47 protein-coding genes and 1 pseudogene (1 of these 48 running past the window's edge) are annotated in these 57671 nt (G+C 72.9%); 18 read left to right on the top strand and 30 right to left on the bottom strand.

Translation table 11 applies throughout. The annotated features are described in order from the left end of the window. The 4 genes in view from ACN6LD_RS24375 to ACN6LD_RS24360 are tightly spaced (at most 34 nt apart) and all read left to right on the top strand, a layout consistent with a single transcriptional unit that may run on beyond the window. A protein-coding gene (locus ACN6LD_RS24375; protein WP_319188582.1) for a VOC family protein crosses the window boundary here: on the top strand, positions 1-367 show its 3' end. It extends 779 nt beyond the left edge of the window; only the last 367 of its 1146 coding nucleotides appear in the window; its start codon lies off the left edge, out of view; its stop codon occupies positions 365-367. Between the two features lie 34 nt (positions 368-401). Next, positions 402-1352, top strand: coding sequence for a fumarylacetoacetate hydrolase family protein (locus ACN6LD_RS24370; RefSeq protein ID WP_319188584.1), 951 nt, complete (start codon positions 402-404; stop codon positions 1350-1352). Between the two features lie 11 nt (positions 1353-1363). Continuing rightward, positions 1364-2947, top strand: a complete 1584-nt coding sequence (mhpA, locus tag ACN6LD_RS24365) for a bifunctional 3-(3-hydroxy-phenyl)propionate/3-hydroxycinnamic acid hydroxylase MhpA (RefSeq protein ID WP_445044263.1) — start codon at positions 1364-1366, stop codon at positions 2945-2947. Next, positions 2944-4920: an acetoacetate--CoA ligase gene (locus ACN6LD_RS24360; RefSeq protein ID WP_319188588.1), complete on the top strand. Its 1977-nt coding sequence runs from the start codon at positions 2944-2946 to the stop codon at positions 4918-4920. Before mhpA ends, ACN6LD_RS24360 begins: the two co-directional genes overlap by 4 nt. Before the next feature lie 153 nt (positions 4921-5073). Here the strand turns inward: ACN6LD_RS24360 and ACN6LD_RS24355 are convergent, their stop codons facing one another. Genes ACN6LD_RS24355 through modA form a run of 3 tightly spaced genes read right to left on the bottom strand, consistent with a single transcriptional unit; the run spans position 5074 to position 7906 of the window. Next, positions 5074-6195, bottom strand: a complete 1122-nt coding sequence (locus ACN6LD_RS24355; protein WP_319188589.1) for an ABC transporter ATP-binding protein — start codon at positions 6193-6195, stop codon at positions 5074-5076. Beyond that, on the bottom strand, positions 6192-7082 hold the full coding sequence (gene modB, locus ACN6LD_RS24350) for a molybdate ABC transporter permease subunit (protein WP_319188591.1): 891 nt from the start codon (positions 7080-7082) through the stop codon (positions 6192-6194). Before modB ends, ACN6LD_RS24355 begins: the two co-directional genes overlap by 4 nt. Further along, positions 7079-7906 (bottom strand): molybdate ABC transporter substrate-binding protein, encoded by an 828-nt coding sequence (gene modA, locus ACN6LD_RS24345; RefSeq protein ID WP_319188593.1) that lies wholly within the window; start codon positions 7904-7906, stop codon positions 7079-7081. Before modA ends, modB begins: the two co-directional genes overlap by 4 nt. 465 nt (positions 7907-8371) lie before the next feature. Between modA and ACN6LD_RS24340 the strand changes: the two genes are divergently transcribed. The 3 genes from ACN6LD_RS24340 to ACN6LD_RS24330 all read left to right on the top strand — a co-directional run bounded on the left by ACN6LD_RS24340 (position 8372) and on the right by ACN6LD_RS24330 (position 10090). Continuing rightward, entirely contained in the window at positions 8372-8566 is a 195-nt protein-coding gene (locus ACN6LD_RS24340; RefSeq protein ID WP_445044262.1) for a ribbon-helix-helix protein, CopG family, read from the top strand. After that, on the top strand, positions 8563-8955 hold the full coding sequence (locus ACN6LD_RS24335; protein ID WP_445044261.1) for a type II toxin-antitoxin system death-on-curing family toxin: 393 nt from the start codon (positions 8563-8565) through the stop codon (positions 8953-8955). Before ACN6LD_RS24340 ends, ACN6LD_RS24335 begins: the two co-directional genes overlap by 4 nt. 181 nt (positions 8956-9136) lie before the next feature. Beyond that, on the top strand, positions 9137-10090 hold the full coding sequence (locus tag ACN6LD_RS24330) for a Ppx/GppA phosphatase family protein (protein ID WP_319188597.1): 954 nt from the start codon (positions 9137-9139) through the stop codon (positions 10088-10090). A 34-nt stretch (positions 10091-10124) separates the two neighbouring features. Here the strand turns inward: ACN6LD_RS24330 and ACN6LD_RS24325 are convergent, their stop codons facing one another. The 4 genes from ACN6LD_RS24325 to ACN6LD_RS24310 all read right to left on the bottom strand — a co-directional run bounded on the left by ACN6LD_RS24325 (position 10125) and on the right by ACN6LD_RS24310 (position 15247). Then, positions 10125-10385: an MMPL family transporter gene (locus ACN6LD_RS24325; RefSeq protein ID WP_319188599.1), complete on the bottom strand. Its 261-nt coding sequence runs from the start codon at positions 10383-10385 to the stop codon at positions 10125-10127. Between the two features lie 98 nt (positions 10386-10483). Beyond that, positions 10484-11254: a helix-turn-helix transcriptional regulator gene (locus ACN6LD_RS24320; protein ID WP_319188601.1), complete on the bottom strand. Its 771-nt coding sequence runs from the start codon at positions 11252-11254 to the stop codon at positions 10484-10486. Between the two features lie 85 nt (positions 11255-11339). Next, positions 11340-12302 carry an alpha/beta hydrolase gene (locus ACN6LD_RS24315; protein WP_445044260.1) on the bottom strand — a complete coding sequence of 321 codons (963 nt, stop codon included), beginning with the start codon at positions 12300-12302 and terminating at the stop codon, positions 11340-11342. 200 nt (positions 12303-12502) lie between these two features. Then, positions 12503-15247, bottom strand: coding sequence for an AAA family ATPase (locus ACN6LD_RS24310; protein ID WP_319188605.1), 2745 nt, complete (start codon positions 15245-15247; stop codon positions 12503-12505). A 414-nt stretch (positions 15248-15661) separates the two neighbouring features. Here ACN6LD_RS24310 and ACN6LD_RS24305 point away from each other — a divergent pair, with 414 nt between their 5' ends. Further along, a complete protein-coding gene (locus ACN6LD_RS24305) occupies positions 15662-16396 on the top strand; it encodes a phosphatase PAP2 family protein (RefSeq protein ID WP_319188607.1) in 735 nt (244 codons plus the stop codon). A gap of 57 nt (positions 16397-16453) precedes the next feature. On the opposite strand, the gene ACN6LD_RS24300 is transcribed toward ACN6LD_RS24305, so the two are convergent. The 21 genes from ACN6LD_RS24300 to ACN6LD_RS24200 all read right to left on the bottom strand — a co-directional run bounded on the left by ACN6LD_RS24300 (position 16454) and on the right by ACN6LD_RS24200 (position 44074). Next, positions 16454-17788, bottom strand: coding sequence for a glutamate-1-semialdehyde 2,1-aminomutase (locus tag ACN6LD_RS24300; protein WP_445044259.1), 1335 nt, complete (start codon positions 17786-17788; stop codon positions 16454-16456). Positions 17789-17795: 7 nt separating this feature from the next. After that, positions 17796-18347 (bottom strand): dTDP-4-dehydrorhamnose 3,5-epimerase, encoded by a 552-nt coding sequence (gene rfbC / locus ACN6LD_RS24295; protein ID WP_445044258.1) that lies wholly within the window; start codon positions 18345-18347, stop codon positions 17796-17798. Next, on the bottom strand, positions 18344-19618 hold the full coding sequence (locus ACN6LD_RS24290) for a polysaccharide pyruvyl transferase family protein (RefSeq protein WP_445044257.1): 1275 nt from the start codon (positions 19616-19618) through the stop codon (positions 18344-18346). Before ACN6LD_RS24290 ends, rfbC begins: the two co-directional genes overlap by 4 nt. Then, complete coding sequence (locus tag ACN6LD_RS24285; protein WP_319188615.1) at positions 19615-20562, bottom strand: glycosyltransferase family 2 protein; 948 nt, start codon at positions 20560-20562, stop codon at positions 19615-19617. The genes ACN6LD_RS24290 and ACN6LD_RS24285 overlap by 4 nt, the downstream gene beginning before the upstream one ends. Beyond that, entirely contained in the window at positions 20559-21878 is a 1320-nt protein-coding gene (locus ACN6LD_RS24280; protein WP_445044256.1) for a hypothetical protein, read from the bottom strand. Before ACN6LD_RS24280 ends, ACN6LD_RS24285 begins: the two co-directional genes overlap by 4 nt. Beyond that, on the bottom strand, positions 21875-23158 hold the full coding sequence (locus ACN6LD_RS24275; protein ID WP_445044255.1) for a DUF4910 domain-containing protein: 1284 nt from the start codon (positions 23156-23158) through the stop codon (positions 21875-21877). The genes ACN6LD_RS24280 and ACN6LD_RS24275 overlap by 4 nt, the downstream gene beginning before the upstream one ends. Beyond that, the gene (locus tag ACN6LD_RS24270) at positions 23146-24171 is read right to left on the bottom strand and encodes an NAD-dependent epimerase/dehydratase family protein (protein WP_319188619.1); all 1026 of its coding nucleotides are present in this window, start codon (positions 24169-24171) and stop codon (positions 23146-23148) included. Before ACN6LD_RS24270 ends, ACN6LD_RS24275 begins: the two co-directional genes overlap by 13 nt. Positions 24172-24174: 3 nt before the next feature. Further along, entirely contained in the window at positions 24175-24822 is a 648-nt protein-coding gene (locus tag ACN6LD_RS24265; RefSeq protein ID WP_319188621.1) for a PIG-L deacetylase family protein, read from the bottom strand. Next, positions 24819-25628 (bottom strand): glycosyltransferase family protein, encoded by an 810-nt coding sequence (locus tag ACN6LD_RS24260; protein ID WP_319188623.1) that lies wholly within the window; start codon positions 25626-25628, stop codon positions 24819-24821. The genes ACN6LD_RS24265 and ACN6LD_RS24260 overlap by 4 nt, the downstream gene beginning before the upstream one ends. After that, the gene (locus ACN6LD_RS24255; RefSeq protein WP_445044254.1) at positions 25625-26860 is read right to left on the bottom strand and encodes a class I SAM-dependent methyltransferase; all 1236 of its coding nucleotides are present in this window, start codon (positions 26858-26860) and stop codon (positions 25625-25627) included. The genes ACN6LD_RS24260 and ACN6LD_RS24255 overlap by 4 nt, the downstream gene beginning before the upstream one ends. Further along, a complete protein-coding gene (locus tag ACN6LD_RS24250; protein WP_319188627.1) occupies positions 26857-28131 on the bottom strand; it encodes a glycosyltransferase in 1275 nt (424 codons plus the stop codon). Before ACN6LD_RS24250 ends, ACN6LD_RS24255 begins: the two co-directional genes overlap by 4 nt. A 2-nt stretch (positions 28132-28133) precedes the next feature. Continuing rightward, positions 28134-29381: an O-antigen ligase domain-containing protein gene (locus tag ACN6LD_RS24245; protein ID WP_319188629.1), complete on the bottom strand. Its 1248-nt coding sequence runs from the start codon at positions 29379-29381 to the stop codon at positions 28134-28136. A gap of 1 nt (position 29382) precedes the next feature. Continuing rightward, positions 29383-30912 (bottom strand): right-handed parallel beta-helix repeat-containing protein, encoded by a 1530-nt coding sequence (locus ACN6LD_RS24240; RefSeq protein ID WP_319188632.1) that lies wholly within the window; start codon positions 30910-30912, stop codon positions 29383-29385. Between the two features lie 14 nt (positions 30913-30926). Continuing rightward, positions 30927-32900, bottom strand: a complete 1974-nt coding sequence (locus ACN6LD_RS24235) for an alginate lyase family protein (RefSeq protein WP_445044253.1) — start codon at positions 32898-32900, stop codon at positions 30927-30929. Further along, positions 32897-35095: a bi-domain-containing oxidoreductase gene (locus ACN6LD_RS24230; protein ID WP_445044252.1), complete on the bottom strand. Its 2199-nt coding sequence runs from the start codon at positions 35093-35095 to the stop codon at positions 32897-32899. Before ACN6LD_RS24230 ends, ACN6LD_RS24235 begins: the two co-directional genes overlap by 4 nt. Before the next feature lie 28 nt (positions 35096-35123). Continuing rightward, positions 35124-37049, bottom strand: a complete 1926-nt coding sequence (asnB, locus tag ACN6LD_RS24225; RefSeq protein ID WP_445044251.1) for an asparagine synthase (glutamine-hydrolyzing) — start codon at positions 37047-37049, stop codon at positions 35124-35126. A gap of 3 nt (positions 37050-37052) precedes the next feature. Further along, positions 37053-38573: a Wzz/FepE/Etk N-terminal domain-containing protein gene (locus tag ACN6LD_RS24220; protein WP_319188638.1), complete on the bottom strand. Its 1521-nt coding sequence runs from the start codon at positions 38571-38573 to the stop codon at positions 37053-37055. Continuing rightward, positions 38570-39946 (bottom strand): Wzz/FepE/Etk N-terminal domain-containing protein, encoded by a 1377-nt coding sequence (locus tag ACN6LD_RS24215; protein ID WP_445044250.1) that lies wholly within the window; start codon positions 39944-39946, stop codon positions 38570-38572. The genes ACN6LD_RS24220 and ACN6LD_RS24215 overlap by 4 nt, the downstream gene beginning before the upstream one ends. Next, a complete protein-coding gene (locus ACN6LD_RS24210; RefSeq protein WP_319188643.1) occupies positions 39936-41207 on the bottom strand; it encodes a glycosyltransferase family 4 protein in 1272 nt (423 codons plus the stop codon). The genes ACN6LD_RS24215 and ACN6LD_RS24210 overlap by 11 nt, the downstream gene beginning before the upstream one ends. Then, entirely contained in the window at positions 41197-42513 is a 1317-nt protein-coding gene (locus ACN6LD_RS24205; protein ID WP_445044249.1) for a nucleotide sugar dehydrogenase, read from the bottom strand. The genes ACN6LD_RS24210 and ACN6LD_RS24205 overlap by 11 nt, the downstream gene beginning before the upstream one ends. An 82-nt stretch (positions 42514-42595) precedes the next feature. Next, complete coding sequence (locus ACN6LD_RS24200; protein ID WP_445044248.1) at positions 42596-44074, bottom strand: sugar transferase; 1479 nt, start codon at positions 44072-44074, stop codon at positions 42596-42598. A gap of 1073 nt (positions 44075-45147) precedes the next feature. Here ACN6LD_RS24200 and ACN6LD_RS24195 point away from each other — a divergent pair. Beyond that, on the top strand, positions 45148-45867 hold the full coding sequence (locus ACN6LD_RS24195; protein WP_445044247.1) for a hypothetical protein: 720 nt from the start codon (positions 45148-45150) through the stop codon (positions 45865-45867). 180 nt (positions 45868-46047) lie between these two features. Here the strand turns inward: ACN6LD_RS24195 and ACN6LD_RS24190 are convergent, their stop codons facing one another. Further along, positions 46048-46620 (bottom strand): MarR family winged helix-turn-helix transcriptional regulator, encoded by a 573-nt coding sequence (locus tag ACN6LD_RS24190; RefSeq protein ID WP_445044246.1) that lies wholly within the window; start codon positions 46618-46620, stop codon positions 46048-46050. Between the two features lie 112 nt (positions 46621-46732). Between ACN6LD_RS24190 and ACN6LD_RS24185 the strand changes: the two genes are divergently transcribed. From ACN6LD_RS24185 to ACN6LD_RS24145, 9 genes are all read left to right on the top strand, one after another. Continuing rightward, entirely contained in the window at positions 46733-47248 is a 516-nt protein-coding gene (locus ACN6LD_RS24185; RefSeq protein WP_319194127.1) for a YceI family protein, read from the top strand. A 139-nt stretch (positions 47249-47387) separates the two neighbouring features. After that, entirely contained in the window at positions 47388-47777 is a 390-nt protein-coding gene (locus ACN6LD_RS24180; protein WP_057575626.1) for a cell division protein SepF, read from the top strand. Positions 47778-47859: 82 nt separating this feature from the next. Further along, the gene (locus tag ACN6LD_RS24175) at positions 47860-49257 is read left to right on the top strand and encodes an ATP-binding protein (protein WP_445044245.1); all 1398 of its coding nucleotides are present in this window, start codon (positions 47860-47862) and stop codon (positions 49255-49257) included. Further along, positions 49254-49583, top strand: a complete 330-nt coding sequence (locus ACN6LD_RS24170) for a nucleotide pyrophosphohydrolase (protein WP_319194129.1) — start codon at positions 49254-49256, stop codon at positions 49581-49583. Before ACN6LD_RS24175 ends, ACN6LD_RS24170 begins: the two co-directional genes overlap by 4 nt. 340 nt (positions 49584-49923) lie before the next feature. Then, the gene (locus ACN6LD_RS24165) at positions 49924-50403 is read left to right on the top strand and encodes a DUF6099 family protein (RefSeq protein ID WP_319194130.1); all 480 of its coding nucleotides are present in this window, start codon (positions 49924-49926) and stop codon (positions 50401-50403) included. Between the two features lie 128 nt (positions 50404-50531). Next, positions 50532-51455: an LLM class F420-dependent oxidoreductase gene (locus ACN6LD_RS24160; protein ID WP_319194131.1), complete on the top strand. Its 924-nt coding sequence runs from the start codon at positions 50532-50534 to the stop codon at positions 51453-51455. A 135-nt stretch (positions 51456-51590) separates the two neighbouring features. Continuing rightward, positions 51591-52592: a DUF4232 domain-containing protein gene (locus ACN6LD_RS24155; RefSeq protein ID WP_445044244.1), complete on the top strand. Its 1002-nt coding sequence runs from the start codon at positions 51591-51593 to the stop codon at positions 52590-52592. A 414-nt stretch (positions 52593-53006) separates the two neighbouring features. Then, complete coding sequence (locus ACN6LD_RS24150) at positions 53007-54518, top strand: 3' terminal RNA ribose 2'-O-methyltransferase Hen1 (RefSeq protein ID WP_445044243.1); 1512 nt, start codon at positions 53007-53009, stop codon at positions 54516-54518. Then, positions 54515-57085, top strand: coding sequence for a polynucleotide kinase-phosphatase (locus ACN6LD_RS24145; protein WP_445044242.1), 2571 nt, complete (start codon positions 54515-54517; stop codon positions 57083-57085). The genes ACN6LD_RS24150 and ACN6LD_RS24145 overlap by 4 nt, the downstream gene beginning before the upstream one ends. A 229-nt stretch (positions 57086-57314) precedes the next feature. On the opposite strand, the pseudogene ACN6LD_RS24140 reads toward ACN6LD_RS24145, so the two are convergent. Beyond that, positions 57315-57671: pseudogene (locus tag ACN6LD_RS24140) on the bottom strand (hypothetical protein); the annotation flags it as partial.

Genomic DNA, 57671 nt, shown 5'->3' with positions numbered 1-57671 from the left:
CTACCAGGTCACCGACCTGGACTCGATCGCGGCCGGCGGCGAGTACCTCAAGGAGCGCGGATACCGGCGAAGCTGGGGCATCGGCCGGCACATCCACGGCAGCCAGCTCTTCGACTACTGGCGCGACCCCGACCACTTCATGCTGGAGCACTTCGCCGACGGCGACCTGTTCTCCTGCGACGTCGAACCCGGCTGGGCGCCGATGTCCACGAGTGGTCTGGCCCAGTGGGGCCCGCCCGCCACCCGTGACTTCCTCGGCGCGAGCCCGTCCCCGCAGCGGGTCCGCGACGTCATCGGGGCCCTGCGCGGTGACAACGACATGGACCTCGCGCGCCTGCTGGGCCTGCTCAAGGCCTCCACGTCCTGACCCCTGACCGTTCCCCTCCCGGAAAGACACCGACATGAGCACCAACGTCCTGCGCACCGCCGACGGATGGTGGGCGGTCCGCGGCGAGCGCGCCGTCCGCGTCGTCACCGAGGCCGTCACCACCGCCGAGCTGATCGCCGACCGGGCCGCCGTGCGAGAGGCCGCCCTCTCGGCCGGCACGGGCACGTCCGTCGCCGACCTGGTCGCTCTCTCGCCGGTCACCACGCCCTGCCGGGTGGTCGCCCAGATGGTCAACTACCGCAGCCACGCCCGCGATTCGGGCTTCACCGGCGACATCCCGCCCGCCTTCTTCCGTAAGGCGTCCGGCTCGGTCAGCGGGCCCTCCGACACCGTCGTACGGCCCTCCCACGTGCGGTTCCTCGACTACGAGATCGAACTCGGGCTCGTCCTGGGCGCTCCCCTGCCCGTCGGTACCGTCGTCGAGGAGCGGGACCTGCCCGCGTACGTCGCCGGGCTCGTGATCACCAACGACGTCAGCGCCCGTGACGTCCAGCTGACCAAGACGCAGTTCTACGAAAGCAAGTCGTACCCGACCTTCACACCGACCGGCCCGTACCTCGCGCTGCTGGAACCGGAGGACTTCGCCCGCCTCCTCGACCTGCGGCTGCGGTTGTCCGTCAACGGCGAGCCGCGTCAGGACCGCACTCTCGCCGACATGATCGTCCGCCCGGCGCGGGCACTGACCCTGTTGGCCCGCTTCCAGACCCTCGACCCCGGCGACCTGCTGCTCACCGGCACGCCCGGCGGCACCGCGCTGAAGGCTCCGCCGAAGCCGGTCGAGAAGATCGGCGCGCTGTTGCCGCCCGCCGTGAAGTGGAAGGCGTTCTTCAGGTCCCAGGCCAGGAACCCCCGCTATCTGCGCTCCGGTGACGTGATCACGGCGACGATCGCGACCCCGGACAGCCGGGTCGACCTCGGCGAGCAGAGGACCCCCGTCACGGACGCGACGGAGAACCCGAAGTGAGCCGGCCCTCCATGACTGCCGAAGCCGGCGGGGCGGAGGCGCCCGTGGTGATCATCGGCGCAGGGCCGGTGGGCGTGGTCGCAGCCCTCCTTCTCGCCCGGCGCGGAGTGCGCACCCTCGTCCTGGAACGCCATGCGGACGTCTATCCCCTGCCCCGTGCCGTCGCCATGGACGACGAGGTCCGCAGAATCCTCCAGGCCGCGGGCGTGGGGGAGGAGTTCGCCGCGATCGCCCGCCCGGCGAACGGGCTGCGGCTGCTGGACGCCCGGCACCGGACGATGGCCGAGTTCCGCCGCACCGCGCACGGACACCACGGCTACCCGCAGACCAGCATGTTCGACCAGCCCGAACTGGAACGTCTGCTGCGCGACGCCCTCGCCCGGCGCCCGGAATGCGCACTGCGGGGCGGAGCCGAGGTCACCGGCGTCGGCCCGCACACCGAAGGCCCCGTGCGCGTGACCTACCGCGACGACGACGGTGAGCACGAGGTGTGGGCCGAGGCCGTCCTCGGCTGCGACGGCGCGAACAGCGTCACCCGCGAGGCCGTCGGCGCCGTGTGGGAGGACCTGCACTTCGAGGAGAGCTGGACGGTCTTCGACGTCCGCACCGACGCCGCCGTCCGCTGCTGGGAGGGCGTCGACCAGGTCTGCGACCCTCTCCGCCCGGCGACCTTCATGCGGGTCGGCGAGGACCGCTACCGCTGGGAGTTCCGGCTGCGGGACGGTGACGAGCCGGTGCGCGACCTGATCGCGCCCTGGCTGCCGCCGTCGTATGCCGGGGACCTCGAGATCGTCCGCAGGACGCGGTACACGTTCCGGGCGCGCCTGGCCGACCGGTGGCGCCATGGGCGGGTCTTCCTCCTGGGCGACGCCGCCCACCTCACCCCTCCGTTCATCGGGCAGGGCCTGTGCGCGGGCCTGCGCGACGCGCACAACCTCACCTGGAAGCTCGCCCGGGTACTCCGACAGGGAAGCGACGAGCGGCTGTTGGACACCTACGAGAGCGAGCGCAAGCCGCACGCCCGCCACGTCATCCGGCTCGCGGTCGCCATGGGCTGGGCCATGACCGGCGGACAGGACGGCGCCGCCCGCCTCCGCCGAGGAGCCCTGGCCGCCGCCTGCCGGACACCCGGCCTGACCGCGCTGGCCGGCCGCGGCCTCAGCCCGCCCCTGACCGCAGGGCCCCTCGTCCGCCGCCGTCTGCGCGGGGGACTGGCGGGCTCCCACTGCCCGCAACCGTGGGTCACCGCCGGCGGACGGCGCACCCGGCTCGACGAACTGCTCGGCGACTCCTTCACCGTGCTCACCGCCACCGAGCCCCCGCCCTACCTGACCGCCCTCGCCCACGGGCTCGGCGTCCGGGCGGTCCCCGCCGCCGACCTCGGCGACGGCGGCGCCCTCGCCGCCTGGCTGCGCGCCGGCCGGGCGGACGCCGCACTGCTTCGCCCCGACCGCGTCGTCATGGACATCGTGCCGGCCGGGGGCCGCGACTTCACCGACACCGCAGGCTGGGCCTCCCTCCTGCACACCGGGCGCAGCTCTCTCCCACCCCGCCCCACCCTCGACGACAGCCTGCTGAGGAGCGTCACGCGATGACCGTGCCCCACCCTTTCGCGACACCTGACCCGCAGACCGTCGCGGACAGCCACATCATGGACTTCGCCCGCCACGCCGGGATGGACGGCGCCGACTACGCGACCCTGCACCGCTGGTCGGTCACCGACCTGGAGGGCTTCTGGGCCGCGCTGTGGGAGTACTTCGACGTCGACGCGGACACCCCCTACGAGCGGGTGCTGACCGAGGAGACCATGCCGGGCGCCCGCTGGTTTCCCGGCGCCACCCTCAACTACGCCCACCACGCCCTGCGCAACCACGCCGACGACGCCGTGGCGATCATCGCCCTCGACGAGACCGGCTCCTGCTACGAGGTGACCGCCGGCCGCCTGCGCTCCCAGGTCGCCTCCGTCGCGGCCACCCTGCGCGACCTGGGCGTCGGGCGGGGGGACCGGGTCGTCGGCTACCTGCCCAACACCCCGCACGCGATCATCGCGTTCCTCGCCGCCGCGAGCCTGGGGGCCGTGTGGTCGGTGTGCGGGCAGGACTACGCCCCGAAGGCCGCCGCCGACCGCTTCGGCCGGCTCGAACCCACCGTGCTGATCGCCGCCGACGGGTACCTCTTCAACGGCGCCGCCCACGACCGCCGAGACGCCGTCCTCGAACTCGCCTGCGCGCTGCCGACGCTGAAGGCGACCCTGCTGGTGGACCACGTGGGCCTGCCGTGGCCGCAGCAGGCGTACCCGTCCCTGGTGGTGACATGGGAGGACGCGGCCACCCGGACCGAGGAACTCGTCTGCACGCCCGTGCCGTTCGACCATCCGCTGTGGGTGGTCTTCTCCTCCGGCACCACCGGCCTGCCCAAGGGCATCGTGCACGGCCACGGCGGCGTGCTGCTGGAGCACCTCAAGACCCTCGGCCTGCACTCCGATCTCGGACACGGCGACCGGCTCCTGTGGTACACCACCACGCACTGGATGATGTGGAACCTGGTCGCCTCCACGCTGCTGACCGGTGCCACGACCTGTACGTACGACGGCAGCCCGGCGCCCCTCGGCAGGCGCGGCCTCCTGTGGGAGCTGGCCGCGCGGCACCGGGTGACCGTGTTCGGCACCAGCCCCCAGTACCTGCGGGGCATGTCGAAGTTCGGCGTCGACCCTTCGGCGCACGACCTGTCGTCGATCCGTGTGGTCGGCTGCACCGGCTCCGCCCTGCCGGCCTCCGCCTACCCCTGGGTCCGCGACCACGTGGGCGAGCGGGTTGTGCTTGCCTCGATCAGCGGCGGCACGGACGTGGTGTCCGGCTTCGCGGGCAGCGCGCCCAACACCCCGGTGTGGGCGGGCGAGTTGTCCGCACCTCATCTGGGTGTGGCGCTGGCCGCGTACGACGCCGAGGGCTTCCCGGTCATCGACCGCGTCGGCGAGCTGGTCGTCACCCGTCCGATGCCCTCCATGCCGCTGTGCTTCTGGAACGACCCCGACGGCAGCCGCTACCGGAATGCCTACTTCTCCTCCTACCCGGGCACATGGCGGCACGGAGACTGGATCACGGTGACGGGCCACGGCTCGGTGATCGTGCACGGCCGCTCCGACTCCACGCTGAACCGCAACGGCGTCCGCCTGGGCAGCGCCGACATCCACGACGTCGTCGAACGGCTTCCGGAGATCGCCGAGGCCCTCGTCATCGGCGCGGAGGAACCGGACGGCGGCTACTGGATGCCCCTGTCCGTGGTCCCCGCCGCCCAGGTCACCCTGGACGACGCCCTCCGCGAGAAGATCAAGGAGGCGATCCGCGCCGGCGTCTCACCCCGCCATGTGCCCGACGACATCCTCGAGGTCCCCGGCATCCCGCACACCCGCACCGGCAAGAAACTCGAGGTCCCCGTCAAACGTCTCCTCCAGGGAGCCCCGGTCGAGCAGGTCGTCAACCCCGCCACCGTGGACGCCCCCGGCCTGATCGACCACTACGCCCGCCTGGGCGCCGAACGCCGCGACCGCAGGGCCGCCGACGCATGAGAACGACCCTGATCCTCCGCGCCCTGCGCCGCCATTCGCCGGACGGCCATGCGCACGCAGGGGGAGAGAGGCGTCCCGTCGGCGGCGGCGGCGTCGACTCCGCCTGAGCCCCGCGCTCCGCCCTACCCCGCAGGCCCTCGGGCCCTCGGGGCCTCAGGCGGGGTACGCGTGTGTCTGGGCCGCCTTGACCGTCGCCCACACCGCGGCCCCCGGATACAGGCCGAGCTCCGCCGCCGCCACCGTCGTGAGGTCGGCGGCGAGCGGGAGCTCGCCGGCCAGGTCGGCGCGGATCTGGTCGCCGTGGGTCTCCAGGCCGACGACCTCGCACCGCCAGAGGTTGCGTGCGCTGGAGCCGGTGGGGCGGTCCCGGTGCAGGGTGACCGCGCTGGGCGGGAAGGCGACGAAGACCGGGCCGGTGAGGTCCTCGGTCGTCGTGATCCCGGTCGTGATCCCGGGCCCGCCGTCGACGCGGACCGAGTGGCCCCGGGCCTCGCCCTGGTAGAGGTTGAGGCCGACGAGACGGGCGATGTAGTCGGTGCGCGGACGGCGGGCTATGTCGGCCGGGGCGCCCTGCTGGACGATGCGGCCGTCCTCGACGACGACGAGGTGGTCGGCCAGGACCATCGCGTCCAGCGGGTCGTGCGTGACGAGCACGGCCACCGCTTCGAACTCGGCCAGGTGGTGCCGGAGTCGGGCGCGGACCTCGAGGCGGGTGCGGGCGTCGAGGGCGGCGAGCGGCTCGTCGAGGAGCAGCAGACGCGGGTGGGTGGCCAGGGCTCGGGCGAGGGCGACGCGTTGCGCCTGGCCGCCGGAGAGCCTGCGGGGCTTGCTTCCGGCGTGGTCGGCGAGGCCCATGCGCTCCAGCCACTTCGCGGCCTGGGCGCGTGCCTGCGCCTTGGTCGCGCCGTGGCAGCGCGGCCCGAAGGCCACGTTGTCGAGGGCCGTGAGGTGGGGGAAGAGCAGGTAGTCCTGGAAGACGACGCCGACCGGCCGGGACTCCGGCGAGGTGCGGTGCAACTCGGCGCCGTCCAGCCGGAGGTGGCCGTCGGTCAGCGGGACGAGACCGGCGAGGGCGCGCAGCGCGGTCGTCTTGCCGGCGCCGTTGGGACCGAGGAGCGCGACGACGTCGCCCGGCGCCGCGGTCAGCGCCACGTCGAGGCGGAAGGAGCCGCGCTCGACCAGCAGCCGGGCGTCGAGTCCTTCTCCCGGGGCGGGCGCACCGACCGGGCCCGGTGCGGGGTGCGCGTCACGTGCGGTCTTCTCGGCGTTGCTCATGAGGCGGTCATCCAGCGGTCGCGCAGCCCGGCCAGCACCGCGATCGAGACGGCCAGCAGGACGAGGCTCAGGGCGATCGCGGCCTCCGGGTCGCTCTGCAACGCCAGGTACACGGCGAGAGGCATGGTCTGGGTGCGGCCGGGGAAGTTGCCGGCGAAGGTGATCGTCGCGCCGAACTCGCCGAGCGCCCGGGCCCACGCCAGCACGGCGCCGGCCGCGACGCCGGGGGCGATGAGCGGCAGCGTGACCCGGCGGAACGCGGTGAAGCGCGACGCGCCGAGCGTCGTGGCCGCCTCCTCGTAGCGCGGGTCGGCGGCCCGCAGAGTGCCCTCGACGCTGATGACGAGGAACGGCATCGCCACGAAGGCTTCGGCGACGACGACCCCGGCGGTGGTGAACGGCAGGGTGATCCCGAACCAGGAGTCCAGCAACCGGCCCATGACCCCGTTGCGGCCCAGCGCCATCAGCAGGGCGACGCCGCCCACCACCGGCGGCAGCACCAGCGGAAGGGTGACCAGCGCGCGCAGCAGGCCGCGCCCCGGGAACTCGACACGCGCCAGCAGCCAGGCCAGCGGCACCCCGAGCACCAGGCTCACCGCGGTCGCCGCGGTCGCGCAGACCAGGGACAGCTGGAGCGCCTGCCACACCTCGGCGCCGGTCAGCAGCTCGGGCATGCTCCGCCAGGGGGCCCGGATCAGCAGCGCGACGAGGGGGAGGGTCAGGAACGCCAGCCCGATCAGCGCGGGCAGGAGAAGGGGCAGCGGGGCGCCGCCGACCCCGCGGCCTCCCGGGGCTCCGCGGACGCGGCGGCGTGGGCCACGCGGCCGACGCGGGCCACCGGTCACAGTGTCCGCGGGGTCGGCCTTGTCCAGGGGCGGGGAGGTCACGGCTGGAGGAACCCGGCCTCGGTCAGGACCCGCCGGCCGTCGGCGGACTGCACCAGCGCGATGAACGCCTTGGCGGCCTCGGCGTTCTTCGAGCCCTTGAGCAGGGTGATCGGGTACTCGTTGACGGCCTGCGCCGACTCGGGGAAGTCCACGCCCTCCACCTTGTCACCCGCGGCCTTCACGTCGGTCCTGTAGACCACCGCGGCGTCGGCCTCCTTCAGGACCACCTTGTTCAGGGCCGACTTGACGTCCTCCTCGTAGGAGACCGGAGTGAGCTCCAGCCTGCTCGCGTCCAGGGCCTTCTGGGCGGCGGCGCCGCACGGCACGGCCTTGTCGCACAGCACGACCTTCAGCGAGGACTTCGTGAGGTCCTTCAGGGAAGCGATCCCGTCCGGGTTGCCGGGCAGGGTGGCGATCTCCAGCCGGTTGCGGACGAAGGCGGCGGGCGTGCCCTCGGCGTCGCCCTTGTCCGTCACGATCGCCATCGTCTTGGGGCTGGCCGAGGCGAAGACGTCGGCGGGGGCGCCGGCGGTGATGCTCGCCGCGAGAGTGTCGCTGCCGCTGAAGCTGAAGGTGACCTTCGTACCGGGGTGGGCCTTCTCGAACGCCTTGCCCAGCGTCGTGAAGCTCTCCTTCAGCGAGGCGGCGGCGAAGACCGTGACCGTGCCGGACAGCTTGTCCGAGGCGGCGGCCGAGGCGGCGGAGCCCGACTTCGCGGACGAGTCGGAGTCGGACGACGCACAGGCGCTCACGGCCAGCAGGGCTGCGGCGCATGCGCCGGTCGCCTGCAGCGTCCGGCGGGTCCGGCGTGCGGAACGGGTCATCACGGGTGAACTCCTTCTGGTCCTGACGGACACATCTACGGCCTCTCGACGAGCACGCCGGTCGACTTGTTCGCGGCCGCCGCCGGAGCGCCGGGCGCCAGTGGACTTCCGCCGTCGACCCGACTCCGTACGGTGCGGCGCCGCCACCGGGCAGGACAGCCGCGTCCCCGATCCGGTAGGTATGCATACGCCGATCATACTTCCGCAGATGCGAGGCAAAAGTCTCCTGTCGCTTCGCATGAGCCGGATCATGGATCCGTTGGCATGGCATGTGCGTTTGTATGGCAGGGCCGGGCCGGCTGCGCTCCGCCCACGCCGTGCCGGCCCGGGCGAAGACCGCCCCCGACTTCGGCCGCGCCCGCGGCCCGCTCGCGCTCCCCCTCGACGACGACCTGCTCGACCGCGGCGGCCTCGAGCGGCCGGTGTCATCCCGCCGCCCAGATACCAGCCAGGTATCATTTCTGTATGGCGATGACACTCCGACTCCCCGACGACCTTGACGCGAAGCTCACCGAGCGGGCTCGCCGGGAGGGCCGCAGCAAGCAGGAACTCGCCATCGAGGCCATCCGCGAAGCCCAGGAGCGGGCCGAGCTGAAGGTCGATGACGTCCTGGCCGAGGTCATGGACAGCGACGCGGAGATCCTGGACTACCTGAAGTGACCGAACTGCGGTACATCCGGATCGACGAGATCCTGACCATCGCCCGCGCAGTCAACGAAACCCGGCACAGCGTGCGGGACATGGGACTTCTGGTGTCGGCCATCGAACGGCCCCGGACCGATGTGTTCGGAGCCGAGCTCTATCCCACGCTGCACGAGAAGGCGGCGGCGCTCCTGCACTCCGTTGCGCGCAATCACGCGCTGATCGATGGCAACAAGCGCACCGCCTGGCTCGCCATGCGTGTCTTCCTGCGGCTCAACGGCCTCAGCGCCGGCGTCGCTCCGCCGCCGGTCGCCACTGCCGGACCGTTCGTCGAGGAAGTCGCGCAGGACGCCATCGACGTACCGGCCGTCGCCGAGCGACTGTCCGTCTGGTTCCCCGTCTCCTGACGCCTGCCACGGCGCCGGGGGAGGCGGGGGAGGCCGGCCGACCGGGACGCTCGGGCGACGCTGCGCGCGGTGACGATATGCTTACCCGTCGGCCCGGCATACCCGTTCTGCCGTCGTCGAGGGGTGTCGGAGGACGGGAGCGGCCGTCGGGTCGAGGGCGGGCCCAGGGGGAGGCGATGGGATGCGGCAGGCAGGCGTGCTCGATGTCGGCTGTCACAGTGCTCTGCTGACGGTGGTGCGGCGGCGTCCGGGTACGGTCCTGGAGCCGGTGTTCTCCCGCAAGGTCCGGCTGAGACTGCACGAGACCCTCGACCACAAGGGGCGTCTGGACAAGGCCGGCATGAAGAGCGTCGAGCGGGCTGTCGCCGAGGCCGTCGCCGACGATCCGCGTCTGCCCGGACCGGACGTGTTCGCGTTCGCGACCTCCGTCATCCGGGACGCGCCCAACCGTGACGAGATCATCGCGCGAGTGGCTCGCGCCACCGGCACCCGCCTGCGCGTGCTGCCCGGCGAGGAGGAGGCGCGGCTCGCCTATGTGGCCGCCCGCCGGTGGGCCGGACCGACGGCCGGGCAGCTGCTGGTCCTGGACATCGGCGGCGGCACCGTGGAGATCGCCTCCGGCACCGGTGACCAGCCCCGCGTCGTCCACTCGCTGCCGCTGGGCGCCCGCAGGATCACCCGGGACCGGCTTCCCGGCGGCTCGGTGGCGTCCCGCCGAGGTCTTGCGGAGGTCCTGCAGCACCTCCGCCGGACGCTGGAAGCCGTCCCCGACCTGCCGCAGGCCGAGCGGGGAGGGCGGGTGCTGGCCTGCTCCAAGACCTTCGAGCAGCTCGCCCGGCTCGCCGCCGCCCAGAGCAGGACACCGCGCACAAGGCGGCGGCTGACGCTGCCCCAACTGCGCACGGCGGTCTCCACGCTGGCCGACGCGGCGCCGTCCCGCCGTGCCGAGCTGCCGGGCATCTCCCGGCACCGCGCCGAGCAGTCCCTGGCCGGGGCCCTGATCGCGCAGGCACTCATGGAAGCCTGCGGGGCCAAGAGCGTCGAGGTCTGCCCCTGGTCCACCCGGGAAGGGCTCCTGCTCGAACACCTCGGCATGGCGCCCGCCCCGGCCCGCCGGCCCCGCCCCGTCGGCTGAGCGCAGCGGGGCGGACCCGGTCCTTCGAAGGCTTTCAGGAGACCCGCTCGGGTTTCCTGGGCTCCCCTTCCGGCGCCTTCTGGAGGCGTGTGCCCTCGACGTCGAGGTCCGGCAGGACGCGGTCGAGCCAGCCGGGGAGAAACCAGGCGTGCCGTCCGGCGAGGGCGAGGACTGCGGGGACCAGGGTCAGGCGGACGGCGAAGGCGTCGACGGCCACGCCGACGGCGAGCGCGAAGGCGATGGGCTTGATCAGGGCGTCGTCGAGCGGGAAGAACCCGGCGAAGACGGTGAACATGATCAGGGCGGCGGCGGTGACGAACCCGGACGCTGCGCCGCGCGCCGTCGATCACGGACCCGCGGGCCGCACCGGTGTGGGGGAGGCGGGGCGTGAGGTCAGAGCACCGAGTTCTGCCACTGCTTCGGCGACAGGCCGTAGGTCTGCCGGAAGACGCGGCTGAAATGGGAGGGGCTGGCGAAGCCCCAGGACTGGGCGACCACGGCCACGCTGCGGCGCTGTCGGCGCAGTTCGAGACGACAGGCGGCGAGGCGGTGCTGTCTGATCCAGGCGCCGACGGTGGTGCCGCTGGTCCGGAAGAGCTTGTGCAGGTACCGCACGGAGATGTGGTGCGCCCGGGCTATCGAATCCGGCGACATGCTGCTGTCCGCGAGGTTCTCCTGGATGTGCGTCCGGACGCGCACCAGCAGATCGTGAGCGGGGTCGGCCGGGTCGCCCGCGCCGTCGGTCTCCCGGATGTCGCTCAGCAGCAGTGCGACCAGGTCGGCGGTGTTCAGGGCGAGTCGCCTGCCGACCGCCGAGTCCCGGGACCGCGATGTCCTCGCGAGGGCCGACAAGAACAGGGAGACGCACTCCGCCAAGCCGCTCCTGCCGCTCACCCGGATCACGGGAGCGCACCGCAGCGCTTCTTCCGGCACGTCGAGGAGGAAGCGCGGCACCCGGAAGAAGGCCACTTCGTCGGCGAGGTCACCGGCGGGCGGGACCGTGCCGAGGACGATGAGGTCGCCCGGGCTCAGCACATGCGGGGAGCCCGGCCGCAGAGGCAGGGTCCGGTCGGACAGGTTGACGCCCAGGTGCAGATGCCTGTCGTCGCCTCCGGCGGGCCAGGGCATGTCCACGAAGGGGCCGGCGTCGTCTCCTGGGGGCATCAGTGTCGTGGTGGCCTTCCTGTGCGGGGCTGCCGCCGAAGGCGGCCTCGGCTCCCACCCTCGCAAAAGGCCCGCTCCGGACGCATCAGTAAGGTGACGGTTCGTCTTCGGCGGGGGCCGACGTCCGGTCGGCGAGAAGCCGTTCGAGGAAGTGGCCGCCCTGCTCGATCGCCGCCACCGTCGGCGGGCTGTCCCGCAGCACGCTCAAGGACACGAAGTCGTGCACGGTCCCCAGGTACCGGGTGGCGGTCACCGGCACCCCGGCCTGCCGCAGCAGCCGGGCGTACTGCTCGCCCTCGTCCCGGACGACGTCGGCCTCCGCCGTGACGATCAGGGCGGGCGGCAGTCCCGCGAGGTCCGCCGCGGTCGCTCGCATCGGCGAGGCCGTCGGCTCGGCGAGCGCGCGCGAGTCGTCGGTGTACTGACCCCAGTACCAGTCCAGAGCCTCACTCGGCAGCAGGTAGCCGGAACCGAACTCGTCCCGCGACGGGGTGGCGGAGTGCGGATCGGTCATCGGGTAGTACAGCAGCTGCGCCCGGATGCGGGGGCCGCCCCGCCGCTTGGCCATCATGGTGAGCGCCGTGGCCATCGTCGCGCCCGTGCAGTCGCCGGCCAGCGCCAGCCTGCCGCCGTCCAGACCCAGGTCGCCGGCCTGCTGCGTCACCGCGGTCAGGAGCGCGTACGACTCCTCCAGCGCGACCGGGTACCGGGCCTCCGGGGTGCGGGTGAACTCGGGCACCACGAAGGCGGCGCCGCTCAGGTCCGACAACTGCTCCGTCAGGCGCGCGTGGGTCCGGGCGTCACCCAGCATCCACCGTCCGCCGTGCAGGTACACGACGACGGGAAGCGGGCCCGCCGGCTTCTTCGGCCGGAACAGCCAGAAGCCGACGAGTCCGCGGGGACCCACCGGCGCCACCCGGAACTCGGCGTCCGGCCCGAAGCCTTCGAACGGGTGACCCTGCATCTCCAGCAGGGCCTGCCGTCCGTCGGCCGGTCCCAGCCGGTGCAGATAGGGCGGGCCGGCGCTCGCGTCGACGAGTCGCTGCACGAGAGGATCGAGAACGACGGCAGGGCGGTCCCGCCCGCCGCGACGTCCTGCGGGTTCGGAGTTCAACGGCGCACGTCCTTCCTCGTCACGATCGGCGGCCCGGCGCCCGCGATACCGTCCTCGGCCACCCGTGGTGACCGCCACGACACCGGGGGAGCGGCCCCGCGGGCGCGGGCCGCCGTGCATCACGGAGCCTTCGATCACAGGTCGTCGAACAGGTCGCGAAGCTGGTTGCGGCTGCTGACCCCCAGTTTCGGATACACGTTGTAGAGATGGGAGCTGACCGTGCGCGGCGAGAGCAACAGCTGCTCCGCTATCTCCCGGTTGCGCAGCCCCCGGGCCGCCAGCCTCACGATGTGGCGCTGCTGGGCGGTCAGTTCGGACAGCGGATCGGCCGCGGCGGGAGCGGTGGCCACACCGCTCGCCCGCAACTCGGCGCGGGCCTCCTCGGCCAGGCCGGACGCGCCGAGCCGGGTGAACGTCTCCAGCGCCGTGGCCAGGAGCGGGCGGGCGTCCAGGGGCCGCCGCCGTCGGCGCAGCCACTGCGCGTAGTGGAGCCGCGCCTGAGCCCGGGCGAGCGGCCACTGATCGCCCACCGGGTTCACCGTGGCGAGCCGGAAGTGGTGTTCGGCGTCCTTCGCCTCGCCGGTCAGCGCGGCGGCGTGGTGCATCAGCAGCGTCATCCGGGTCGTCGGACGTTCCCCGGCCTCGGCGCGCACGACGTCGAGGACGTGCCGTGCCTCCGCCTGGCGATTCGTCCGCTGGGCGGCCGCCGCGAGATCGGCGATCGACCGCGGGGACAGGAAGTAGTGCAGCGCCGTGCCGTCCTCGTCGAACAGAGCGCGGAAGTGCCGGAACGCGGCGTCGAAGTCCCCGGCCGCCAGGGCGGACGTGCCCGCGGCCCGCAGGAGACGCGCATGGGTGGCGCGGTTCTCCGGCAGCGCGACCGTCGTCCACGCCCGGTCCGCCGGCGTGGACCCGGGTTCGCCCCGCAGGGCCCGCAGGATCGCCTGGAACGCCTCGATGTCGATCTGCATGTGCCGCCACTTGTGCACGGCCGCCAGCGCTCCCGACGTCTCCAGATGCCGGTCGGCCTCCGTCCACCGTCCGGTGTCGATCAGCGTCGCGGCCATCGGCATGAGCAAGGGCGCGCCGGAGCCCATGCTGCCGTAGGCGCCGAGCGCGTGGTAGACCCGGCGCAGGGACTCCACGCACAGGTCGGACTCGTCGGCGTACCAGGCCAGCGCGCCGACGCCGAGGCCCCGGGTCGTCTCGGCGATGCCGGGCGACGGCTGTCGCGAGCCCGGCCGTCGGCGGACGCCCCGCAACAACGCTGCCGCGTCGGCCGGGTCGGCCCCCGCCAGGGTCGCGGCCAGCACCGCGTCGGCGGCATCGGTGGTCTTCAGCTCGGCGTAGACGGTGTCCCGGCTCCCGCCCCGCACCCCGCGCAGCAGCGCGGCGATCGGCTGCCTGACCTCGGGCAGGCCCGACTGGGACGCGACCGCGTTGAGCACGCTGGTCAGGGCGAGCACCGTCATGCCGTCCCCGGGCGGGTTCGGCTCCAGCGCGCTCATCAGCACCTGGAAGGCCTCGCGCTGGTGACCGAACAGCGACAGCGCCATGCCCGCGGCGCAGGCCGCCATGCCCAGCAGGTCCCGGTCCTCGGTCAACGCGGTGATCTTGTCGTAGAGTTCGCCGACCCAGGACGGGTCGCCGGCGTTCTGGGCGGCTCGCAGCGCCTTCGCGTAGCGTCGCGCGCGGTCGGCCGTCGCGGGGCTGCACTCGGCGGACCGTTGCAGCGCCTCGCCCGCCGCGAAGAACCCGCCTAGCCCTTCGGCGAGTTCGGCGGTGTCCTCCAGAGCCGCCGCCACGGACTCGTCCTGGCCGACGCAGGCGGCGGCCAGGTGCCACGCGCGCCGCGCCGGGTCGGCGGTGAGGGCGGCCGCCAGGTCCCGGTGCGCCTGCTGCCGGAGATAGGCAGGCGCCGCGTGGTACGAGGCCGCGCGGGCCAGCGGGTGACGGAAGACCACCCGTCCGTCCAGGACGGTCACCAGGCCCGCCTCCTCGGCCGAGGCCCACGCCCAGAGGTCCGGTCCGGCGCCCGCGGCCGACATGATCGTGTCGAGGTCCTCGTACTGCGACGCCGCCGCGTAGAGGATCAGCCGCTGGGTCATCCCCGGCAGGTCGCGCAGGCGGGCGGCGTAGAGCTCCTGGATGCGCTCGGTCTGCGGCAGTCCGCCGCCGGGCAGCACGCCCGCGCCGCCGTCCGACCCCGCGGCGCGGCACAGTTCGATGATGGCCAGCGGGTTCCCGCCGGCCTGCCGCAGCAGCTCGATCCGCGTCCGGCCGGTGGGAACGTGCGGCTGGGCGTCCACGAGTTCGGCCGCGGCCCGTTCGGTCAGCGGCCCCAGCAGCACGGTGGGCAGGGTCTCCGGGACCCCCTCCGGGGGTGTCTGCCCGCGTGCCGCCAACAGCACGTGCACGTCGGCGCCGGTGAGGCGGCGCATCACGAAGCCGAGCACGTCGAGGGAGTCCCGGTCGAAGTGCTGGACGTCGTCGACCGTCAGCAGGACACGTTGCCGGCGTGCGACGCCGGTCAGCAGCGTCAGCACCGCGACGCGCAACAGCATGGGGTCGGACGGACCCTCCGCGGGAGCCACGCCGAACGCCGTCTCGAGCGCCTTGCGCAGATGGTCGGGCAGCGTGGCCGCGTCGGGCAGGACGGGGAGGAGCAACTGGTGCAGGGAGGCGAAGGACTGGCGTGACTCGGCCTCCGTGCCCTGGCACGCCAGCACGAGTGCTCCGCCGTCCCGGGCGTGGTCGACGGCGACCGCGAGCAGCCGCGACTTGCCCGCGCCGGCCTCGCCGAGCAGCATCAGCATCCGCTGTTCGCCACGACCGCCGACACTGAGCAGAAGACGAGCGATCTCGGCCTGCCGTCCCACGGGGGGCGCCGTCGGCCCGGACGGGGGCACACCGCCGCCGCTACTTCGCATGCCTGGCCACGCCGGCCACGCACGCGCGGCGTAAGCCGGGAACACCCCGGAACGGTTCGGCCACGATGATTCCCTCGCCCTCATGTGCAGCGCCCCGGCCGGTCCCGACGCGCGGGGCGGAGCACTCATTTTGTCATCCTTCCAGCGCCGGGCGGTCCGGGCCGCCGCCGGAGCACGGACGCTCGACTGCGGTGTGCGGCACGGCCCGTGGATGTTCCGACCGCCGTGGGACGTGACCGCGTCGTTGGTTAGGGTGGCGGGCAAGGACGGGCTCCCGAGCGGGCCGCGTCGGACACGACGGGGGGTTCGTCGGTGGAGAGTCGGCAAGGGGGACGGGCGGGGCGCGCGGGACGCGTCGGGCCGGTGAACGGCCGGTCGGCGCACGCGGTGCTGCCATTGTCGCTGCGTTCGTCGCTGGGGCCGGTCACGGGGCTCGCCGCGCTGGTGGTCGCCGTCCTCGGGGTGCTGTACGCCGGCGACGGCGAGCCCGGCAGAGTGGACCGGTGGGTCGTCCGGCCGACGGCGGACAGTGTGCGACCGCCGTGGCGGACCGTCGCTCTGGCCCTGGACTTCCTGGGGGAGCCCGTGGGGGCGGCGATGCTGCTCGTGGCCGTCGTGACGGGCTGCCTGCTGCTTCGGCGTCCTCGCTCGGCGGTGCTCGCCGTCGCCGCCGCCGGCCTGACCGTGGGGGCGGCGACGCTGCTCAAGTCCCTGGTGGGACGCACCATCCACGGTGACGACAACCTGTCGTACCCGAGCGGGCACACTGCTTTCGCCACCGCGCTCGCTCTGGTGGCGGCGCTGCTCGCGGCCGGCCGGCTCGGCCTCGGCAGGGCGGCCGGCACCTCACTCGTGCTCACCGCGGCGCTGGTCGCCGGCGCGTCCATGGGCTGGGCGCAGGTCGCCCTGGGCGCGCACTATCCGACCGACGTCCTCGGCGGCTGGTGCACCGCGCTGACGGTGGTTCCGGCGGCGGCGTGGCTGATCGACCGGACGGCCGACCGGTCCGCGGACCGGCCGTCCGACATGCCGGCCGGTCCGCCGGACGACCCGATCGCCGCTCCGCCGGCCGACGCCGGCCGGCCGGATCGTCACTGACCGAGGACGCGGCCACGACACGGCCACGGCGCGCCACGCGTGTCACGCCACGCCGTGTCACGCCCGGCGGCGGAACACCGGCTTCACCGGCCGTCCCGCCATCCAGGGGGTGGGGTCACCGGCGTCCAGGGCCTTGCGGTACACCGCGCACGCCTGGGCCACCACGTCGACGGTGTGATCGATGTCGGCCTCGTCGAGCGCGCTGCTCACCACGAACGACGGGGCCAGCACCCCGCCCGCGAGAAGCCTGCGCAGGAACAGCGTGCGGTACTCCTGCGACGGCCGCCCCTGCTCGTCGAGGGTGGCGAAGACCAGGTTGCTGGCCCGGCCCCGGACGACGAGGTGCTCGCCGACGCCCATGCCGGCCGCGGCGTCGCGGACACCGGCGGCCAGCCGTTCGCCGAGGGCGTGCAGCCGTGCGGTGACGCCCTCCTCCACGTAGGTGGTGAGGACGGCCATCGCGGCGGCCAGGGAGTGCGTCTCGGCGCCGTGCGTGGTGGACAGCAGGAACACCCGCTCGCCCTCGTGGCGCAGCCCGCCGCGCTCCATCAGGTCGCGGCGCCCGGCCAGCGCGGAGACGGCGAACCCGTTGCCCAGCGCCTTGCCGAACGTGGAGAGGTCGGGGACGACGCCGTACAGGCCCTGGGCGCCCGCCTCGGACCAGCGGAATCCGGTGATCATCTCGTCGAAGACCAGGACGCAGCCGTGCCGGTCGGCCAGGTCGCGCAGGCCCTCGAGGTACCCGGGCGGCGGCTCGGAGTGGGTGGCGGGCTCGAGGATCAGACAGGCGACCTCGCCCTGGTGCCGGATGAGCAGCTCCTCGGTGGCGGCCAGGTCGCCGTAGGGGAACGCCACGGTGAGTTCGTTGGTCGCGTCCGGGATGCCGGCGGACATCGGCGTGGTGCCGATGAACCAGTCGTCGGTGGAGAAGAACGGGTGGTCGGCGCAGAGGGCCACCCGCGGGCGGCCGGTCGCGGCGCGGGCGAGGCGTACCGCGGCGGTCGTGGCGTCGGAGCCGTTCTTCGCGAACTTCACCATCTCGGCGGTCGGCACGGTCTCCAGGAAGCGTTCCGCGGCCTCGACCTCCACGACGGAGGGCCGGACGAAGTTGCTGCCGCGGTCGATTTGCCGTCGCACCGCCTCGACCACCCGGGGGTGGGCATGGCCGAGGCTGACCGAGCGCAGGCCGGAGCCGTACTCGATGTACCGGTTGCCGTCGACGTCCCACACATGGGCGCCCTGACCGTGGCTGATGACCGGGGCCAGGTTCTCGGGGTACTGGTCGTCGCCCTTGGCGTAGGTGTGCGCGCCCCCGGGGATCAGGGCGTGCAGTCGCTCGTTCGCCGCCCGCGACCGGGGCAGGAGGAGCTCTCCGGTGTCTTCGGTGTCCACGCCGACCTCAACTCTCCTTGTGCTTCAGGACTTCGGCGAGGCTCGGGGCCTCCCGGTCCCGCTGGGACATCGATGTGACCGGCAGCGGCCAGGGAACGGCCAGCTCCGGGTCGTCGAAGGCGATCGTCACGTCCTCGGCCGGGTCGTGCGGACGGTCGATCCGGTACGAGGTGTCGGCGGTCTCGGTCAGCGCCTGGAAGCCGTGCGCGCACCCCGCCGGGATGTACAGGGTCGTCTGCGTCTCGCCGGACAGCTCGAAGGAGGCCACGTTGCGAAAGGTCGGCGAGTCCGTCCGCAGATCCACGACGACGTCGAAGATCCTCCCGTACGAGCAGCGCACCAGCTTGGCCTCGCCGGCGCCGGAGCGCAGATGCAGACCGCGCAGCACGCCGCCGGCCGAACGGGACAGGCTGTCCTGCACGAAGGCGTACGGGTCGAGGCCCACCGAGCGGAGCACGTCGGCGTCGAAGGTGCGGCAGAAGAAGCCGCGCTCGTCGGCGTACGGCGTCGGCTCGAACAGGTACGCGCCGGAGATCTCCGGTACTTCGATCGCTTTCACGGCGTCTCCTGCCGAGTGTGGGCCTGGGCCTGGGGTCGGTCGCGGTGGTGGTCCTGGTCACGGGTGCGGCCGGTCGCCGGGAACAGCGCCGAGGTCAGGGCCGTGAACTGGTGGTCGAGTCGCCGGGCGGCGGCCCGGTTCCCCTCGACGAGCGTCTCCCGCAGTCGCGCCGATCGTCTCTCCAGCGACCGGAACTGCTCGAGCAGCCGGTCGGCGTCGACCTCGCGCGCCGGATGGCAGTAGTCGCCGAGGCCCATCTGCGCCATGAGCGCGTCGCTCTTCGCCGCATAACTGAGCGCGAGCGTCGGGACGCCGACCCGCAGGGCGCAGACCAGGTTGTGGTAGCGGGTCGCCACCACGGCGTCGGCAGCCGCCGCCTCCTTCATCAGGTCGGCGAGCGAGGCCGTCTCGGCGGCGGTGACCAGCGGCGAGTCCACCGCGTCGAGGATCGCGGCGACCACCGGCGCGTCGCACGCGTCGCCGGTGAGCAGCCGGACCTGCCTGCCGTCCTCGACCAGCGCGCGGACGAAGCGGGTCGTTCCGTCGAGATAGCGCCGGTGGATCTCCTCGGCGCGGTCGCGGTCGTCGTCGCCGCCGTGGAAGTCCATGACGCCGACGCAGACGCGGCCCGGCGGTGCCGAGGGCGCGCCCGCCGGCGGCGCCGGCAGGGCGAACGCGAGGTCCGGGTGGACCTCGTCGCGCGCGGTGTCCACGCCCATCGCCCGCATCGCGTCGCGCGACTGGACGTCCCGGTAGGACCGGTAGGCGGCGAGCCGCGCCGACCGGCGCACCAGCGCCCGGGTCGACCGGTTGGCGATCGGGGCGGCGCCGACGCCGACCAGCGCGACCCGGGCGCCGGACAGCCGGCCGCTCGCGCAGAGCAGGAACAGCGCGTACGGGAAGCCCCACGGCCGCAGTGGCAGCGTGGCCTCCAGGACGCCCATGCCCGGCACGATCACCACGTCGTGCCGGCGCACCCAGGCGGCGGTGCGGAAGGCGTCGACGAGTTTGCCGAGCGCCTTCCCGGCGATCGCGCCCGCCCGCGACGCCGTCCGGTACTCCCCGCGGTACCAGTGCAGCCGCGTCGCGGGGATGCCGTACCGGGCCGTGACGACCTCGGGTCCGCCGCACAGCGCGTCCACGACCGCATCCGGGTGTTCCGCGCGGAGGTATCCGAGCACCGCCTCGAGCGACCCGTCGTTGCCGAGGTTGCCGGAGCCGAGCAGCCCGAACACTCCGACGCGCGCCGCGGGTCCGCCCGCGGACGTCATGCCCGCCTCCCCTCACGGCCGGCGACGAGGGCGTCGACGGAGACGGTGAGCCGGGCCGGATCGACCGGGGCACGGTCCTCGACCCGCTCGCCGGCGCCCGGCCTGACCCGGCTGGTCATCCACGCGGCCAGGTGGCCGAAACACGCGCGCCGGTCGGCCGGGGACAGCGGCGCCCGCCGGATCGCCGAGGCGAAACCCCAGACGTACTCGGCGAGCAGCCGGGGCGTCGGGTGCAACGGGCCCGCCCGGCGCGGGTCCAGGTTGACGCACCGGGAGCGCTTGGAGGGGTTCGCCCGCTCGGCGCGGGTGGGATGGTCGCGGCGGAAGTACAGCAGTTCGGGCACCTGGTGGAAGGGCCCGTGCAGGGTGATCTCGGCGACGAACGTGCGGTCCGCGTGGTGATAGCTGTCGTGCGGCTTCACCCGGCGCAGCATGTCGGCCCGCATCACCCCGTAGAAGTCGTCGCCGCCGGGCTCGAACAGCAGGCTGCGGAAGCGCTCCGGCGCGTGCGGCGAGTCGGTGGCGAGCCCGTACTCGTAGGGGACCTTCACCTGGCCGTCGCCGTCGATGACCGCCTGGCCACTGTGCGCGAGGACCACGTCCGGCCGCTCGTCCAGTGCCTCCACACAGCGCAGCAGCAGGTCCCGGGCGTACAGGTCGTCGTGCGAGGCCCACTTGAACAGCTCGCCGCGGCACTCGGTGAACACGTGGTTGTGGTTGGGCGCGGCGCCGATGTTGCGGGGCAGCCGGATGTACCGGATGCGCGAGTCCTTCGCGGCGTACCGGCGGCAGATGTCCTCGGTCCCGTCGGTCGAGGCGTTGTCGGAGACGACCAGCTCGAAGTCCTCGTAGGTCTGGCCGAGCAGGGCGTCGAACGACTCGGCCAGGTACTCCTCGCCGTTGTACACGGGCAGGCCGATGCTCAGCCGGGGGTGGGCGGTCATGAGGTCCTCACTTCGCGGATGGTGTTCCGGTGGCGCTCGCGCGACGCGGACCGCAGCTGCAGCCACCACACGGCCGAACTGCCGACGGTCGCGGCGGCGACGCCCCAGGCCGAGCCGACCGTGCCGGCCACGGCCGCCCCGCCGAGTCCGCCGCCGACATAGCAGGCGGAGGCGAACAGTTGACAGCGCAGACTGCGCCGGGCCGCGGCGAGCGCGCGCAGTCCGGCGGCCGCGCCGGTGCCGAGGCCGGCGCCGGCGACGCCGAGGGCGGCCGGCACGATGAGCTGCGAGGCGGAGGGCCAGACGTCGCCGAGCACGAACGCGCCGGCCCGGTCCGGCATCAGCAGCAGCGCCGCGCCCCAGAGCAGCGCGGCGGCGGCCTGCCCGCCTCCCAGCAGCAGGCAGAACCTGTTCAGCCGGTGTGGGGCCTGCCGCAGCACGCGTGCCGCCTCCGCGACGGTGACCAGCGACAGACCCATCAGCAGCGCGAGGAACGGGCCGAGCAGGAGCTCCGCGCCCCGGACCGCCCCCACCGCGCCGACGCCGACGATCGCGCCGAGCCCGTACGCCCGCAGCTGGCTCGCGCCGCTGAGGCTGACGTTCTCGACCAGGTACCGGTAGCCGAGGTCGCGCTGCTCGCGCAGCCACTCACGCGTACGGGTCGTCCGGGGCCGGATCCCGGACTGGACGCAGCCGTACCCCGCGGCCACCGCGGCGGACGCGCCCCAGGCGAGCACGAACGCGGCCACGCTGTCCACGCGGGCCGCCACCACCATCGCCGGGACGAGCGCGAGGCCCCACACGAGGTCGTTGACGAACGCTTTGCGCCCGGCGCCGGCGGCGAAGAACGCGAACCGCCAGGCGTCCTGCAGCAGCAGCGCCGGCAGCACCACGCCGAGGCAGACGAACGCGGGCCCCACGCGGCCGCCGAGGCCGAGCCCGACCAGCAGACACACCGCGCCGAGGGCGACGCCGAGGCCGAGCGCGGCGCCCGACGACCGGGCGGCCGCCCCGCGCCAGGTCGTTTCCGGCACGCCGCTGAAGCGCACCACGAGCGGATCGGTGGCGAGCCCGCGGGCGACGTTCAGCACCACGCCGTAGGTCAGCCAGGCCAGGCTGAACACACCGAACGCGGTCAGCCCCAGCGAGCGGGCCACATAGATCCCCACCGCGAAGTTGGTCATGCTGGAGGCCGCCTGGTCGGCCAGTCCCCAGGACAGCCGGCCGACGACGGCCCGCCGGGCGGTCCGCCGGGCGTCCGCGGCCCCGTCCGCCGGTGCCGTCGCCTTCCCCTCCCCGGTGGTCATCGGCGTCATGCCTTGATCAGCTCGGCGTCGTGCAGGGCGCCGGCCGCCGCGGCGACGGTGTCGAACGGCAGCCCCGAGCGCTCGGCGACGTCCAGCAGACTGTGCTCGCCGTCGGAGAGGCTGAGCACCCAGAGCATGGCCATCTGGGCCTCTTTCGCGTCGCTGCGGCCGCCCAGCGAGTCGTACAGCCCACGCCGGCCCAGCTGCGGCTCGCCGTAGGGGCTGAGGTTGACGTACCGCCGGTTGCGGTCGAGGACGGCGAACGCCTCACGGCAGACGGCGAGCGTGTCCTGCATCGCCTCCGGGGAGACGAAGCCGGGGTCGTCCGCCGAGGTGTGGTACTCGGGGTAGCCCGCGTACGGGGTCCGGCTGAGCGAGCCCACGCCGAGGTCGAACCCCGGCGAGCAGAACTGCCGCTCGTCGTAGCCGTAGGGAGTGAACTCCTTGATGTCGTGCGGGCGTTCGGAGGCCGTCAGCACATGACGCAGCACCCGGTCGATCTCCGCGTCGCCGCGCCTGCTCTGCTTGTACGTCAGATGCCCCCGGTCGCCGGCGCACGCCAGCACCAGCCCGTGCTTGACCCGCTGCACCCGGTCCGCGTTGCGGGCCAGCCAGGTGATCGCCCCGATGGTGCCGGGCGCGAAGATGAACCGGTAGGTGTAGTACGGCGTGCGCTCCGCGAGCGACCGGGCCAGGAACGTCGCCACCGCGATGCCGGCCAGGTTGTCGTTGGCCAGCGACGGGTGGCAGACGTGGCAGGAGACGATCACCTCGTCGGCGACCTGCCCGGGGACCACGTGCTCGGCGTAGGTGAGGTGGCCGTCGGCGAGCGTGGAGTCGACGCGGACCTCGTACTCGCCGTCGGGCATCGCGTCCAGGGTCTCCTGGGACAGGCAGAACCCCCACTCCGGCTTGTAGTAGCTGGTGCGGTAGGGCACCCAGGTCGGATGGTCCGGCAGCGTGTGCAGGTGTCCGCGCAGCTCGGCCAGCGGCATGGTCGCCGACACCGGCACGCTGTAGCCGAGCACATGCAGGCTGGACGCGGCGAAGTCGACGACCCGCTTCCCGGCGGCGTCGGCGATGTACGCCTCCCGGATGTTCCACTCCTGCGGCACCGTCCAGTCGAGCACCTGGGTCCCCGTCGGCACCTCGTGCACCTGCAGCGGGACGTACTCGCCGACGATGTCCAGGGTGGCGCGCACACCGTCGCCGGTGATGCTCCGGCACAGCGGGTACAGCCGCTCCACCAGCGCGTGCATCTCCTCGCCGGCCCCCGTCATCGGCGCCACCGCAGGGTGTCGTCGACGGCGCCGGCCTCGGACGCCGCACGCAGCACGGCGAGCCGGGTGAAGCGCTGCTCGAAGGCCTCCCGGGTCAGCCCGTGCTCGCGGTAGGCGTCGGCGAGCTCGAGGGCGCCCCGCTTCACCGTCCACTCGCAGTCGAAGCCGGGCACCGCGGCGCGGAACCGGGAGAAGTCCACCCGGTAGGACCGCGGATCGGCGCCGTTCTCCCCGGTGATCACCACCTTGGAGCCCGCCACCGCCTCGGCCACCTGGTCGGCGATCTCGGCGACCGTGACGTTGTTGGTCTCGCTGCCGATGTTGAACGCCCGGTCGTGCACCGCCTCGCGCGGCGCGACCAGCGCGGCCGCGAAGGCCCGGGCGATGTCGGCGGCGTGCACCAGCGGGCGCCAGGGCGTGCCGTCGGAGAGCACGAGCACCTCGCCGGACAGCAGGGCGTGCCCCACCAGGTTGTTCAGCACGATGTCCGCGCGCAGCCGGGGCGAGAACCCGAAGGCGGTGGCGTTGCGCATGTACACCGGACTGAAGTCGCCGTCGGCGAGCTCGTGCAGGTCGTCCTCCACCCGCACCTTGGACTCCGCGTACGGCGTGACCGGGCGCAGCGGGGCGTCCTCGGCGACCAGGTCGTCACCGCCGGCGGCGCCGTACACCGAGCAGGTCGACGCGTACAGGAAGCGCCGCACCCCGGCCTCGCGGGCCAGCCGGGCCAGCCGCACGGACGCGTGGTGGTTGATGTCGTAGGTGAGGTCCGGCGCCAGCGCCCCCAGCGGGTCGTTGGACAGGGCGGCCAGGTGGATCACCGCGTCCACGCCGGCCACGTGCTCGGCCGTGACGTCGCGCAGGTCCACCCGGCGCCCCGGCGGGTCCGCGGGAGTCGGGCCGAGCACGCAGTCGGCGAACAGGCCGGCGTCGAGACCGACGACCTCGTGCCCGGCGGCCGCGAGCACGGGGGCCATCACGGTTCCCAGATAGCCCTGGTGTCCGGTCAGCAGTACGCGCATGGTTCATTCCCCCAGGTCGAGAGTGAGTTTGGTGACGGCGAACGCCTCGGCGTAGCGGGCGTGGCATTCGATACCGCGGATCCGGGCCAGCCCGAGGAAGGCCTCCCGGTCGTACCAGGGCCGGTGCCGCTGCGAGGGATAGTGCTCCTGCAGCAGCCGCACCTTCTGTTCGGCGATCTCCGCGGACAGCGGCTGGTACCCGGACGGACGGCCGAGGTCGCCGTCCCACTTGACGATCTCGTAGCCGAGCACGAGGTGGTCGCGGAACGCGGTGCGCATCAGTTTCGCCAGGCCGCGGTGATCCTGGTGCGCGTCGTCGGTGCGCGGGGCGAGGACGAGATCCGGTTCGGTCTGCCCTCGCAGCTCCTCGACCGCGTCCTTCGCCTCGCCCCAGTGCGACGGCAGCCGGCCGTCCGGCAGCTTGAGCACGGTCAGCCGCAGGTCGGCGCCGGGGCAGAAGGCGGCCAGCGCGGCCCGCTCCTCCTGCTCCCGCTCGCCGCCGCCGCCGGAGAGCACCAGCGCGTCGACGCGGATGCCCGGCCGCGCGAGGCACAGCGTCAGCAGGGTGCCGCCGGCGCCGATGGCGATGTCGTCGCAGTGCGCGCCCACCGCGACGATCCGGTCCAGGCGCCCCGCGCCGAGCCGGATCATACGGTCCCCGTCCCGGCACTCGCCCCGGCGCCGTCCCGTTCCCACACGGCCCACGGGCGCTCGCCCCGGGTGTAGGCGTCGTCGAGCGCGGCCCGCTCCTTCACCGTGTCGGTCGGCTTCCAGAAGCCGCGGTGCTGGTGCGCCACCAGCCGCCCGCGCTTGGCCAGTTGGGCGCATCCGTCGGCCACCAGGTCACCGCCCTCCGGGATGTGGTCGAAGACCTCCTGGCGGAGCACGAAGTAGCCGCCGTTCTCCCACAGCGGCATGTCGCTCACCGCGGTGATGCCCCCCACCAGGCCGTCCTCGCCCAGGTCCACGCAGTGGAACGAGGACTGCGGCGGCACCACCATCATCGACGCACCGGCGTCGCGCCGGGCGAAGTTGTCGATCATCTCCGGCAGCGGGGCGTCGGTCAGCACGTCGGCGTAGTTGGCGAGGAACATCTCGTCGCCGTCCAGGTGGTGCCGCACCCGGCGCAGCCGCTCCCCGATCGGCGACTCGATGCCGGTCTGCACGAACGTGATCGTCCAGGAGGCGATGTCGGTGGACAGCAGCTCCGTGCGGCCCTTGCGCAGCACGAAGTCGTTGGACGTCGTCTCCTCGTAGTTGAGGAAGAAGTCCTTGATGTGGTGGGCCCCGTACCCGAGGCACAGGATGAACTCCGTGTGCCCGAAGTGCGCGTAGTAGCGCATGACGTGCCAGATCAGCGGCCGCGGGCCGACCATCGCCATCGGCTTGGGCACGTCGTCCGCGGCGCCGCTGCGCATCCGCATCCCGTAGCCGCCGCAGAACAGTACGACCTTCATGACGTGACCTCGACGATGCTCAGTTCCGGTATGGGAAAGACGAGTCGGCCGCCCCAGGCATGCACGAACGACAGCTGCTCGACCAGCTCGGCCCGCAGGTTCCACGGCAGGACGAGGACGTAGTCCGGCCGGTCGACGGCGATCTGCTCGGGCTCCAGGATCGGGATGCGGGTGCCCGGGGTGAACCTGCCGTGCTTGTAGGGGTTGCGGTCGACCGTGTAGGGGAGCAGGTCCGGCCGGATGCCGCAGTGGTTGAGCAGGGTGTTGCCCTTGCCCGGTGCGCCGTAGCCGACGACCGTCTCACCGCGCTCCGCCGCCTCGATGAGGAACCGCAGCAGGTCCCGGCGCACCTTGGCCACCCGCGCGGAGAACTCGGTGTACCCGGACAGCTCCTGCAGCCCCGCGGCCTTCTCCCGGTCCAGCACCTCGGCCACCCGCCGGGTGGGCTCGCCGGCCGCCTCGGACGGCCGCGCCCACAACCGGATCGACCCGCCGTGCGTGGGCAGCAGCTCGACGTCCACGAGCGTGAGCCCGCCGCTCGCCAGCGCCCGGGCCGCGGACGCGACCGTGTAGTACTGGAAGTGCTCGTGGTAGATCGTGTCGTACTGGTTCTCCTCGATCAGGGTCAGCAGGTGCTGCACCTCGACGGAGACCCAGCCGTCGTCGGCGACCAGGGCGCGCAGCCCCTCGGTGAACCCGACCACGTCCGGGATGTGCGCGTACACGTTGTTGGCGACGACCAGGTCCGCCGGGCCGTGCTCGGCCCGCACCTGCGCGCCGGTGGCCGGATCCAGGAACGCGGTGAGCGTCGGCACCCCCGCGTCCCGCGCCGCGGCGCCGACGTTCACCGAGGGCTCCACGCCGAGGCAGCGGATCCCCCGGTCCACCACGTGCCTCAGCAGGTACCCGTCGTTGCTCGCGACCTCGACCACGAAGGCGTCGGGGCCGAGGCCCACCCGCTCCACGGCGTCGGCGACGAACGTCCGCGCGTGCTCCACCCACGAGGTCGAGAAGGAGGAGAAGTACGCGTACTCCTTGAACGTCTCCTCCGGCGTGATCAGCGGAGGGATCTGCGCGAGCCAGCAGTCGGTGCAGACCCGCAGATGCAGCGGGTACGCCGGTTCCGGATCGTCCAGTCGGTCCGCGGCGAGAAAACTCTCGCACGGCGGGGTCGCCCCCAGATCGACGACGCTCGCCAGCGCCGCCGAGCCGCAGAGTCGGCATCGTGTCATCTACTGCCCCCATCCCGCTCGCGCGGGCGCCCCCGCCGCGAGTCAGTGCTGTTGTCCCCTACCGGGGGCGGGCTGTCCCCGCCCCCGGACCGACCCGCGATCGCGGTGCGGTACCCCTCCACCAGACGCTCCAGGCCGACGGCCGGGCTGAAGCCCTGCTCGTACCGGCGCCGGGCCGCCCGGCCCATCTCCTGGTTGCGGACCGTGCCGTCCGTGATCCGGCGCAGGCACGACGCGAGCGAGGAGGCCTCGCCCGGCCGGTGCAGCAGCCCGCTCACCCCCTCCTCGACGAGTTCGACGAAGGCGCCGTGCCCGGCGGCGACGACCGGGACCCCGGCCGCCATCGCCTCCACCACCACCAGGCCGAACGCCTCCAGCCAGGTGGAGGGAGCCACCACGGCCACCGACCCGGCGACGGCCTTGCGGCACTCCGCCGTGTCGTACAGGCCGACGTACCGCACGTCGTCGCGGCCCGCCGCCCAGGCCGCCACCTCCCGCTCCAGCGGTCCCGTGCCGGCGATCACGAGCGGCACGCCGACACCGCCGCCGGCGGCGATCTCGTCCCAGGCGGCCATGAGCAGTCGCACGCCCTTGGCCTCCGCGAGCCGGCCGAGGTAGAGCAGATGCTCGCCGGCGCCCACGCGCCGGTCGTCCGGATCGGGCACGAAGTTGTGCTTCACCGTCAGCCGTTCGGCCGGCATGCCGGCCTGCGCCAGGACGTCGCGCTGCGCCGCGGAGATGCAGAAGAACCGCTCCACGCCGGACCACCACCGCCGCCGGTTGACCGACAGACTGACCGCGAGCGGCACCGTCGCCAGCCGGGAGTTCCGGTAGCAGCCGTGCCGGACGGCGGGCAGCGGCGTGGACCCGACGCACTCGGTGCACGGCCGGCCGTCCCGCTGCAGTGTGCCGGGCGGGCAGATCTGGGTGTAGTTGTGCAGCGTGGCGACGGCGGGCACACCGGCGTCGGCGCAGGCCGCCAGCACCGCCGGCGACAGGAGCGGGAAGACGTTGTGGACGTGCACCACGTCCGGCCGCTCGGCGCGCAGCTTCGCGGCGAGCTCCCTGCGCACCGCGGGGTTCCACGGCACCAGCAGCGGTATCGCGACCTTGCCCGGCAACGACCGGGCGGCGATGTCGTCGCTGCGCCGCTCGAACACCTCGACCCGGTGCCCGGCCCCGCGCAGCAGTGCCACCTCCTGGTCGACGACCTTGTTCTCCCCGCTCGGCTGCGCCGAGGCGTAGCGGTTGTGCACCACGAGGACGTGCATGGTCAGGTCACCTCCGTTGTACGGGCCCAGCGCGGGACGGGACGCCGAGGGACTTCGGGCCCCGACGGGGGAGTGGGTTCGGCGGGCGCCGCCAGCAGCGAGGCGGCCACGGCCAGGTGCAGGAGGTACGGCGAGGCGTCGCCGAGACCGGCCTCGGTGTACGAGGCGATCGCGCAGTAGCTGATCAGGAAGATCGCGCAGGCCCTCGACAGCGACGGCGGCCGCAGCAACGCGACGCCGCCCAGCACGATGATGATCGTCGCCACCAGCGCGATGCCCGTCACGCCCTGCTCGTTGTAGACGGCCAGCCAGCTGTTGTCGATCGGCAGCCCGCCGAACGACTTGTCGCCCAGACCCGTGCCGAACAGGTGCTCCGTTGTCGTCCGGGGCGCCGCCAGCAGCGCGTGCCACACCTTGGCCCGGCCGGTGAGGCTGGCGAAGTTCTCCTGGCTCTGCCCGCGCAGGAACCACGCCTGGAGCGCGGAGCTGAACCCCACCGCGGCCACCGCCGCGCACAACACCCCCCAGGAGAAGACCCGACGGGCGGCGGCGCTGGTCAGGACGAGTGAGGTGATCGCCAGCACCAGCGCGATGACCAGGCCGAGCGTGGCCGTGCGGGTGTGGGTCAGCGCGAGCAGGCCGAGGGACGGCACGATCACCACGGCGGCGCTCCTGCGGTCGGTGCGGCGGCCGAGGAGCAGCAGCACGGTGAGCCCGATGATCACCGCGGCGTACTGTCCGATCTGCGGCGGGGTGAGCGGCCACAACGCGCCGACCAGCCGCCCGCCGTAGAGGTCGGGCAGCGCGGCGCCCGGGGAGACGACCAGGCCGGCGGCCACCGAGGCGAGCACCGCGTAGTACATCCGGATGTGGTGCCGGACGAACGTCGGGCCGCCGTCCCACCAGCGGCTGAGCAGCCACAGCGTGCCGACGAAGAGAGCCAGCCGGAAGCAGCGGAACAGCGCGCCGAGCCCGGCCCCCTGGTCCACGCTGGAGATCAGGCTCGGCACCAGCAGCAGGGTGAGCAGGAACACGTAGGCGCTGGCCCGGATGCGCACCCGGGGGTTGACCACGAGCGCCAGCGCGAACGCGGCGACCAGCGAGCCCATGGTGACCATCTGGATGAGGGAGCGGGGCAGCGGGACGATGGTCACCGCCCCTGCGGAGCCGAGGGTGTTGAGGACGAGCAGTCCCCAGACCGTCCCGACGATCTTCGACGTGTGGGCGGCGCCGGTGTCCGCGGAACTCATCTCAACCACCGTCCCCGGCGCGGAAGGCGCTGCCCGCGTCCTGGCGGTAGGGCGCGGCCTGCCACTGCTTGACGTCGACCGTCCGGCTCGCGTCGTGGACGACGAAGGTCCACGGACCGACGTAGACGTTGTCGTGCCACCGGTTGTGCTGCCCGCCGGTGATCGCCTCGGCGACCCGCTCGCCCTGGTACGGCGACCAGTCCGGATAGGTGCCGTAGTTGGACAGCACCGCCATCAGGCCGCACTTCGCCGTGCAGCCGACGACGGACTTGTCCAGCACGAAGCGGTTGTCGTGGATGTCCACCCGCTGGGTCTTCCAACGGCAGTCGGAGTACAGCGGCGCCTCGGCGATCGCGGGCTGCGCACAGCGGCCGGTGTCCTTCACCAGCAACGTGCAGTCACCGGACGAGGTGTTGGCCGGGCTGTTGCAGAACCGGTCGGCGTTCTCCCACAGGGTGATCCCGGACCAGTTGTTCTCCAGCACGTTGCGGTAGATCTCGAGCTTGTCCGTCCGGGCCCGGACCCGCGGTTCGCCCCCGGACTCGGAGATGTAGACGGTCGCGAACGGGAACGTGTCGCCGGCGGCGGCGTAGGCGCGGCCCTCGACCCAGTTGTTCCGCCGGATCGTGTTGTTCCGGATGATCGCGTTGTAGCTGATCTCGTAGATCAGCGCCGCACCGTCGTTGTCCTCGATCAGGTTGCCCTCGATGAGGAAGTCGTTGTTGTTGGTGTCAGCCCACAGCCCGGTCCCACGGTTGCCGTGCACCCAGTTGCCGCGTACGACCGCGCCGTTCACCGCCCAGAACTTGACGCCCCCGCTGCAGCCGCAGTCCGGCCGCTGCCGCTCCCAGTCGTCCGTGTTGTTGCCCACGATCTCGTTGCCCTCGACCACCAGGCCGCCGACATCGCCGGCCTTGTACGCGTTCATCCCGTACTGGCCGTTGTCGCGCAGGCAGCTGGCGCGGACCTGCTGGCGGGCTCCGGCCATCAGCCCGGCGCCGGAGTTGTTCCGGATCGTCGCGTGCTCGATCACCCACCCGTCGGCCGAGTCGTGATTGACCACGCCCTCGTCGCGGGGCGCGACGAAGTTCTGCACGGTCAGGTAGCGGACGGTGACGTCCGCGGCCGCGCCGCCGAACGCGTAGTGGTTGCTCCTGCGGCCGTCGAGCACCGCGCCCGGCGCCCCGAGGTAGACGTCGCCCTCCTTGGGGATCACCTGGTCGTAGCGGTTCGACAGGAGCGTGTGCCTACCCGGCCGAAGCCAGAAGGTGGTGTGCGGGGGGCTGCTCTCGCTCTTCGCGGCGAGGTCGCCGGGCACCGCGGGGTCGACCGTCACCGCGCCCGCCGGCGCCTTCGCCGGCCCGGCGGCCGGCTTGGCGCACACCCGGGCCACGGACGTCGGAGGCGCGGAGGGCGCGGCGGTCGGTCTCGGCGTCGCGTCCGTCGTGCCGCCGTCACAGCCGGTCGCCGCCGCCAACGCCAGCGCCAGCGCTGCCGCCGGCAGCGCCCGGTGCCGCCACGTGATCCCCACGCGCCCTCCCCTCCCTAACCCTGGAACCTGAGCACGGTGGTGAAGCCCTCCGTGCCGTCGGTGAAACCGGCGCCGACCAGGGTGGTGGCGGCCTCCTTGCGCCCGAAGCCGGCGGAGTACCAGCCCAGCGGCGGGTCGCTCTCCCCGCGGTGCGCCCCCCAGGACAGCTGTCCTGGCAGGTCGAGCACCGCGGAGCGGTCCTCGCCGTCCCGGGTCCAGGTGAGCTGCGCCCGGTTCCCCGCCAGCTCGGCGGTGACCGCCGGGCCGAGGTGGAACACCAGGCGCACGGCCCGCCGCGGGCCGCGCACCTCGTCGACCACCCGCAGCTCGCTCGCGGACGTCAGCTCCACCCGGCGTCGGTGCACGGAGGGCCGGTAGCCGTCGTGCTCGGCGCACCAGCGGACCGTCCCCCCTTCACCGGCGCCGGACGTGTCCGCGACCAGGACCCGGCTGCGGGCGTGCCGGGTCCACAGGAACGGACCGCCGGATACGGACTGGTCCTCGCCGTCCAGCTCCAGGGTGTTGTGGCCGAGGGTCGAGCGGAAGTACCGCCGCCACGCGGGCTGCCCGTGGTAGCAGAACGTCCCCGGGTCGGCGAGCACGTCCACCCCGTCGTGCCGGACCTCCACGGACAGCGCGTCCGCGTGGGCGTGCGCGGCGATGGACAGGAATCCGTGCGGGCCGCCGTCGCAGCGGCACCAGATCTTCTCCGGCCCCCGCAGGACGGTCATGCCGGCGTCGGCGAAATGGTCCGGCCGGTTCGCCGGGCGTGACACGGCCGGCGCGGTCCCCTCCTTCGCGTACGGCCGGACGAGCGCGGCCAGCAGCGGGGTGCGCACATCGGCGCCGGTCACCGTCGGCCACCAGGCGAGCCGGCCGAACACCGCCTCCCCGGTCGCCAGCAGCGAGCCCCAGCGGTCGGTGCCCGCGCCGTCGACGACCAGCCCGTGCCCGTCGTCCGCGTCCCCCTGGCGCGGCGGCCGCAGCCGGTCGTCCACGACGGCCGCGAGCGCGTCGGTCATCCGCAGCAGCACCAGCCGCACCGTCGCGGGCACCGGCACGTTCGCCGCGTCCGCCTCGGCCACCGCCGCCAGACCGAGCTCCAGCACCAGCCCGTGGTACTCGCTCGCCAGCTCGCGGTTGAGGCCGGAGGGGAAGGTGTTGGCGCGCAACTGCCGCTCCAGCGACCGCAGCGCGTCGGCCCGCCAGCGTGCCGAGGCGGGGAACCAGTCGAACGCGCAGGCCGCGGCGAACTGCCCGGCGGTCTCGGCGATGACGTGGTTGTTCGCCGAGGACCCCCGGCTCGGGAAGGCCGCCAGCCAGCGCTGGTGGTGCCAGATCTGCCGGAGCGCCACCGGATTGCCCTCGAACAGCTCGGCCGCGCCCGGCCAGCCGTCGAGCAGGCGGCGGACCCACACCCAGGACAGCAGCCGGATGCCCAGCTCGATGCCGCTGGTCCAGTGGACCCCGCGCAGCGGCGCGTTGGCGGCCCACCACGACCGCAGGTGCCCTGCCACCCGCTCGGCGTACCGCTCGTCCCCGGTGACCGCGTAGGCGGCGGCGAGCACGGTGAGATGGTGATGCCGGGACAGCTCCCAGATCTGCTTGATGTCCCCGACGGCGTCCTCGTCGCGGTACGGCACGTCGAAGGCGTAGCCCTCCGGCGCCCGGCGCCCGGTCTTCGGGTCGTAAAACCAGTCCGGGTCGACCAGGTCGTCGCGGTCCACCCCGAAGTACTCGGCGTGCCCCGCCATCAGCCTGTCCGCCTCGGCGACGAGACGCTTCGCGGCGTCCGGCGGCACCGCGGCGACCGTCCCCGCCGGCAGGACCGAGGTGAACCGGGCGCCGGTCACGCTCGGCCCGGCCGGCCGCGCCGACCGCCATCGCCGCCTGCGCACCGTGTCGCCCACCCGGCCGGCGACCTCCCGCGGCCCCATCCGGGACAGCCGCCGCAGGTACCAGCCCGGACTCCCCGCACTCACCGTCATCGCGCCCCCGTGAGCGTCACCGGCGCGCCGCCGGCGAGGCCGGTCTGCACGGCGAGGGTGGCCGCCGTGGTGGCGACCAGCGACTCCAGCGGCACCGGCATCGGCCCGCCCGTCCGCACGGCCCGCACGAACGCGGCCAGTTCGGCGGACTGGCCCTTGTCCCGGGCCTTGGGAAGCCGCGAACTGACCCACCGCTTGCGCCCGTACACCGAGGCACGGACGAAGTCGTCGAGCCGCATCACCTTGCCGTCCGCGACCAGGTCCAGCGTCTCCTTGGGGAAGCCGGGCGCGCCGGTGGTGACATAGCTGATGGTGGCGGTGGACCCGTCCGGGTAGCGCAGCACGACCTGAAGGTCCTCGTTGCCGGGAGCGGCCGTCGCGTACACCGAGACCGGATCGGCTTCGAGCAGCCAGCTCGCCGTGTCGATGAAGTGGCCGCCCTCGCCGGCGAACCGCGAGCCCTCGGTGCCCTGCCGGAGGTACCAGCTGCCGTGATCGAGGCGGCCCGCGTTGACCAGGTAGCGCAGGCTCGCCGGTCCGGTCCGGGCCCCGAACCGCTTCCTGGCCTCCGTGAGCAGCGGCGCGAAGCGGCGGTTGAAGCCCACCTGCAGCCGGTCGTTGCCGGACTCCTCCACCGCGGCGAGCACACCGGCCAGTTCGTCCTCGGAGAGCGCCAGCGGCTTCTCCACGAACACCGTCTTGCCGGCCAGCAGCGCCTTGCGGGTGAGCTCGGCGTGCGAGCTGTGGCGGGTGACCACGAACACCGCGTCGACGGATGCGTCGCCGAGCACGGCGTCGAGATCCGTGGTCGCCGCGGCGAAGCCGAACTTCCGCTTCGCGTTGGCCGCGGACAGCGCCGTCGTGGTGACGACCGTGGACAACTCGACGCCGTCACGCTGCGCCAGGTGCGGCAGCAGCATCGACGTCGCGTAGTTCCCGGCGCCGACGAACGCCAGCCGCACCGACGTCTTGGCGGCCCGGGCCGAAGAGGGCGCCGCCGTGCCACGGCGCACCGCGGGCACGGTCACCGCGGGGGCTTCCTGCGCGGGCGCCTGTGCCGCTTCCTCCTTCTGCCCGGGGTACCGGAACAGCACGGCCACGGCCTTCAACTCGCCGTCCTTCAGACGCTGATACGTCTCGACGGCCTCGTCGAAGTCGGCGATGTGGGAGATCAGCGGCTCCACGTCGACCCGGCCGCGGGCGGCGAGGTCGAGGAAGCACGCCAGGTTGCGGCGCTCGGTCCAGCGCACATAGCCGATCGGGTAGTCCCGCCCCTCCAGCTCGTACGCCGGGTCGTACCGCCCGGGGCCGTAACTGCGGGAGAAGCGGACGTCGAGCTCCTTCTCGTAGTACGCGTTCCACGGCAGGTCCAGCCGGCACTTGCCGATGTCGACGACCCGGCCGCGGTCCCGGCTCAGCCGGGCGGCCAGCTCGACGGGCTGGTTGCTGCCGCCGCCCGCGGCCAGGTACACCTGGTCCACGCCATGGCCGTCGGTGAGTTCGGCGACGGCGTTCTCCACGGCCGCCGAGGCGGGATCGCCGCAGGCCGCCGCGCCCAGCCGCTCGGCGAGCTCGCAGCGCACCGGGTCGGGATCGGCGCCGACGACACGGACCCCCGAGGCGGCGAGGAGCTGCACCACCAGCTGCCCGATCAACCCGAGGCCGATGACCAGGGCCACTTCGCCGAGCCGCGACTCGCCCTGCCGGACGCCCTGCAGCGCGATCGAACCGACGGTGCCGAAGGCCGCGTGCTGCGCGGCGAGGCCGTCCGGCACCGGGGCGTAGAGGTTCTTCGGCACCCAGTTCAGCTCGGCGTGCAACGCGTGCTCGTTCCCGGCGCAGGCCACGAGGTCGCCGACCTTCACGTCGTCGATCCCGGCGCCGACCTGCTCGACCACCCCGCACAGCGAGTAACCCAGCGGCGTGTACGAGTCCAGCTTGCCCATCACCTTGCGGTACGTGGCGGGCACCCCGTTGGCGGCCACGCTCTGCACGACCTTGGCCACCTGGTCCGGCCGCGAGCGGGCCTTGCCCAGCATCGACATGCCGGCCTCGGACACCTTCATCAGCTCGGTCCCGGTGGAGATCAGCGAGTAGGCGCTGCGCACCAGCACACCGTCCGCCTTGCACCCCGGCGCCGGCACGTCGAGCAGCGCCAGCTCACCGCTCTTGTAGTTCTGTACGACCTGTTTCACCCGAAGTCCTCTTGTCTCTACGCCGTCGTCAAAGGGAGTTCCGGCCGGACCCGGAGGTCGCGCCGCGATACCAGTGCTCGAGGGTCAGCACATGCCACAGATGCTTGGAGAAGTCCCGTTGTCCGGCGGCGTCCTCGGCGACCATGCGCGCCAGCGCGTCACGGCGCAGGATCCCGGCGCGGACGAGCTCGCCGTCGTTCACCACCTCGCGCACCAGCGGAGCCAGATCCCGGCTCATCCAGGCCCTGAGCGGGGCGCTGAACAGACCCTTGGGCCGGTACACGATCTCCCGGGGCAGGACCGAGACGGCCGCCTCCTTGAGAACGGCCTTGCCCTGCCGTCCGACGATCTTGCGGGCGCCGGGTACCGCGAACGCCGCCCTGACCACCTCGACGTCCACGTACGGCACGCGCACCTCCATCGACGCGGCCATGCTCGACCGGTCGGTGTAGGCCAGGTTCAGGCCCGGCAGGAACATACGGGCGTCGCCCAGGCACATGCGGTTGACGAAGTCGTCGAGGTCGTTGTCCCGGTAGACGTCCGCGTGCTCGGTCAGCACGTCGTCGACCGTCCCGGCCAGGTCCGGATCGATCAGGGCCAGCAACTCGCCCCGGTCGTACATGGTGTAGCTGCGCCGGAACGCGGTCTCCTCCGGCAGATCGGCGAAGGACAGGAACCGCTTCGCGAACCGCACCGACCGGTACCCGCGGCGGGCCGAGGCGACCGGCAGCCGGTCCACGGCCGCGGACAGACCGCGCCGCACCGGCCGCGGGACCCGCTGGTAACGCAGCGCCAGCAGGTTGGCCAGGTGCTTGCGGTAGCCGGCGAACAGCTCGTCGGCGCCCATCCCCGAGAGCATCACCTTGACCCCGGCCTCCCGGGCGGCCGAGCAGATCAGGAACGTGTTGATCGCTGCGGGGTCGCCGATCGGCTCGTCCAGGTGGTACGTCATCTGCGGCAGCAGATCGAGCACGTTCGGGGCGATCTCGATCTCGTGCAGGTCGACGCCGAACCGCCCGGCCACCTGCCGGGCGTAGCGCAGGTCGTCCGGCATCGCCTCGAACTTGGCGTCCTCGGCGCGGAACCCGATCGTGTAGGCGGAGATCCCCGGCCGGTCGCGGGCGGCCAGCGCGGTCAGATAGCTGGAGTCGAGCCCCCCGGAGAGGAAGGTCGCCACGGGCACGTCGGAGATGAGATGGCGCCGGGTCGACTCCTCGACCACGGCGGCGATGTCCGGCTGCTCGCCGGCCAGGGCCCGCTCCCTGCCCTCGGCGGCGACGTCCCGCAGACTCCAGAACCGGCCGCGCTCCACCCGGCCGTCGGGCCGGCACCGCAGCCAGCTCCCCGGCGGCAGTTTCTCCGCCTCGCGGAACGCGCACCGCGAGTCGGGCACCCAGTAGTACAGCAGCGACGCCACCAGCGCCGCGTGGTCCACCTCCAGCGATCCGCCCGTCACGGCGGCGAGCGCCTTCAGTTCGGAGGCGAACACCAGGCCCTCGCCGCGCCGGAGCAGGAACAGCGGCTTGATGCCGAGCTGGTCGCGGACCAGCACCAGGTCGCCGGTGCGCTCGTCGAAGATCCCGAACGCGAACATGCCGCGCAGCCGGGGCAGGCAGTCCGTGCCCCATCGCCGCCAGGCCTCCAGCAGCACCTCGGTGTCGGAGGTGCCCCGGAAGCGCACCCCGGCGGCCGCCAGCTCGGCACGCAGCTCGGGCGCGTTGTACAGCTCGCCGTTGTACGTCAGCACGAGGCCGTCCGAGACCATCGGCTGGGCGCCGGTTTCGGACAGGTCGATGATGGCCAGCCGGCGGTGCCCGAGGTGCACCTCGCCGTCACCGACGGCGTGGCCGTAGCGGCCCGCCCCGTCCGGACCGCGGTGCGCGAGAGTGTCGGTGAGCCGGTCGGTCACGACCTTTCCGTCCGGCCATCGGTACGTTCCTGCGATGCCACACATGTGCTACTGAGCCTCCTGGTCGCTGTCCGGCACCCGCGCCGCCCACATCGGCTGCCGCTCCGCCCGCCGCGGGACCCTGCCCGTCTGCCGGGCCGGCCGCTCGTTCCGGTCGCGCGGCGCGGTGCGCAGTCCGTCCCACAGCGTGCCGTCGGTCCGGTCACGCGGGTCGGGGTCGATCAGCACCACACCGATCACCGGAATGTGCTGGTCGGCGAGTTGCCGGGCCACGGTGTGCAGCCATGCCGCGCTGCCGTGCCCGGCCCGCACCACGAGCACGGCCCGGGTGCCGAGGTACTGCAGATCGGTCCACGCCGTGCCGGGCGCCACCGAGCCGACGCCGATCCGGCGGCCCTGCGGCGACTCGGCCGCGGCCCGCTCGCCGGTGACCACGGCCGGGTCCCCCGGCTTCGGGCGGCGATCGGCGAGCTGTCTGCCCGGCAGACCGTCGACGACGACGACCGGCCCCTCCGCCGCCAGGGCCCCCGCGAGGTCCAGGGCGATCACGCTCGTGTTGCGCGCGCACCCCAGTTCCAGCAGCGACACCGGCTCCGCGGACCCGCGCACGGCGCGGGCCAGGGACGTGGTGAGCCGTTCGCGCGACGCCCGGACCCGGCGGCGCTGCCATCGCCCGCCCGGCCGGTGGGGCAGCTCCGCGATGACCGAGGCGCCGAGGTTCGCGGCGATCTCCCGGCGCAGCACGGGACGGTCCGCCACCACCGCGCCCACCGCCGCGAGCGCGAGCCCGAGGAACAGCCCGAGGAAGAGCCCGATCGCGGCGTCGGTGGCAGCGGTCCTCGGCAGGGAGTACCGCACCGCGTACGGGGCGTCCACGATCTGCGTGCCGGCGACGAGCCGTGGCGTGCCGATGCTCGCCTCCCCGGCGCGCTGGCTGAAATCGGTGATCTGCGAGGTGAGTTCGGCCCGGCGGGCGTAGAGGGACTCCAGGTCCGCGGACGACCCCGGGCCGCTCGCCTCGGTTCCGTCGCCGATCGTCTTGTTGACCTGCGCCAGTTGGGCCTTCAGCTGGTCACGCTGGTCGAGCAGGGCCTTGGCCTCGGCCTTCGAGGCCTCCTGTATCCGCCGCACATGGTCCGCGACGAACGCGTCGGCCAACGCCCCGGCACGGGCCACCGCCTCCGCGTCGCTGTCACCGGTCACGGTGATCTGCAGCACGTTGTTGGTCACACCGGTACCGCTGTAGTCCTGCATGAAGTCCTCGGCCTTCTCCTGGGACCGGAGGGACTTCAGGGCCTGCTCGGCGATCCGGGTGGTCTGCAGCAGCGCGACGTCGGTGCGGATCAGCGTTCCGGGGTCGTTCGGCTGGTCCTCCTCATGCGCGACCAGCACCTTGGTCACCGCGGTCGGCGGCTGCGGCAGCAGGAACGCCACCGCCGCGCCGGCGAGGAGCCCCAGCAGCGCGAGGGAGCACCAGAGGCGGCGACGCCGGCGTACCGCCGCCACCAGGTTCTGCAGATCCAGCAGCGGAGCGGCGGTCGACGACTCCGCGGTCGTACTCGTCGTCACCCTGTGACTCCTGTCGCGTCGTCCCGTTCGCCGTCGAAGCTCGTGGGCGCGGGCACGGCGGTGCGCCGCGGTCGGTCGGCCGAACGCGTCGCCCGGACCGGACCGGCGAGGACGATGCCGACGACGGCGTGCCCCGCGTCCGCACACGCCTCGGAGACGCCGGCGAGCTCCCCAGCGGTCCAGCTGCCCGCGCTGAGCACGACCAGGGCCCCCGACTCCTTCCCGCGGTCCGGCACCATCGGCCGGGACACCGGGACCGCCACCGCCCGCAGCAGCGGATCGCTCCCGGCCAGGGCGACGAGCTGCCCCGCCGCCCGGCGGGCGATCTCGTCACCCTCGGGAAAGAGGACCAGCAGCCGCTGCGGGGACGGCAGCCGGTCCCGGAGGCGCGAGCACACCCGCCGATAGCGGATCTGCCTGCTGGCCTCGTCGCCGGACAGCTGCGGGGCCGGAATGTCCCACCGGACGTCGAGGCCCAGCAGCCGGCGCAGCCACGTCCGCGGGCCACGGCCTCCCGGCCGGTGCACGGGCCGTTCGACGGGCACGTCGACGGTGCCCAGCAGCGCCGAGCCCAGCGCCGCGGCGATCTCGGACTCACCGCGCAGCCGGCGGCTCATCCGCCCGGCGGCGAGATGGCCGATGACCGCGAACAGGAAGAACAGCAGCGCTCCGCCGCCGACGAGCTGCGTCCTCGTCGGCGGCGCCTCACCGGTCGGCCGGGCGGCCGACCCCATGACGACCATGTTCTTCGCCTCGTCGTCCACCGGGTCGGCCTGCTTGATGGTGCTGATGGCCTCCCGCAGCGCGGTGCGCAGCTTCTCCAGCTCGGTACGGGTCTGCACGCTCTCGACGGTCTCTCCCGGATCGGTCGCGTCGGCCAGCTTGCTGATGCGGCGGCTGGTGTCCTCCACCGACTGCTGGAGCGCGGCGAGTTCCTCCGCCGCCCCCGGGTCGGCGGTCTCGCTCGCGATCCGGGTGGCGTAGGAGACGAACTCCTTGGCCACCTGGTCGGAGAGCCGCTGCGCACGCTCCGGCGTGTCGGCCGTGCCGGAGATCTTGATGATGTTCCCGTCGGTGGCCTTGGCGCCGACCTGATCCCGCAGGTCGCTGCCGCTCACCCCGGTCCAGCCGAGCGTGGCGGCCGCGCGGTCGACCACCACCGAACTGGTCGCCACCTCCGTCTGCGTCAGCAGCTCGCGCTCCTCCCACGTCCCCGGCAGCAGCACCGACGCCGAGGTCGTGTAGCGCGGCGGGAACAGCAGGGACGCGCCGTACCCGACGAGCGCACCCATCAGGGCGAAGACGGTGAGCAGCCGCCAGCGCCGGCGGACAATCCGCCCGATGGTGACCAGGCGTATCGTGTCATCGCTCAAAGGTGCGGCCTTCCCCTGCCGTGTCAGGGTCGCGCGCCGTCACCGCAGTCCGGTCACCGCAGGCAGCCTCGTAGGCGGCGAGCAGCGATCGCTGGGAGTTCCGCCAGGACAGCGGACCGCCGATCCGCTCCTGGCCGATCTTGCCCATCAGGGCCCGCTTCTCCGGGTCGTCCAGCAGCAGGGCGATGAGCCGGGCGAACTCGGCCTCGTCGTCGGCGGCCGCGTACACGGCGGCGTCACCGGCGGAGACCCGCGCCTCCCGGAGGTCGAACGAGACGACCGGCCGGCCCATCACCATGTACTCGAGGACCTTGTTCATGGTCGACACGTCGTTGAGCGGGTTGTTCGGATCGGGGGAGAGGCACACGTCCGCGGTGGACAGGTAGCGCACCAGATCGGCGTCCGGGATGCGCCCGGTGAACTGCACCTGCTCCGAGAGCCCGAGCCGCCCGGACAGCTCCACCATCGCGTCGAAGGTGTCGCCGCCGCCCACGAACACCGCGTGCCAGTCGCTCCGCCCGACCTCGTCGCGCAGCTTCGCAAGGGCCCGCAAGGCGTAGTCGACGCCGTCCTGCGGGCCCATCACGCCGAGATAGCACAGCAGATGAGGCTTGCCGCGCTTCAACTCCGGCTCGGGCGGCACGGGGTGGAACCGTTCGACGTCGGGCGCGCTGCGCACCACGAACACGTCCGCCGGCCGCTTGCCGCCACGCCGCACCGCGACGTCCCGGTAGCTCTCGTTCGTGGCGAGCACGACGTCGGCGGCCCGGTAGGTCCGCCGTTCCAGCGCGCACACGGCGCGGTACAGCAGGTCCTTGCCGCGGCCGAACCGGGAGAGGTACAGCTCGGGCACCAGGTCGTGCTGGTCGAAGACGAACCGCGCACCGCGCCGCTTCAGCCACAGAGCCGGCAGGAACAGCAGGTCGGGCGGGTTGCAGGCGTGCACCACGTCGACCGGCCCGACCTTGCGGGCCAGCCGGACCGTGTGCCACAACGCGGAGCCGTACTCGCGCAGATAGCCGGCCGGCCCCCCGGTGGCCGCGCGCAACGGGTAACGGTGGATCCGCACCCCGTCGATCACGGCCTCCGGCTCGGTGTCCCGCTTGCTCCCCTGCGGACAGATGACGTGCACCGTCCAGCCCGCGTCGCGCAGCGTCGTGCACTCCTGCCACACCCGCCGGTCGAACGGCACCGACAGGTTCTCCACCAGGACCAGCGCGCGCCGGCCCGGCCGGTCGCCGCTTCCCGCATCACCAGGCAAGGCCCACGTACCCCTGTTCGGCCCGGCGCACGTCGGCGTCGGGAAGGTGGACGAGATCGATGATCACCGGGGCGTCGCCGTGGGGCAGCGCCGCCAGCACGGCCGGATCCTTCGTCCCGACCAGGCACACCTCGGCGTGGTCGAGCACCTCTTCGACCGAGTCCGCGAGCAGTTGCGCGAGATGCGGCAGCCGGGTCTCGATGTACTCGCGGTTCGCGCCGAGCAGCCGGGACAGGCTCACGTTGGCGTCGTAGATCTTCAGGTCGTACCCCTTGCCGAAAAGCCGCTCCGCCAGCTCGACGAGCGGGCTCTCACGCAGGTCGTCCGTGCCGGGCTTGAAGGACAGCCCGAACAGGCCCGCCCGGCGTTTCCCGGTGCGCTCGACCAGCTCCACCGCGCGCTGCAGATGGTCGGAGTTGGACGGCAGCACATGGGACAGGATGGGCACCGAGACATCGGCCCGCTGCGCCGCGTGGACCAGGCTGCGCAGGTCCTTGGGCAGGCAGGAGCCGCCGAAGGCGAAGCCGGGCCGCAGATAGGCGGGGCTGATGTTCAGCTTGCGGTCGGCGAGGAACACGTCCATCACCTGGTGCGAGTCCACCCCGAGCGCCTGGCACACCGCGCCCAGCTCGTTCGCGAAGCCGATCTTGAGCCCGTGGAACGCGTTGTCCGCGTACTTGATCGCCTCGGCCGTCGGGACCGGCACCCGGAACACCTCGCCGGACAGACCCTCGTACAGCGCCGCCACCGCGTCGCCGCTCGCCGGGTCGAGCTCGCCGATGACGGTCTTGGGCGGGTCGAAGAAGTCCCGCACGCTCGTGCCCTCGCGCAGGAACTCCGGGTTGACCGCGACCCCCACGTCCACCCCGGCCGTGCCGCCGACGTACTTCTCCAGGATCGGCACCAGCAGGTTCAGGCAGGTGCCCGGCAGCATGGTGCTGCGGAACACCACGGTGTGCCGCCCGCCCCGCTCGGCCAGTGCCGCGCCGATCTCCTCGGTGACCCGCTCCAAGTACGTCGTGCACAGGCTGCCGTTGGGCTCCGACGGCGTGCCCACGCAGACCAGCGAGATCTCGCTGTCCATGATCGCCTCGCGGACGTCGCCGGTGGCGCGCAGCGCCCCGGTCCGCACGACGTCGGCGATGAGCTCGCCGATCCGCTCCTCGACCACCGGGGCCTTGCCGTCGTTGACCAGGTCGACCTTCACCTGGTTGACGTCGACCCCGATGACCTCGTGACCCATGCTGGCAAGGCACGCGGCCGACACGCAGCCCACGTAGCCGAGCCCGAAAACGCTGACCTTCATGACCCGTTCCTCCCCCCGCGCAGGCCCTCGCGGCCTGCGGTCCGCACGTCGGCGGGGCCGATGGCTCCCAGCCCCCCGCGCATCAGTAGGCCCCCTGGCCGTAGAGCACCGCACGCAGCGTCTTCCACAAGATCACCGTGTCCAGGGCGAGCGACCAGTCCTCCACGTACCGCAGGTCCAGCCGTACCGCCTCCTCCCACGACAGGTCACTGCGTCCGCTGATCTGCCACAGGCCGGTGAGCCCGGGCTTGACCAGCAGCCGCCGCCGGATGTCCGGGCCGTACGCGGCGGACTCCTCCGGCAGCGGAGGCCGCGGACCGACGAGCGACATCGACCCGGTGAGCACGTTGAACAGCTGCGGGAGTTCGTCGATCGAGTACCGCCGCAGCACTGCTCCCACCCGGGTCACCCGCGGATCCCGGCGGAGCTTGAACAGTGGGCCGGCGCCCTCGTTGAGGTCGGCCAGCTGGGCGCGCGCCCGGTCGGCGTCGGCGACCATGGTGCGGAACTTGAGAATGGTGAACTCGCCGCCGTCCTTGCCGACTCTGCGCTGGCGGTAGAACACCCCACCCCGGCTGTCCGCCAGCACGAGCAGCCCGACGAACACCATCAGCGGCGCGAACAGGACCACCAGGACCGCCGCGCCCATCCGGTCGACGACGCCCTTGACCGCCCGGCGCCCCCCGGTGAAGGTCGGCATGCTGACCCGCAGCAGCGGGATTCCGAGCACCGCGTCGATGTGCAGCCGCGGACCGGCCACCTCCATCAGCACGGGGGCCACGACCATCTCGGTGTCGGTGCCTTCGAGGTTCCAGGCCAGCCGCTGCAGCCGGTGCGGTGACCAGTGCGGATCCGGGGTGACGGCGACGACACGGTAACCGTCGCCGTGGACGTGCTTGGCGACGTCCGACAGCCGGCCGACCACCGGCACCCCGTCCAGCAGGTCGCCGTCGAGCCCGGGACCGTCCGTCGTGCACACCGCGTCCACCCGCCAGCCGAGGTGCGGGAACTTGCGGGTGCGGGTGATCAGGTCCTGCACGGTGGCCGGGCTGCCGGCGGCGAGCACCGGACGCAGGCACCGTCCTTCCTTGCGCTGCCGGTGCAGTGAGAGACGCAGCAGATAGCGCGCGGTCATGGTGACGAGCGCGATCGCCGGGATCGCGACGAAGATCCAGAGCTTGATGTTGCGCGAGGTGAGCGCGATCCCGCCGAGTGCCAGGACGACGGTCGCCGCGAACAGCGAGCGTCCGAGCCGGCGGAACTCCTCGGCGCCCTGGCCGAGCACGGCCGGGGCCCACGACCGGCTGACCGCGAGCGCCCCCAGCACCAGCAGCTCGGTGCCGAACGCGAGAATGCCCCATTTCTCATGCCAGTTGGCCGCGTCCCGGGCCCCGAAGAAGTTGCCGATGCCCGCCACCACGAAGGCGGTGGCCACGGTGTCGCTGATGATCACGGTGCGTCGGTACCGCTGCTCCCAGTCGATCGCGGGCCGGCTGATCGTGTCGTTCTCCAGACGCCCGCGCGCCGACGGAAACGGGCTGACTAGCTCCCCTTGCCGCACAGAACCCCCCAGGTTCCCCAGTGGTTCGACGTGTTCGCCTAACACTGATCCCTCCCCCCGGGAGGCCCCCGCCCCCCGTACTGTCCCTCCCCTCGGGAGGCCCCCGCCCCCCGTGCCGCGCCGGTCCTCCCGCGGCAGGCCCCCGCCTCCCGCGCATGACGTCCCGGTACTCCGGCACTACTCGAACACCCACCCCGGCGGCAGTGGACTCATGCGTCCTGCCCGACTCTCGAGGTGTGCGGCGACCCGTCGAATGCCTTGGACGCTCCCCGCATCCAAGGCCCTTCCGGGCCCAAGGAATTGATCACCCCCACGTCCGGTTTCGAGGACGCGCTTACCGGCCTTCCGCAGCGCCAGACCAATAGATCATTACGGTCGCCTCGTGTTCGAACGGCCGAAGCAAGGTCAATCTAGACCATGGGAAGCCGGTATGAAGAGAGGATGTGCGTAATTTGTGTTTAAGGTTTGGGGCTGATCCGTCACCCGGTGACCGCCTACGGGTTCGTTGTGGCGGACGCGCGTTGCAGCAGCTCGTCCGGCCCTTGGGCCCGGCTTGCGCGCGCGGGCGGACGGCGAGTCGCAACTGGCCTTCCGCGCAAGCCGGTTCGGTGGTGACCGCCCGGTTCGTGCACGGTGGCGTGCCGCCGCGGGCGTCCGAGGTGGCGGGCCGGCCGACCGGACACGACCACCGCATGAATTGATCATGAACGGTCCACGGTGACGTCCCCGGTGTGGGCGGAACGGTCTCGGCGGTGAGTCGTCCGGGCCGCCGGCCGACGGAGGGGGAATCCCTCTTTACCTGCGCGAGAATATGCCTGAGGCAATTCACCTCACTCTTCTCGCCCCGGTAGGGCCAGAACGTCAAGAGGGGCAACCGGCTTGCTTCGCAAGGCGGAAACCCGATGCTCGATCGGCCGGGTGGCGTGAGCGCCTCCGACGTGGACGCGACCACGCGGAACCGCATCGCACCAGCCGAACCGCACCACCCGGCAGCACGGCACCGCACCAGCAGAACCGCAGCAGCAGAACCGCACCACCCGATAGCACCACACCACATAAGGGGACGGCACAGCATGGCCAAGCAGCGCATCACCGTCTGTCTGCCGCCCGTCGGACCCGACGGGCTGAAGCAGGCGATCGGACAGGCGATGGCTCCCTTCTGGTACGACCGTGAGGACCGCCCTCATCCGGACTGGGTGGGGGAGTGGAGCTACTGGTTCGTCTCCGGGGCGGGCTGTCTCCTCGACGTGCTGCCCGGCCACGAGGACGACCCGCGGCTCGTGCGGTACGACGACTGGACCGAACCCCCTGACGACCTGCCGCCCTCGCGCTGTCACGGCGGTCCGCGCGGCATCCTCGACCTCGGCGCGGCTCGCGCGGCCGAGGCCCGCAGGGCGGCCGGAGACTGGACGGCGTACCGCGCGTTCGCCGACCGCCACCCGCCGGCGCTGCCTTTCCATCACTTCGAGGAGCGGGCCAGGGCCGCCCTCGAACCCGAACAGGTCCAGGAGGCGGCCGTGGCGGCCTTCTGTCGACAGCCCTTGATCCAGGCGATCAGGGCCGACCCCGCTCTGGAGGAGCGCTTCGCCTCGGACCCCGTCCTCCGCTTCGACGAGGACCTGGAGACGTACGTCGCCCGTCATGCGGTCGCCGTCTTGCTGACTCCGGCCCTGCTCACCCTCGACGGGCGGTGGGTGGAGGGCGGCGGCCCCGACTATGCGCGAGTGTTCAACGCCTGCCTGGACGGCCTGCCCGCCGACTCGATGGTCGTACGGGTGCTCTACCACTCGTGAGGGGGCTCAGCGCGGAGAAGCGGCACGAAGGGCGAGGTGAGCGGCGGCAGGACGCCGGAGTGACGGCGAGCGGCGGCAGGCGAGGCGTGGCAGGGCGAGGGGAGCTACGGCGACGGGAGTGGCGGCGAGCGGCGGCAGGCGAGGCGCGGCAGCGCGCCGGGAGTGACGGCGCCCGGGCCGTCAGTCGGAGGCCGCCGGTTCGAGATCCGCGCCCGCCCGGGCGTCGGACCCGGCGCTCGCCGCGGCCTGGGCTTCGGCCCTGGCCGCGACGTCGGGCAGCAGACCGCTCAGGGCGGCGCACTGCTCGGGACCCATGACGTGGTCCAGTGCCGCGGTGACCGTCCCGGCGAGTGCCCCGGACGCTTCCCGCAGCAGCCGGCGGGCCTTGTCGGTGAGGGCGACCTCCACCCCGCGCTTGTCGCCGCAGACCGACTGGCGGGTGACGAGACCGGCGTGCTGCAGACAGGCGATCTGGTACGTCAGCCGGGTCTTGGGGCGTCCGAGCAGCTCGGCGATACGGGTCATGCGCAGGCCCTGCCCGGGCTCCTCTGCCAGCAGACACAGGACCAGGAACTCGTCGTGCGAGACGTCCAGCCGGTCCTTGACCACGGATCGCAGTCGTTGCTCCACCGCTCCCGTCGCCGCCAGCAGCAGCATCCACCCGCGCAGCTCGGGCGGCAGCAGGCCGTTGCCGGAGCCCTGCGCGGACGGGCAGGCGGGCAGGTCGGCGGGGTGCTCAGCGGGGTCTGCCATGGTTCCCAGTGTATCTGTAGTCCAAATTTGCACGACTCTATTGTTCAGATTTGGATTACCGGATAGCGTGCTCCTCACATCATCCAAATTTGGACCACCAGGGAGTACCGCCATGACCGTCGCCGTGGAAACCGGACTGTGGCAGCTCGACGCGGGCGCCTCCGCCGTCGCCCTCAAGCACCGGACGATGTGGGGCCTGGTCACCGTCAAGGGCGTGTTCACCGCCGTCGACGGCGGTGGCGAGGTGGCGGCCGACGGCACCGCCACCGGCGTCCTCACCCTCCAGGCGGCGTCCCTCGACACGAAGAACGCCAAGCGCGACGCCCATCTGCGCGGCGCGGACTTCTTCGACGCCGACAACCACCCCGAGATCACCTTCACGGTGCGCTCCGCCGAACTCGGCGCCGACGGGACGGTCGAGGTGGCCGGTCAGCTCACCGTGCGCGGCATCAGCCGGCCCCGGTCCCTCACCGCCCGAGTGAGCGGAGCGGACTCCGACGCCGTCACCCTGGAGACGGAGTTCGCGGTGGACCGCGGCGAGTTCGGCCTGGGCTGGAACCAGCTGGGCATGATCCGCGGAACGGCCGCCGTCACCGCCACCCTCCGCTTCACCCGCAAGCCGGCCTGACGAGGTTCGGACCCCGACGGGCGGCCTCCGTGCGGGACCGGTGAGATGGCGGTCCGTGTCGCTGTTGGGCCGAACGGGTGACTTGGCGTAAGAATTGACTGGTGCATGCATTGAAGGCGAGTCAGTTCTGGGGGTACCGGTGAACCGTTACGACGTCACCGACGAACAGTGGGAAGGGCTCGCTCAGGTCGTTCCGTTGCGCGGCCGGGACGCGTGGCCCTCGGCGGTGGACCACCGCTCGCTCCCGGACGCCGAGACGGAGACCCGGCGCCGCTTCGTCGTCCTGAGGGTCAACGTCTTCGCGGACGCCCGCGAGGTCGCCGAGACACTGATGGCGGGCATCCCGGTGCTGCTCGACCTGACCGGGGCGGAGACCGACACCGCCAAACGGGTGCTGGACTTCTCCACCGGCGTCGTCTTCGGCCTGGCCAGCGGTATGCACCGGGTCGACCGCAACGTCTTCCTGCTCACCCCGCCGGGCACCGAGGTCGGCGGAATCATGGAAGGGGCGGGCGCACCGGGGGTCTGAGGGCGCGGGGCACGTCGCTCGATGGTGGGAAGCTTGTCGGGGCGTAACGGTTCGGCTGGCAGCGGAGTCCTACCGTCCGGACATGCCCTCGTCGCTTTCCTCCTCCGCCTCCCTGCCGCCCACCGCCGCGCCTTCGCATGCCGCGCCCGACGGAGCGCCGACCGCGGACACGCCCCCCACAGTGCCCGCACAGGCACATGCACATGCGCATGCGCAGCTGGAGGCACAGGCGCACTGCGGGGCGGAGCAGCATGCTGCGCCTCGTGGCGGCGGCGTGCGGACGGCGTCCGTCGGCGGCCTCGTACCTCCGCGCGCCCGTCCGGCGTCCGAGCCCGCCGACACCGCGTCCGCACCCGCGCGGTACCCGCGGTCCTGCGTCACCGAGTTGCGGCTCTCCGCTTTCGCGGGGCACCGGCGCGCGCGGTTCCTGCTGGGGGCCGTCACTCTGTTCACCGGGGCCAGCGGCAGCGGCAAGAGCACGGCGCTGCGGGCGTACGAGGCGCTGGCGCGGCTCGGGGGAGGGGCCCGGCTGGCCGAGGTGTTCGCCGATCCGGTCGCGTGCGTGCCGCAGGGGGCGCGGCCCGACGCGCAGCGCCGCCGCGGGTTCCGCATCGGCTGCACGGCAGACGGCCCCGCGGGGCCGGTCCGGCTCGACGTCGCCGTGCAGGCCGAGCCGGAGCTGCGCATCGTGGGCGAGCGGCTGAGCGCGGGCGGCGTCGTACTGCTGGAGACGGCGCTGCGCGACCCCGGACGGCGCACGGTGCAGGCCGCCTGGCACACCGGCGGCTGCGCGCCGGTGACGCGCGCCCCGCTGCCCGACGACCGGCTCGGCACCGCGCTGCTGCCGCTGCGCGTGGCGGGCAAGACCGAAGGCCAGCGGCAGGTGCTGGCCGCCGCCGAGCAGATGGTGGTCGCCCTGAGGTCGGTCTTCGCCTGCGACCCGCAGCCCGACTGGATGGGCGTCCCCGTCCCCACCGGCACCGGCCGCCTGCTGACCGGCTGCGACAACCTCGCCGACGTCCTGTGGCGCACCCGCGAAGAGTGCGGACGGCGGCACGCGGCGCTGGTGGCCGCACTGTCCGCCGGATCCACCGGACCCGCGGGGCCGGTGGTGGACCTGCGCGCCGAACCGCTCACCGACGGCACGGTCCGCGCGGTGCTCGACCGCGCCGGCGGGGGCACGGAACTCGCCCGGCTGGGATACGGCGAACTGCGCTACCTCGCCCTCGCCCTGGTGCTGCTCACCGGGCCGGGCGTCCTCGACGTGGACCCGGCCGGCGAGGTTCCGGCCGCGATGCAGACCCTCACCCTGCTCGCCGACGGCCTGGACCGCGGCCTCGACGTCCGGCAGCGCGCCGAACTGCTGCGCCTGGCGGTGCGGATGGCCGAACGCGGGCACATCCGCTGCGTCGGCGCGGTCAGCGACGGCTCCTGGGCCGCCCGTACGGACGGGGTGACGGTGGTAGACCTGGGTCCGTGACAGAACGACACCTGGATGTGGCGAAACTGCAGCGCAGACTGGCCGAGTTCGCGGCCGTGCGGAACTGGCAGCCCTTCCACACGCCCAAGAACCTCGTCTCCGCGCTCAGCGTGGAGGCGTCCGAACTCGTCGAGATCTTCCAGTGGCTGACGCCGGAGGAGTCGGCCCGCGTGATGGACGACCCGGACACCGCCCACCGGGTGACGGACGAGGTCGCCGACGTGCTCGCGTATCTGCTGCAGCTGTGCGAGGTGCTCGGCATCGACCCGCTGGCGGCGCTGGACGCGAAGATCGACCGCAACGAGCGCCGGTTTCCCGCTCCCTAGTGCCGCGACCGGACCCTGGGGCCTGCCTTGACTGACCGGACCCTGGTGCCTTGCCCGGAGCCTGGCGCCGTGACCGGAGCCCGGTGGCGTGCCCGGAGAGGTCTGGCGAGCCGGTGGACCTTTCCGGACTCGGCACCGGCGACGCTCCTCAGCACCGCCGTCGGAGCCGCCGCGTCCGTTTTCACTCTCCGCAGTCGACCGGCGGACCGAAATCGATTTGTTGTCCACAGATTTCCGTCATCCTCTGGCTTTTCGCCCCTCACGCCCTCACTCTGGGTAGTGGAAAAGGGTGTTCGGGCGGACGTGCGAACCAGCACGTCGGGGACAGACGGGGCGGCGTATGGACGCGGTGCGGCTCATCCTGACGAGCAGACGTGAACTGGCGGGCAGCGGCGAAGGCGTGGAGATCCTCACGCAGGTGTGGCAGGCGCAGGCACTGGCGCAGGCGATCGGCAGTCGCCTCGCCGTGTCGGGTCCGCCCGAACTGCGCGGCGAGGCGCTGGGCCTGACCGAACTGGCCGGCCGGGGCTGCGGCGTGCTGGGGGCCCCGGACCTGGATCCGGGCGATCTGCTCGCCGCCCGACTGACCGAACTTGAGGACGCCCGCCAGGCGCTGCTCGATCTGGCCGGCCTGCTCGGCGAGGTCGGCATCGCCCTGGTGGGCCTTGCCAGCTCGGCGGACGACCAGGGCACGTACTGGAAGTGCATGGAGGCCATCGACGCGGCGGACGAGTCCAGGGACCGGGTCCTGGAGATGCTGCGCAAGCTGACGGCGCGCGAGGAACGCGAGGAGCGGGAGGCCGCCTTACCGGAACGGTGAGCGCCCGGTCGCAACGGTGAGCATCCAGTCGCAACGGTGAGCACCGGGACGCAACGGTGAGCGACCTGCCGGAAGGTGAGCGCCTAGCCAGAGTGATGGACGGGCCGGCCGGCGTGCAGGATGGAGACATGGATCTTCGCATCTTCACCGAGCCCCAGCAGGGGGCGACCTACGACACCCTCCTCGCCGTGGCGAAAGCCACCGAGGACCTCGGGTTCGACGCCTTCTTCCGGTCCGATCACTATCTGAAGATGGGCGACGTGAGCGGTCTGCCGGGCCCCACGGACGCCTGGATCACCCTCGCCGGTCTCGCCCGGGAGACGAAGCGCATCCGCCTCGGCACCCTGATGACCGCCGGCACCTTCCGGTTGCCCGGCGTGCTCGCCATCCAGGTCGCACAGGTGGACCAGATGTCCGGTGGGCGCGTCGAACTGGGCCTGGGCGCAGGCTGGTTCGAGGAGGAGCACACGGCGTACGGCATCCCCTTCCCGAAGGAGAAGATCGGCCGGCTGGAGGAGCAGCTGGAGATCGTCACGGGCCTGTGGGCCACCGAGCCCGGCAAGACCTTCGACTTCCACGGCACGTACTACGAGCTCGCCCGTTCGCCCGCGCTGCCCAAGCCGGCGCAGGCGAAGGTCCCCGTGCTGATCGGCGGCAACGGCGCGACCCGCACCCCGCGGCTCGCCGCCCGGTTCGCCGACGAGTTCAACATGCCGTTCGGCACCGTCGAGGACAGCGCGCGGCAGTTCGGCCGGGTGCGGGCGGCCGCCGAGGAGATCGGGCGCGACGCGGACACGATCACCCTGTCCAACGCCCTCGTCGTCTGCGTCGGCAGGGACGAACAGGAGATCGCCCGGCGGGCCGCCGCGATCGGCCGTGAGGTCGACGAGCTCCGCGCCAACGGGCTGGCCGGCTCCCCGGCCGAGGTCGTCGACAAGATCGGCCGCTTCGCCGAGGAGGGCTCCCGGCGGATGTACCTCCAGGTCCTGGACCTGCACGACCTGGACCACCTGGAGCTGATCTCCGCGCAGGTGCAGACGCAACTGCCGTAGGACGCGGGAGGGGGCGGGCTCGGCGGCGCGTCCGAGCACCGGGAGGGTGTTCCGCCGGTGATCTGTGACATGGCTGTGACCGGAGGAGTGGCTTCCGTCACGGTCGGCCGGGCGGGCCCCTGATGGGGTGGCGGGATGCGCAGACCTGCCCTCCTCCTTCCGGCCGTGGCCGCCGTGCTGCTTCTCACGGCGTGCGGCTCGGAACACTCCGGCACGCAGGACGGCGGCACGCAGGACGGCGGTTTCGGCGCGGGTGGTTCGGCGTCGCCGTCCCCCGTCGACCGGCCGGCGGTCGACGGGGTGCGGATCACCTCCGTGACCATCCCCTCCGCGTCCGCGTCCGCGTCCCGGTCTGCTTCCCCCTCCCCTTCGCCCAACGAGTCCGCAGGAGGCGTCCGGGCCGAGCGGCTGCCCGGCGGGCTCCCCGCCGACTCGGGCGTCTCGGCGGCCTACGAGGTGGTCAACTCCACGGCCGACGCGCTGACGTACACCGTTCTCTTCGACTTCACGACGAGCACGGGCGGGGTCATGAGCAACCAGAAGGTGACCGTGCGCTCGGTCGGGGCCGGCCGTACGGTCACCGGGACCGTGCGGCTGGGGACGCTCGTACCGGGAGCTTCCAGGGTGACGACGGTGAAGGTCGCCGAGGTGACCAGGGTCCCCGCGGACGAGGCGCCGTCCGAACCGGGAGTCTGCCCGCCCTCCGGGATCCGGGTCACCGCCGACGACGGTGACTCCGCCATGGGGCTGCGGGTCGTGGGACTGCTCCTGGAGAACTGCGGAACCAAGGACCGCACCCTCGACGGCTACCCGCGACTGAGCCTGCTGGACGACGATCTCCAGCCGGTCCGGGGTGTCGAGGTGATGAAGGGCAGCGGCGGCATCGCCACCGTCGCCGGATTCGACGACCCGCCCCGGGCCGTGACCCTGAAGCCCGGCGAGCGGGCGAGCGCCGGGCTGATGTGGCGCAACACCACCGGATTCGGCGACGCCGTGGACGTCCCGTACGTCAGAGTGCGCGCCACGGCCGGAGCCGCGCCGGTGACGGTCACCCCTCACCTGGACCTCGGCACCACGGGGAAGCTGGGAGTCAGTCCGTGGCGGAGGGCGGGGGAGCGGACCGGAATCGGCTCGTAGGCCGGGGCCACGCGTTCCTGTCCCGTCATCCGCTCCCGTCATCCGCTTCCGTCATCCGGTCCTCTCATCCGCCCGACCGCCCGCCCCTTCTCTGCCCGGCCGCCCGCCTTCTCGCCGTCGGCCCGCCCGCCTCTCCGCCGCCCGCCCGCCCGCCTCTCCGCCGCGCCCGTCCGTGCCGCCGTCGGCCGTCGGCCGTCGGCCGTCCGCACCGATCCGCACCGGCTCGGGCCGTCCGCGCCGTCCCCCACGGCTGACCGGGGCAGACCAGGCCTGACCGGGGCTGACCAGGGCCGACGGTTCCCGGGCGGACCGAAATTCCCGCGTGCCGGCGAAGGGATGTCGCTAGGTTGGAGGGCGCGAGAGCACGCGACAAGCGCGCCCGCACCCCATCCGCACTCTTCCGAGGCGCCCACCGTGTTCCTGACGATCAGCACCACCGGCACCCCCGAACGCCCCGCCACCGACCTGGGCTTCCTGCTGCACAAGCACCCCGGGAAGACGCAGGCGTTCTCGACCTCCTACGGCACGGCCCATGTCTTCTATCCACAGGCCGATGCCGAGCGCTGCACCGCGGCGCTGCTGCTGGAGGTCGACGCCGTGGCACTGGTCCGGCGCGGCAAGGGCGAGGGCCGCGGCGGCGCCCCCGACGCGGCCCTCGCCCAGTACGTCAACGACCGCCCCTACGCGGCCTCCTCGCTGCTCGCGGTGGCGCTCAGCGGCGTGTTCTCCAGCGCGATGCGCGGCGTCTGCGCAGGGAAGCCCGAACTGCCCGCACAGGCAAGGCAGTTGCGCGTCGAGGTGCCCGCGCTGCCGGCCCGCGGCGGCCCTGGTCTGGTCCGTGCCCTGTTCGAGCCGCTCGGCTGGACGGTGAGCGCCGAACCGGTCGCCCTCGACACGGAGTTCCCGCAGTGGGGCGACTCCCGGTACGTGAGCCTGCTCCTGGAGTCGGAGACGCTCACCCTCGCCGAGGCCCTGCGGCACCTGTACGTCCTGCTGCCCGTCCTCGACGACGCCAAGCACTACTGGGTCTCCTCCGACGAGGTCGACAAACTGCTGCGCGCCGGCGAGGGCTGGCTGCCCGCTCACCCCGAGCAGAAACTGATCACCAGCCGGTACCTGTCCCGCCGCTGGTCGCTGACCCGGCAGGCGATGGAGCGACTGGAACTGGTCCGGCTCGCCGAGGCCGACGACAGCGAGGTCGAGGAGATCGACAACGCGGTCGAGGCGGAGGCCGAGACGCAGGACAGGCCGACCCCGCTGGCCGTGCAGCGCCGCGACGCGATCGTCGCCGCGCTCACCGAGGCGGGCGCCGCCCGGGTCCTCGACCTCGGCTGCGGCCAGGGCCAGCTGGTCCAGGCGCTGCTCAAGGACCCGCGGTTCACCGAGATCGTCGGCGTCGACGTGTCGATGCGCGCGCTCACCATCGCCTCCCGTCGGCTGAAAATCGACCGCATGGGGGAGCGTCAGGCCTCGCGCGTGCGGCTCCTGCAGGGCTCCCTCGCGTACACCGACGCCCGCCTCAAGGGCTACGACGCCGCCGTCCTCAGCGAGGTGATCGAACACCTCGACCTGCCCCGGCTGCCGGCCCTGGAGTACGCGGTGTTCGGCTCGGCCCGCCCGCGCACGGTCCTCGTGACCACCCCGAACGTCGAGTACAACGTGCGCTGGGAGAGCCTGCCGGCCGGTCACGTCCGGCACGGCGACCACCGCTTCGAGTGGACCCGCGAGGAGTTCCGCGGCTGGGCGGCCCGGGTCGCCGAGCGTCACGGATACGACGTCCGGTTCACCCCGGTCGGACCGGACGACCCGGAGGTCGGCCCGCCCACCCAGATGGCCGTGTTCGAGATGAGCACCGCGACCGCAACCGCGACCGCAACCGCCGGCGCCACCGCAGGCACCGAGAAGAAGGAGGCGAAGGCAGCATGACCGACACCGGGATTCCCCCGAAGCAGGGCCGCGCACTGCCAGTCACCGACCTCTCCCTCGTCGTGCTCGTCGGCGCGTCCGGGTCCGGCAAGACCACCTTCGCACGCCGCCACTTCAAGCCCACCGAGATCATCTCCTCCGACTTCTGCCGCGGTCTCGTCTCCGACGACGAGAACGACCAGAGCGCCACCCGGGACGCCTTCGACGTCCTGCACTACATCGCCGGAAAACGGCTCGCGGCCGGCCGTCGCACGGTCGTCGACGCCACCAGCGTGCAGCCCGAGGCCCGACGTCAACTCGTCGACCTGGCACGCCAGTACGACGTGCTGCCCATCGCCGTCGTGCTGGACGTGCCGGAGGAGGTGTGCGCCGAACGCAACGCCGTCCGCACCGACCGCGCCGACCTGCCGCGCCGCGTCGTCCAGCGCCACATCCGTGAACTCCGGCGCTCCCTGCGGGGCCTGGAACGCGAAGGCTTCCGCAAGGTGCACATCCTGCGGGGCGTCGAGGACGTCGAGAACGCCACCGTCGTCACCGAGAAGCGCTTCAACGATCTGACCCACCTCACCGGGCCCTTCGACATCATCGGCGACATCCACGGCTGCGCTGCCGAACTCGAGTCGCTGCTGGGCAAGCTGGGTTACACCGACGGCGTCCACCCGGAGGGCCGGCAGGCCGTGTTCGTCGGCGACCTCGTCGACCGGGGCCCGGACAGCCCGGCCGTGCTGCGCCGCGTGATGTCCATGGTCAAGTCGGGCAACGCCCTGTGCGTCCCCGGCAACCACGAGAACAAGTACGGCCGGTTCCTCAAGGGCCGCAACGTCCAGCACACCCACGGACTCGCCGAGACCATCGAGCAGATGGAGGGCGAGAGCGACGAGTTCCGTGCCGAGGTGAGGCAGTTCATCGACGAACTGGTCAGCCACTACGTCCTCGACGGCGGCCGACTGGTGGTCTGCCACGCGGGTCTGCCGGAGAAGTACCACGGCCGCACCTCCGGCCGCGTCCGCTCGCACGCGCTCTACGGCGAGACCACCGGCGAGACCGACGAGTTCGGCCTGCCGGTGCGCTACCCGTGGGCCGAGGACTACCGGGGTCGCGCAGCCGTGGTGTACGGACACACGCCCGTGCCCGAGGCCACCTGGCTGAACAACACCATCTGCCTGGACACCGGCGCCGTCTTCGGCGGCAAGCTGACCGCGCTGCGCTGGCCGGAGCGTGAGCTCGTCGACGTCCCGGCGGAGCAGGTCTGGTACGAGCCGGTGAAACCGCTGCGGTCCGAGGCTCCGGGCGGCCACGACGGCCGCCCGCTGGACCTGGCGGACGTCCACGGCCGACGCATCGTCGAAACCCGTTACGACGGCCAGCGCCGCATCTCGATCCGGGAGGAGAACGCCGCCGCGGCCCTCGAGGTCATGAGCCGGTTCGCCGTCGACCCGCGCCTGCTGCCCTACCTCCCGCCGACCATGGCCCCGACCGCCACCAGCCGGGTGGACGGCTACCTGGAGCACCCGGCGGAGGCGTTCGCGCAGTACGCACGCGACGGCGTCGCACGGGTCGTGTGCGAGGAGAAGCACATGGGCTCGCGCGCGGTGGCCCTGGTCTGCCGGGACGCGGAAACGGCCCGCAAGCGTTTCGGAACCGCCGGCGGCGACCGAGGCCCGACCGGATCCCTCTACACCCGCACCGGCCGCCCGTTCTTCGACGACGCGCAGACCACCGAGGAGATCCTCGGCCGGATACGCGCGGCGGTGGACCAGGCCGGCCTCTGGACCGAGCTGGACACCGACTGGCTCCTGCTGGACGCCGAGCTGATGCCGTGGTCGCTGAAAGCGTCGGGTCTGCTGCGCTCGCAGTACGCGGCCGTGGGCGCCGCGTCCGGCGCGGTCTTCCCGGGTGCGCTCGCCGCGCTGGACGGCGCTGCGGCCAGGGGAGTCGACGTCGCGGACCTCCTCGCCCGCCAGCGTGAACGCGCCTCGGACGCGGCGGCGTTCACCGAGGCCTACCGACGCTACTGCTGGACGACGGACGGTCTGGACGGCGTGCGTCTCGCCCCGTTCCAGATCCTCGCCGTCCAGGGCCGCAGCCTCACCGACCTGCCGCACGACGAACAGCTGTCGCTCCTCGACCGGTTGGTGGAGCACGACACCACGGGCCTGCTCCGGACCACCCGCCGCCTGTACGTCGACACGGCCGACCCCGAGTCGGTCCGGGCGGGCGTCGACTGGTGGCTGGAGATGACGGGACGCGGGGGCGAGGGCATGGTCGTCAAACCGCTGGGCGCGCTGTGCCGGGACGAGGAGGGCCGCCTGGTCCAGCCCGGCATCAAGTGCCGGGGACGCGAGTACCTCCGGATCATCTACGGGCCGGAGTACACCCGCCCCGACAACCTCGCCCGCCTGCGCGGCCGCTTCCTCAACCACAAACGGTCGCTGGCGATCCGCGAATACGCCCTCGGCCTGGAGTCCCTGGCCCGGCTGGCAGAGGGCGAGCCCCTGTGGCGCGTCCACGAGGCGGTGTTCGGAGTCCTCGCCCTGGAATCGGAACCGGTGGACCCCCGGCTGTGAAGTCGCGGCCGACGACCCCCGCGTCCGGCCCCGACGGCCTCGTGCCCGTCCGGCGACGTATCGCGCGCAGCGCGGTGGCGGCGTCGGGCGGGCCCCGGGCCTTCCCCCCCGCCCGTGCGAGCTGCGCGGGCGGGCGCCCGGCGGGCAGCGGGGACCTGAGCGACGCGGGGCCCGCAGCGGCCGGTGAAGTGACGGGGGCCCGCAGCGGCCGGTGAAAGGCCGGCGCCGCTCACCCCGCCAGCCGCAGCCGCTCCCCGCACACCCCCACGCGCACCCGCTGCCCCCACGTCAGTTCCAGCGCATCGCTCTCGATGCCGTCGCCGAAGGCGATGAGGCGCTCCGACTCGACCGTCAGCGTCAGCCGGCCGCCGGCCGCGAGCTCCCCCGCGACCAGGGACGTTCCGGTCGCCGGGGACGGCCAGGCCTCCCGGACGAACCACACCAGCCGGTCCTCCGTCGGCCCCGGCAGCCGCAGGCGACCCTCGCTGCCGGCCCCGCCCCGCTCCTGCCACACCGACCGGAGCCAGCCGGTCGCCCCCGTGCCCGTGCCCACCAGCACCCCGGAGGAGGCCTGGGCCTCGACGAC

The organism is Streptomyces sp. SAS_272, from assembly GCF_052543235.1.
The sequence above is the reverse complement of the archived record's forward strand: the minus strand, read 5'-3'. Positions and strand labels throughout refer to the sequence as shown.

Bases quoted from the DNA above. Each gene is read 5' to 3' on its own strand.
- ACN6LD_RS24280 (WP_445044256.1), bottom strand. From the start codon at position 21,878: ATGACGCCGATGACCACCGGGGAGGGGAAGGCGACGGCACCGGCGGAC.
- ACN6LD_RS24195 (WP_445044247.1), top strand. From the start codon at position 45,148: ATGGCCAAGCAGCGCATCACCGTCTGTCTGCCGCCCGTCGGACCCGAC.
- ACN6LD_RS24290 (WP_445044257.1), bottom strand. From the start codon at position 19,618: ATGACGTCCGCGGGCGGACCCGCGGCGCGCGTCGGAGTGTTCGGGCTG.
- ACN6LD_RS24145 (WP_445044242.1), top strand. From the start codon at position 54,515: ATGACCGACACCGGGATTCCCCCGAAGCAGGGCCGCGCACTGCCAGTC.
- ACN6LD_RS24340 (WP_445044262.1), top strand. From the start codon at position 8,372: ATGGCGATGACACTCCGACTCCCCGACGACCTTGACGCGAAGCTCACC.
- ACN6LD_RS24190 (WP_445044246.1), bottom strand. From the start codon at position 46,620: ATGGCAGACCCCGCTGAGCACCCCGCCGACCTGCCCGCCTGCCCGTCC.
- asnB (WP_445044251.1), bottom strand. From the start codon at position 37,049: ATGTGTGGCATCGCAGGAACGTACCGATGGCCGGACGGAAAGGTCGTG.
- ACN6LD_RS24235 (WP_445044253.1), bottom strand. From the start codon at position 32,900: ATGACGGTGAGTGCGGGGAGTCCGGGCTGGTACCTGCGGCGGCTGTCC.
- ACN6LD_RS24355 (WP_319188589.1), bottom strand. From the start codon at position 6,195: ATGAGCAACGCCGAGAAGACCGCACGTGACGCGCACCCCGCACCGGGC.
- ACN6LD_RS24265 (WP_319188621.1), bottom strand. From the start codon at position 24,822: ATGATCCGGCTCGGCGCGGGGCGCCTGGACCGGATCGTCGCGGTGGGC.
- ACN6LD_RS24270 (WP_319188619.1), bottom strand. From the start codon at position 24,171: ATGCGCGTACTGCTGACCGGACACCAGGGCTATCTGGGAACCGTGATG.
- ACN6LD_RS24360 (WP_319188588.1), top strand. From the start codon at position 2,944: ATGACCGTGCCCCACCCTTTCGCGACACCTGACCCGCAGACCGTCGCG.
- ACN6LD_RS24245 (WP_319188629.1), bottom strand. From the start codon at position 29,381: ATGAGTTCCGCGGACACCGGCGCCGCCCACACGTCGAAGATCGTCGGG.
- ACN6LD_RS24370 (WP_319188584.1), top strand. From the start codon at position 402: ATGAGCACCAACGTCCTGCGCACCGCCGACGGATGGTGGGCGGTCCGC.
- ACN6LD_RS24255 (WP_445044254.1), bottom strand. From the start codon at position 26,860: ATGACACGATGCCGACTCTGCGGCTCGGCGGCGCTGGCGAGCGTCGTC.
- modA (WP_319188593.1), bottom strand. From the start codon at position 7,906: ATGACCCGTTCCGCACGCCGGACCCGCCGGACGCTGCAGGCGACCGGC.
- ACN6LD_RS24175 (WP_445044245.1), top strand. From the start codon at position 47,860: ATGCCCTCGTCGCTTTCCTCCTCCGCCTCCCTGCCGCCCACCGCCGCG.
- ACN6LD_RS24185 (WP_319194127.1), top strand. From the start codon at position 46,733: ATGACCGTCGCCGTGGAAACCGGACTGTGGCAGCTCGACGCGGGCGCC.
- ACN6LD_RS24205 (WP_445044249.1), bottom strand. From the start codon at position 42,513: ATGAAGGTCAGCGTTTTCGGGCTCGGCTACGTGGGCTGCGTGTCGGCC.
- ACN6LD_RS24155 (WP_445044244.1), top strand. From the start codon at position 51,591: ATGCGCAGACCTGCCCTCCTCCTTCCGGCCGTGGCCGCCGTGCTGCTT.
- ACN6LD_RS24165 (WP_319194130.1), top strand. From the start codon at position 49,924: ATGGACGCGGTGCGGCTCATCCTGACGAGCAGACGTGAACTGGCGGGC.
- ACN6LD_RS24330 (WP_319188597.1), top strand. From the start codon at position 9,137: ATGCGGCAGGCAGGCGTGCTCGATGTCGGCTGTCACAGTGCTCTGCTG.
- ACN6LD_RS24160 (WP_319194131.1), top strand. From the start codon at position 50,532: ATGGATCTTCGCATCTTCACCGAGCCCCAGCAGGGGGCGACCTACGAC.
- ACN6LD_RS24325 (WP_319188599.1), bottom strand. From the start codon at position 10,385: ATGTTCACCGTCTTCGCCGGGTTCTTCCCGCTCGACGACGCCCTGATC.
- ACN6LD_RS24285 (WP_319188615.1), bottom strand. From the start codon at position 20,562: ATGACCGCCCACCCCCGGCTGAGCATCGGCCTGCCCGTGTACAACGGC.
- ACN6LD_RS24320 (WP_319188601.1), bottom strand. From the start codon at position 11,254: ATGCCCCCAGGAGACGACGCCGGCCCCTTCGTGGACATGCCCTGGCCC.
- ACN6LD_RS24260 (WP_319188623.1), bottom strand. From the start codon at position 25,628: ATGAAGGTCGTACTGTTCTGCGGCGGCTACGGGATGCGGATGCGCAGC.
- mhpA (WP_445044263.1), top strand. From the start codon at position 1,364: ATGACTGCCGAAGCCGGCGGGGCGGAGGCGCCCGTGGTGATCATCGGC.
- ACN6LD_RS24250 (WP_319188627.1), bottom strand. From the start codon at position 28,131: ATGCACGTCCTCGTGGTGCACAACCGCTACGCCTCGGCGCAGCCGAGC.